Annotated in this window: 25 protein-coding genes (1 of these 25 running past the window's edge); 7 read left to right on the top strand and 18 right to left on the bottom strand. The window is 66.3% G+C overall.

What is annotated here, in order from left to right:
• The 3 genes from ACNJ7K_RS25985 to ACNJ7K_RS25975 all read right to left on the bottom strand — a co-directional run.
• A protein-coding gene (locus ACNJ7K_RS25985; RefSeq protein ID WP_487042482.1) for a non-ribosomal peptide synthase/polyketide synthase crosses the window boundary here: on the bottom strand, window positions 1–11,946 show its beginning. The gene continues 21,855 nt to the left of window position 1, outside the view; 11,946 of the gene's 33,801 nt are visible here — the first part of the coding sequence; the start codon lies at window positions 11,944–11,946; its stop codon lies beyond the left edge, outside the window.
• Window positions 11,947–12,020: 74 nt separating this feature from the next.
• Window positions 12,021–13,193, bottom strand: a complete 1,173-nt coding sequence (locus ACNJ7K_RS25980) for an alkane 1-monooxygenase (RefSeq protein ID WP_487042481.1) — start codon at window positions 13,191–13,193, stop codon at window positions 12,021–12,023.
• 215 nt (window positions 13,194–13,408) lie between these two features.
• The gene (locus tag ACNJ7K_RS25975) at window positions 13,409–13,612 is read right to left on the bottom strand and encodes a cold-shock protein (protein WP_120280264.1); all 204 of its coding nucleotides are present in this window, start codon (window positions 13,610–13,612) and stop codon (window positions 13,409–13,411) included.
• Window positions 13,613–13,778: 166 nt separating this feature from the next.
• Between ACNJ7K_RS25975 and ACNJ7K_RS25970 the strand changes: the two genes are divergently transcribed.
• Together ACNJ7K_RS25970 and ACNJ7K_RS25965 are read left to right on the top strand one after the other, a co-directional pair.
• On the top strand, window positions 13,779–15,035 hold the full coding sequence (locus tag ACNJ7K_RS25970; protein ID WP_120280265.1) for a pyridoxal phosphate-dependent aminotransferase: 1,257 nt from the start codon (window positions 13,779–13,781) through the stop codon (window positions 15,033–15,035).
• A gap of 328 nt (window positions 15,036–15,363) precedes the next feature.
• On the top strand, window positions 15,364–16,653 hold the full coding sequence (locus ACNJ7K_RS25965; RefSeq protein WP_120280266.1) for a YibE/F family protein: 1,290 nt from the start codon (window positions 15,364–15,366) through the stop codon (window positions 16,651–16,653).
• A gap of 39 nt (window positions 16,654–16,692) precedes the next feature.
• Here ACNJ7K_RS25965 and ACNJ7K_RS25960 read toward each other — a convergent pair whose 3' ends face one another.
• Window positions 16,693–18,117: a DUF7159 family protein gene (locus ACNJ7K_RS25960; protein WP_230791565.1), complete on the bottom strand. Its 1,425-nt coding sequence runs from the start codon at window positions 18,115–18,117 to the stop codon at window positions 16,693–16,695.
• Window positions 18,118–18,298: 181 nt separating this feature from the next.
• Between ACNJ7K_RS25960 and ACNJ7K_RS25955 the strand changes: the two genes are divergently transcribed.
• The gene (locus ACNJ7K_RS25955; RefSeq protein WP_120280268.1) at window positions 18,299–18,814 is read left to right on the top strand and encodes an arsenate reductase/protein-tyrosine-phosphatase family protein; all 516 of its coding nucleotides are present in this window, start codon (window positions 18,299–18,301) and stop codon (window positions 18,812–18,814) included.
• Here ACNJ7K_RS25955 and ACNJ7K_RS25950 read toward each other — a convergent pair.
• Window positions 18,785–20,524, bottom strand: a complete 1,740-nt coding sequence (locus ACNJ7K_RS25950; RefSeq protein WP_487042480.1) for a tyrosine-protein kinase domain-containing protein — start codon at window positions 20,522–20,524, stop codon at window positions 18,785–18,787. The two genes, ACNJ7K_RS25955 and ACNJ7K_RS25950, sit on opposite strands and share 30 nt — an antisense overlap.
• Window positions 20,524–39,327, bottom strand: coding sequence for a non-ribosomal peptide synthetase (locus tag ACNJ7K_RS25945; protein WP_487042579.1), 18,804 nt, complete (start codon window positions 39,325–39,327; stop codon window positions 20,524–20,526). The genes ACNJ7K_RS25950 and ACNJ7K_RS25945 overlap by 1 nt, the downstream gene beginning before the upstream one ends.
• Window positions 39,328–39,540: 213 nt before the next feature.
• On the opposite strand from ACNJ7K_RS25945, the gene ACNJ7K_RS25940 reads away from it, so the two are divergent.
• Entirely contained in the window at window positions 39,541–41,373 is a 1,833-nt protein-coding gene (locus ACNJ7K_RS25940) for a DUF4012 domain-containing protein (protein WP_487042479.1), read from the top strand.
• A 70-nt stretch (window positions 41,374–41,443) separates the two neighbouring features.
• Here the strand turns inward: ACNJ7K_RS25940 and ACNJ7K_RS25935 are convergent, their stop codons facing one another.
• The 11 genes from ACNJ7K_RS25935 to ACNJ7K_RS25885 all read right to left on the bottom strand — a co-directional run bounded on the left by ACNJ7K_RS25935 (window position 41,444) and on the right by ACNJ7K_RS25885 (window position 52,491).
• Window positions 41,444–42,412, bottom strand: coding sequence for a GDP-L-fucose synthase family protein (locus ACNJ7K_RS25935; protein WP_487042478.1), 969 nt, complete (start codon window positions 42,410–42,412; stop codon window positions 41,444–41,446).
• Entirely contained in the window at window positions 42,412–43,440 is a 1,029-nt protein-coding gene (gene gmd / locus ACNJ7K_RS25930) for a GDP-mannose 4,6-dehydratase (RefSeq protein WP_487042477.1), read from the bottom strand. The genes ACNJ7K_RS25935 and gmd overlap by 1 nt, the downstream gene beginning before the upstream one ends.
• A 68-nt stretch (window positions 43,441–43,508) precedes the next feature.
• Window positions 43,509–44,666 carry a glycosyltransferase gene (locus tag ACNJ7K_RS25925; protein ID WP_487042476.1) on the bottom strand — a complete coding sequence of 386 codons (1,158 nt, stop codon included), beginning with the start codon at window positions 44,664–44,666 and terminating at the stop codon, window positions 43,509–43,511.
• A gap of 16 nt (window positions 44,667–44,682) precedes the next feature.
• Complete coding sequence (locus ACNJ7K_RS25920; protein ID WP_487042475.1) at window positions 44,683–46,032, bottom strand: lipopolysaccharide biosynthesis protein; 1,350 nt, start codon at window positions 46,030–46,032, stop codon at window positions 44,683–44,685.
• A 6-nt stretch (window positions 46,033–46,038) separates the two neighbouring features.
• Window positions 46,039–46,812, bottom strand: a complete 774-nt coding sequence (locus ACNJ7K_RS25915; protein WP_487042474.1) for a WecB/TagA/CpsF family glycosyltransferase — start codon at window positions 46,810–46,812, stop codon at window positions 46,039–46,041.
• Window positions 46,813–46,878: 66 nt separating this feature from the next.
• Window positions 46,879–48,030, bottom strand: a complete 1,152-nt coding sequence (locus ACNJ7K_RS25910; RefSeq protein WP_487042473.1) for a glycosyltransferase — start codon at window positions 48,028–48,030, stop codon at window positions 46,879–46,881.
• Window positions 48,027–48,626: a serine O-acetyltransferase gene (locus ACNJ7K_RS25905; RefSeq protein ID WP_487042472.1), complete on the bottom strand. Its 600-nt coding sequence runs from the start codon at window positions 48,624–48,626 to the stop codon at window positions 48,027–48,029. The genes ACNJ7K_RS25910 and ACNJ7K_RS25905 overlap by 4 nt, the downstream gene beginning before the upstream one ends.
• Before the next feature lie 109 nt (window positions 48,627–48,735).
• Window positions 48,736–49,530, bottom strand: a complete 795-nt coding sequence (locus tag ACNJ7K_RS25900) for a glycosyltransferase family 2 protein (protein ID WP_487042471.1) — start codon at window positions 49,528–49,530, stop codon at window positions 48,736–48,738.
• 31 nt (window positions 49,531–49,561) lie between these two features.
• On the bottom strand, window positions 49,562–50,515 hold the full coding sequence (locus ACNJ7K_RS25895; protein ID WP_487042470.1) for an NAD-dependent epimerase/dehydratase family protein: 954 nt from the start codon (window positions 50,513–50,515) through the stop codon (window positions 49,562–49,564).
• A gap of 22 nt (window positions 50,516–50,537) precedes the next feature.
• Window positions 50,538–51,101: an acyltransferase gene (locus ACNJ7K_RS25890; protein WP_487042469.1), complete on the bottom strand. Its 564-nt coding sequence runs from the start codon at window positions 51,099–51,101 to the stop codon at window positions 50,538–50,540.
• A 61-nt stretch (window positions 51,102–51,162) separates the two neighbouring features.
• On the bottom strand, window positions 51,163–52,491 hold the full coding sequence (locus tag ACNJ7K_RS25885; RefSeq protein WP_363890914.1) for a UDP-glucose dehydrogenase family protein: 1,329 nt from the start codon (window positions 52,489–52,491) through the stop codon (window positions 51,163–51,165).
• An 893-nt stretch (window positions 52,492–53,384) separates the two neighbouring features.
• Here ACNJ7K_RS25885 and ACNJ7K_RS25880 point away from each other — a divergent pair.
• On the top strand, window positions 53,385–54,311 hold the full coding sequence (locus ACNJ7K_RS25880) for a UTP--glucose-1-phosphate uridylyltransferase (RefSeq protein WP_487042468.1): 927 nt from the start codon (window positions 53,385–53,387) through the stop codon (window positions 54,309–54,311).
• A 197-nt stretch (window positions 54,312–54,508) separates the two neighbouring features.
• On the opposite strand, the gene ACNJ7K_RS25875 is transcribed toward ACNJ7K_RS25880, so the two are convergent.
• A complete protein-coding gene (locus ACNJ7K_RS25875; RefSeq protein ID WP_487042467.1) occupies window positions 54,509–54,844 on the bottom strand; it encodes a hypothetical protein in 336 nt (111 codons plus the stop codon).
• A 309-nt stretch (window positions 54,845–55,153) separates the two neighbouring features.
• Here ACNJ7K_RS25875 and ACNJ7K_RS25870 point away from each other — a divergent pair, with 309 nt between their 5' ends.
• Both ACNJ7K_RS25870 and ACNJ7K_RS25865 read left to right on the top strand, forming a co-directional pair.
• Entirely contained in the window at window positions 55,154–56,023 is an 870-nt protein-coding gene (locus ACNJ7K_RS25870; RefSeq protein ID WP_487042466.1) for a helix-turn-helix domain-containing protein, read from the top strand.
• Between the two features lie 182 nt (window positions 56,024–56,205).
• Window positions 56,206–57,012, top strand: coding sequence for an aspartate dehydrogenase domain-containing protein (locus ACNJ7K_RS25865; RefSeq protein ID WP_487042465.1), 807 nt, complete (start codon window positions 56,206–56,208; stop codon window positions 57,010–57,012).
• The last annotated feature ends 659 nt before the right edge of the window (window positions 57,013–57,671 follow it).

The raw sequence follows: 57,671 nt of genomic DNA, 5'->3' as shown, positions 1-57,671 counted from the left end.
GAACAGCGGCGAGTGACTCTGCGAACGCACCGGATCGACGGCTTCGACCACCTGGTCGAACGGCACGTCGGCATGCGAGAAGGCCGCAAGGTCGGTGACGCGGACCTGCTCGAGGAACTCCGCGAACGACGCCGCGGGATCGATGCGGGTGCGCAGGACGAGGGTGTTGACGAACATTCCGACGAGGTCGTCGAGGGCACGATCACCGCGACCGGCGACCGGCGTGCCCACCGACACGTCCTCGGTGTTGCCGAGACGCGCGAGGAGCACGGCGAGGGTGGCGTGCAGGACCATGAAGCGGGTCGCGCCGTGGGCGTGGGCGAGGCGGTCGATGCGGTCGAGGACGTCGGGGGCGATCCGGAAGCCGGTGTTGGCGCCCCGGTAGGACGCCGCCGCGGGTCGCGGCCGGTCGGCGGCCAGTTCGAGCACGGCAGGGGTGTCGGAGAGGACCGAGGTCCAGTAGTCGAGTTGCTGCGTGATCGGTGCCTGCGGATCGTGCGGGTCGCCGAGCACGGTGCGCTGCCACAGCGCGAAGTCGGCGTACTGCACCGGCAGCGGTTCCCAGGCGGGCTGTGCGTCGTCGAGGCGCGCGGAGTAGGCGACGAGGACGTCGCGTGCCAGCGGCACGGTCGACGCACCGTCGGCGCTGATGTGGTGGACGACCACCACGAGCACGTGGGTGCGGTCGTTCTCGCGGAACAGCGCGCCGCGGATGGGGACCTCGCGGGTGACGTCGAAGCCGCGTCCCACCACTCCGGCGATCGCGGTGTGCAGGGCGTCGGTGTCGGGTGTGTCGATCGGGGTGAGGTCGAGCGGCACGTCGCCGGTGGCGAGTACGTGCTGCGACGGTCCGTCCTCGTGTTCCGGGAAGACGGTGCGCAGTGCTTCGTGCCGGTCGAGCACGTCGCGGACGGCGGCGGTGAGGGCGTCGATGTCGAGGTCGCCGTGCAGCCGCACCGCGAGCGGGATGTTGTAGAGCGGGGACGTCGGGTCGAAGCGGTTGAGGAACCACATGCGCTGCTGCGCGTACGACAGCGGTACCCGCGCGGGGCGTTCCTGCGGCACGAGCGGCAGCCGCTCCCCCGTGCCGATGTGCGAGCCGGCGGTCTCGGCGAGCGCCTGCACGGTCGATCCTTCGAACACCGCACGCACCGGCACCGTGGTGCCGAGCGCTTCCCCGATCCGGGCTACGAGCCGGGTCGCGATGAGCGAGTTGCCGCCGAGCGCGAAGAAATCGTCGTCGAGACCCACGCGGTCGACGCCGAGCAGTTCGGCGACGATCTCGGCCACCGTCTCCTCGACGGGGTTGGTGGGGGCACGGAACTCGCGGGTGACCGGGTCGGGCGCGGGCAGGGCCTTGCGGTCGAGTTTGCCGTTGACCGTGACCGGCACCGTCTCGATCGGCACGATCTGCGAGGGCACCATGTAGGACGGCAGGACGTCGGCGACAGCGCTGCGCAGCGCATCGGCGTCGATCTCGGCGCCGTCGCGGGGCACGACGTAGCCGACGAGCCGTTCGCCGGTGTGGGCGTCGCGGTAGACGTCCACGACGGCGTGCGCGACGGTGTCCCGACGGCTCAGCACCGCCTCGATCTCGCCGAGTTCGATACGCAGACCACGCAGCTTGACCTGCGCGTCGCTGCGGCCGACGAACTCGAGTTCGCCCGACGCGCGCCGGCGCACGAGGTCGCCCGTGCGGTACATGAGGCCACCGGTGAACGGGTTCGCGACGAACCGCGAGGCCGTCATCCCGGGCCGGTCGTGGTAGCCGCGGGCCAGCGCCTGGCCGACCAGATACAGCTCACCCAGGACACCGTCGGGCACGGGCTGCAGGCGTGCGTCGAGCACGACGGCACCGGCACCGCGGATGGGTCGGCCGATGGTGATGGCACCGCCCGCGACCAGCGGATCGGTCATCGTGATGACGATCGTGGTCTCAGTGGGGCCGTAGCTGTTGAAGAACCGGCAGCGCGGCGCGAACCGCTCGACGAGTTCGGGCGGGCACACGTCGCCGCCGACCACGACGGCCTCGAGTTCCGGCAGCCTCGCCGGGTCGACACCACCGAGCGCGGCCGGTGCGGTGAGCACGTGGGTGACGTTGTGGCGCAGCAGGAACGCGTCGAGATCGGCACCGGCGACGATCTCGGGCGGCGCGACCACCATCGTGGCTCCGGCACCGAAGGCGGCGAGCATCTCGAAGACCGACACGTCGAAGCTCGCCGACGAGAACCGTAGTACCCGCGACTGCGCGGTGAGTCCGAGTTCGGTGCGGCACTCGGCGGTGAAGGCGTTGAGGCCGCGGTGCGTGACCACGACGCCCTTCGGGGTGCCGGTCGAACCGGACGTGTAGATCATGTACGCCGCGACGTCGGGTGCGACGTCGACGTCGAGTGCGTCGGTCGACACCTCGGCGCACCGGTCGGTGACGTCGTCGGAATTCAGCTCGAACCAGCGGAAGTCGACTGCCGGAGCGATCTCGCTCACGGTCAGGCCGAAGGCGGCACCCGAGTCCGAGAGCATGAAACCGATGCGGTCGACGGGCAGCTTCACGTCGATCGGCACGAACGCCGCGCCGGTCTTCGCGACCGCCCACACCGCGACCAGCGACTCGATGGTCCGCTCGAAGGCCAGGGCCACCACGGTTTCCGGTCCGGCGCCCTCGGCGAGGAGGACACGGGCCAGGGCGTTGGAACGTTCGTCGAGTTCGCGGTAGGTGAGCTGTCGCGTCTCGTCCACGGCGGCAACACCGTTCGGCGACGCGGCGACACCGGCCACGAGGATCTCCGGCAGCGTCCGGATCCGGATCGGTTCCGGACGCGCCGCGTCGAGTGCCCGAGCGGTCTCGTCGGCATCGAGATACGGCAGGTCGCCGACGGGGCTGCGCGGGTCGTCGAGCAGCTGCGCCAGCATGCGGTTCCAGCGCTCGGCGGTGCGGGCGGCGGTGGACGCGTCGAACAGATCGGTGGCGTAGGTGAGCGTGCCGGCCAGGGCACCGTCGTCGTCGCGGAGCGTGAACTCGAGGTCGAACTTGGCGATGCCGAAGTCGGGCACGATCGGTTCGACCCGCAGCCCGGGCAGTTCGAGATCGCTGGGATGCGCTTCCTCGACCGACAGCGCGACCTGGAACAGCGGTGCGCTGTTCTGCGACCGCACCGGGTCGACAGCCTCGACGACCTGCTCGAACGGCACCTGGACGTGGGCGAAGGCGTCGAGGTCGACGTCGCGGACGGTGGCGACGATGTCGTCGAAGCCGGCGGCCGGGTCGACCGGGGTTCGCAGCACGAGGGTGTTGACGAACATGCCGATGAGGTTGTCGAGGCGGCGGTCGCCGCGACCGGCGACCGGCGTGCCCACGGACACGTCGTCGGTCGCACCGAGACGGGCTAGCAGCACGACGAGCGCGGCATGCAGCACCATGAACCGGCTCACGCCGTGGGCCTGCGCGTAGGCGTCGAGGCGGCGGACGGTGTCGGGATCGACGGTGAACGGCACCGCCGCGCCCCGGAACGACGAGCTCGCGGGTCGCGGCCGGTCGGTGGGCAGTTCGAGCAGCGCCGGTGCGCCGGCGAGTGTCGTGGTCCAGTGGTCGAGTTCGCGTGCGGCGGTCTCGGTGGGGGCGCCCGGTGCGCCGAGCAGCTCGCGCATCCACAGCGCGTAGTCGGCGTACTGCAGCGGCAGCGGCTCCCAGAGCGGTGCCCCACCTGTGGCGCGCGCGGAGTAGGCGAGCACGAGGTCGGTGGCGAGGACCTGGGTGGACCAGCCGTCGATGGCGATGTGGTGCACGACCATCACGACGACGTGGCTGCCGTCGGCGCACTCGAGCAGTGTCAGCTCGAGGGGCGGTTCGACGGTGATGTCGAATCCGCGTGCGGTCAGCTTCCGGATGCGTTCGGAGAGATCGGTTTCCGCCACTGTCTCGGTGCCGGCGACGAGCACGGGACGATCCCGCAGCGCGTCGTCGACGGAGAGGATGTTCTGGTACGGACCGGCATCGGAGTCCGGGTAGATGGTCCGGAGCGTCTCGTGCCGTTCGAGGATGTCGACGACCGCCGCGCGCAGGGCGTCGAGGTCGAGGTCGCCGCGCAACCGCAGGGCGGCGCCGACGTTGTAGGCGCCGGAGCCGGGGTCGAACCGGTTGACGAACCACATGCGGGTCTGCGCCGGCGACAACGGAATCCGGTCGGGGCGCGGACCGGCCACGGGAACGGTCGCGACGGCACCGGTGCCGCGGGCACGGTCGACGGCGGCGGCGAGGCCTTCGACGGTGGGATCGTCGAACAGCGCGCGGATCCCGATGGCGGCGTCGAACGTCTCGTTGACGCGGGCGATCAATCGGGTTGCGCCGAGCGAGTTCCCACCCAGCTGGAAGAAGTTCGACGACGCACCTACCTGCTCGACTTCGAGCAACTCGCCCATGATGCGGGCGACGGCGGCCTCGGTGTCGGTGCGCGGCGCGATGTAGGCGGCGGAGGCGTCGACGTCCGGTTCGGGCAGCGCCGCCCGGTCGATCTTGCCGTGCGCGGTGACGGGTAGGTCGTCGAGCAGTACGAGCACCGACGGCACCATGTGGCGGGGTACGCGGTCGGCGACAGTCGCGAGGACCGCGTTCTCGTCCGGCCGCTCACCGGTGGCGACGGCGTAGGCGGCGAGATAGTCGCCGTGCCGGCCGGTGCGCAGCGTGACGACGGCCTGCGTGATGCCGGGATGCGCGAGCAGCGCGCTCTCGATCTCGCCGAGTTCGACGCGCTGACCGTTGAGTTTGACCTGGAAGTCGGTGCGGCCGAGATATTCGAGTTCGCCGTCGCGGTTCCATCGCACGCGGTCGCCGGTGCGGTACATCCGATCGCCGGAGTTCCCGAAGGCGTTCGCGACGAAGCGGTCGGCGGTGGCGGCGGGACCGGCCTGGTAGCCCCGCGCGACCTGCGAGCCCACCACGTACAGCTCGCCCGGCACCCCGACGGGGACCGGACGCAGCGCGGCGTCGAGGACGAGGAAACGGGTGTTCCACACGGGCCGGCCGAGCGGCACCTGCTCGGCATCGTCACGACGTGCGGTGCCGTGCGCGACCTGCACCATCGCGGTGCGATACGCGACCTGCACCATCGCGGTGCGATGCGCGACCTGCACCGTCGTCTCCGTCGGGCCGTAGAGGTTGTGGACCTCGGCGCCGAGTACCTCGCGGACGCGGGCGGCAGTCGTGGCCCGGAGTGCTTCACCGCCGGAGAACACTGCGCGCAGCGACGAGGCGTCGATCCCGGTGTGCTGTGCCTCGGCGACGAACAGGTCGAGCACCGACGGCACGAACTGCGCGATGGTGACGCGTTCGCGGTGGACGACGGACGCGAGGTAGGCGGGGTCGGCGTGCCCGTCGCGGTCGGCGATCACCAGCCGCGACCCGCTCTGCAGCGGCAGGAACAACTCCCACACCGACGCGTCGAAGGTGAAGGGCGTCTTGTAGAGCACGGTGTCGGCGGCGTCCGGTGCGAAAGCCGCGCGCATCCAGGCGAGCTGGTTGTGCAGGGCGCCGTGCGTCACCGCGACACCCTTGGGCCGGCCCGTCGAACCGGAGGTGAAGAGCACGTAGGCGAGGTTGCCGGGGCGGAGGGCGGGTCGTTCGTCGTCGGTCAGTGGGTCGCCGGAGTATCCGTCGACGTCGGACACGTCGAGCACGCGCAGGTCGGCGGGCAGGCTGCCGCGGGTCTCGGCGGTCGCGAGCGCGAGTTGCGGTGCGGCGGTGGTGAGGACGTGGGCGGTGCGCTGGGCCGGTTGGTCGGGATCGACCGGCACGTACGCCCCACCGGCGGCGAGCACGGCGTAGATCGCGACCAGCTGGTCGTAGGAGCGCGGAACGGCCACGGCGACACGCGTTTCCGCAGCGATACCCTCCGCCAGGAGCCGACGGGCGAGACGATGCACATCGGACGCGAACTCGGCGTAGGTCGACACCGACCCGTCGACGACGACGGCCGGCGCATCGGGCGTCCGCGCGACCTGCTGTTCGAACAGCGCGACGACGTCCCCGGCGGGCACCGGGTGCGCGGTGTGGTTCCACGAGTCGAGGACCCGCTCGCGTTCGCCGGGCAGGAACACGTCGACGGCGCCGACGGCCTCGTCGGGGCGCTCGGCGACGAACGTCAGGATCTGCGTGAAGCGGCGGGCGAGTTCGGCGACGGTCGCGGCATCGAAGACGTCGGTGCGGTAGCGCAGGCTCAGTCGCAGCTGCGGTTCGAGCAGCGCCATGAGCGAGAGCGGGTAGTGCGTGGCGTCGCGGGCGTCGACATCGGTGACGCGCATGCCGGCGATGTCGGTGGTCTCGTCGAATCCGGCGCGGTCGACGGGATACGACTCGAAGACGGTCAGCGTGTCGAAGAGGGTGCCTGTGCCGATGCGGTCCTGGATGGCGCCGAGGCCGACGAACTGCTGGTCGAGCAGGGCGGTCTGCTCGCCCTGCAGCCGCAGCACGAGGTCGGCGACCGTTTCGGTGTCGTCGATCCGCACCCGCACGGGCAGGGTGTTGATGAACAGGCCGAGCATGTTCTCGACATCGGGCAGGTCGGCGGGCCGGCCGGAGACGGTCGCGCCGAACACGGCGTCGCGGGTGCCCCAGTGCCGGGCGAGCAGCAGGCCCCAGGCGGTCTGGACGATGGTGTTGAGGGTCGCGCCGGTGCGGCGCGACAGCTGTCCGAGGGCGTCGATGTCGTCGGCGTCGAGGTCGATGTCGATCTGGACGGGTGCGTCGTCGACGGTGTCGGTGGCCCCGGGTGCGACCAGCGTGGGTTCGTCGAGGTCGGCGAAGGCCTCCGCCCATGCGTCGAGGGCGCGGTCGGTGTCCTGCCGGTCGAGCCAGGCCAGGTAGTCGCGGTAGGACGCGGGAGTGGGCAGTGCCGCCTGTCCGCCGGCGGCGTAGCCGACGAGGAGTCCGCGCACGAGCAGCGGCATCGACCAGCCGTCGAGCACGATGTGGTGGTTGGTGAGCGCGAGGACGGCGCGCTGCTCGGGGAGCCGGACGAGGACGGCGCGCAGCAGCGGCGGATGCGCGAGATCGAAGCGGGCGAAGCGTTCGGTGTCGAGGAGCGCCTGCAGGTCGCTGTGCGGGTCGGACGCTCCGGTGAGATCGATCTCGCGCCACGGCATCTCGACCTGATCCAGAACGAGTTGGACCGGGGTTCCGGTGTCGTCGTGCACGAAGGCCGTCCGTAGAGCGGCGTGTCGTGCGAGCAGCGACGCGAAGGCCGCCTGCCAACGACCGGCATCGACCTCTCCGGCGAGATCGAGGCGGAGTTGTGCGGTGTAGACGTCGACCGCGTCGACGGACAGCGCGGCGTGGAAGGCCAGACCGGTCTGCAGCGGCGAGAGCGGCCAGATGTCGGTGAGTCGCCCGAAGCGGTTCTCCCACTGCTCGATCTGCTGCTGGTGGGTGTGCACGAGCGGCACGTCGGATGGGGTGAGACCGCCAGCGTCGGGTCGCTGTGTGTGCGCGGCGAGGCCGACGAGTGCGTCCTTCCACCGCTCGGCGAGCGCGCCGACCGTCTCGGCGGAGATCACCCGCGGCACATAGGTGAACGACGCGGTGAGGTGCGCACCGTCGGGGCCGTCGACGACCATCGCGTTGATGTCGACGGCGACCGACGCGGCCATCTGCGACGTGCGGTTGGGGTCGAGGGCGAGATCGAGCGGCACCCAGCCGATCTCGCGGATCTCGTCGGCGATGTGGCCGGAGGTGAGGCGGCCGAGATAGTTGAACGACACCTGCGCGGTGGGCAGGTCGGCGAGGACCGGCGACGTCTGCGGGTCGAGGTGTCGCAGGATGCCGTATCCGACACCGCTGTTCGGGACGGCAGCGAGTCGTTCCTTGACGGCCTTGACCGCGGAAGCGCTCGCACGTCCCCCGACGGAGGCGTCGGTGAGATCGAGGTCGTCGGCGAGGTCGAGACGCACGGGATACGCGCTGGTGAACCAGCCGACGGTGCGGGCCAGGTCGACGGTGCCGGTGGCGTCGAGGTCGCGGCCGTGCCCTTCGAGGGCGAGCAGCAGCGAGCGCTGCCCGTCCTGGGCGGCGGCGAGCGCGAGGGCGGTGAGCAGTCCGTCGGCGGTGCCGCTGCCGTACAGCTCGGGCAGTCGGGTGAGCACCGCGTCGGTCACGCTCGGGTCGAGATCGATGCGGACGGTCGCGGTGGTCGCGAGGGTGTCGATCTCCGGGTCGAGCGGTGCGACTCCGGCGAGTGGTGCTGCACCACCGAGGGTTTCGGTCCAGTGGTCGAGCTCGCCCGCGTGGTCGCGGGCGGTGTCGTGCAGGGCGTGCGCCCAGCGACGGTAGGAGGTGCCCACCTCGGGAAGCGACGGCGTTTGTCCTGCCGCGACCTGCATCCACGCCTGACCGAGATCGGGCAGCAGCACCCGCCACGACACGCCGTCGACCACCAGGTGGTGCGCGACGAGCAGCAACCGGCCCTGCTCGCCCGGTTCGGCGACATCGAACCACACGGCGCGCAGCACGAGACCCGATTCGGGATCGAGATCGTGCGCGGCAGCGTCGCATTCGTCGTCGACATAGGCATCCGCCGAGACGGTGTCGGCGACCGGGACGCGGGTGATCCACGCGTCGAGATCCGGCAGTGCGGCGTGCGTGCGCCACTGCCCGTCGCGCAGTGTGGAGCGCAGGATGTCGTGCCGGACGACGACGGCCGCGAGCGCGGCCCGCAGGTCGTCATAGGTCAGATCCGCGGGAGTGGAGACGAGGACGGCCTGCGCGAAGGTGGAATAGTCGCCGCGCCCGAGCATCTCGTGCACGATGGGCGTGATCGGGATGTCGCCCACGCCTCCGCCGGGCAGTTCGTCGAGGACGAGTGCGGTGGGGACGGCAGTCGCGACCCGCGCGAGCGCCGCGATGGTCTTGTGTTCGAAGATCTGCCGGGCGGTGATGTGCAGTCCGGCGGCCTTGGCGCGGGCGGCGAACTGCATCGCGACGATGCTGTCGGCACCGAGGGCGAACAGCGAGTCGTCGACGCCGATGCGCTCGACGTCGAGCAGTCCGGTGGCGACCTCGGCGAGGAGGCGTTCGGATTCGGTTTCGGGGGCGCGGAACTCGGCGGTGGCGAACTGCGGTGCCGGGAGGGCGGCGCGGTCGAGCTTGCCGGCGGGGGTCACCGGGATCTCGGCGAGTTCGACGACGGCGGCGGGCACCATGTGCGACGGGAGGACGCGGGCGACGCCGTCGAGCAACGCCTGCATATCGAAGGCCGCGCCGGATTCCATACGTACGTACGACACGGGCACGACGGAGCTGCCGCTGTCGTGCACGACGGTCGTCGCGAAGTCGACGCCGTCCTGGTCGAGCAGGGCGTTGTCGATCTCGCCCAGTTCGATGCGGAAGCCGCGGATCTTCACCTGGAAGTCGGAGCGGCCCACGAAGTCGAGTTGGTGATCGGGCGTCCAGCGCACCTCGTCGCCGGTGCGGTACAGGCGCGTTCCGGGTTCGAAAGGATTGGCCACGAACCGATCCGCGGTCTGCCCGGGACGGCGATGGTAACCACGCGCCAGTGCCGGTCCGCCGAGATACAGCTCGCCGACGAAGCCGACGGGCACCGGCCGCAGGCGACGGTCGAGCACGACGGCGACGACCCCGTCGAGGGGACGTCCGATGGTGATCGGGTCGCCGGGAGCGAGAGGGTCGCCGGCGGTGACGACGATGGTGGTCTCGGTGGGCCCGTAACTGTTGGTGAACCGGCAGGTGGGAGCGAAGCGTTCGACGAGGTCGGCGGTGCACACGTCGCCACCGACGACGACGGCCTCGAGATCCGGCAGACCCGCAGGGTCGACGGTGTTGAGCACGGTGGGCGCCGAGACGATGTGCGTGACCCGGTGGGTGCGCAGGACGTCGACGAGCTCGTCGCCGCCGAGGACGTGTGGCGGTGCCACGACCATGGAGGCACCCGCGCTGAAGGCCTGCAGCATCTCGAAGATCGACGCGTCGAAGCTCGCCGAGGAGAACCGGAGCATCCGCGAGCTCGTGCCGAGCGCGAGTTCGGGGCGGGCGTCGGCGGCGAAGGTCGCGAGCCCGAGATGGGTGACGACCACGCCCTTCGGGGTGCCGGTGGAGCCCGAGGTGTAGATCATGTACGCCGGGTTCTCCGGCACGGCCCGCGAGCGCACCGTCTCGACGTCGACGCCTGAGGCGAGCGGATCGTCCACGGCGATCCAGCGGGGTCCGGACGGCAGCTCCGCGATCCGGCTTCGCACGGTAAGCCCGAGCTGCGCACCGGAATCACCCACCATGTAGGCGATCCGATCGGCCGGGAGCGCCGGGTCGATCGGGACGAAGGCCGCGCCGGTCTTCGCCACTGCCCACACCGCAATCAGCGCGTCGGCGCCGCGGTCCATGCTCAGCGCCACGAAGGTCTCGGGTGCAGCCCCGGCCTCGACGAGCTGTGCGGCGAGACGGTTCGAGAGGTCGTCGAGTTCGCGGTAGGTGACCTGCCGGTCGCCGTCGATGATCGCGACACCGTCGGGATTGCGGCGCACGCCGTCGGCGAGGAAGTCGGCGAACAGGCGCACGGGCTGCGCGGGCAGTCCGCGATACGGGACGAGGCGCTCGTATTCGTCGTCGTGCAGGACAGGTAGCGTGCCGATGGTGCGGTCGGAGTCGGCGAACTCGCCGAGATACTCGACGAATCGTGTGTGGTGCGAGCGCAGTTCGTCGACCGTGTACAGGTGGGGGTTGGCCTCGAGGTCGATGTGGGCGGGCTGTCCCGGTGCGCTCGGGTAGATGTTGAGCGAGAGGTCGTCGACCGGTCCGGTGCTCAGCACGTGCCGGCGGCCGACCGAATCGCCGTAGCGGATCTCGTGGTCGAACATCATGATGTTGACCGCGGGTCCGAAGAATCCGCGGTCGGCACTGCCGTAGCCGGTGTCGCGGCGCATGTCCTCGTGCCGGTACCGCTGGTGACGCAGCGCCCCGGTGAATTCGAGCTGCATCCGGTCGATCAGATCGTCGCGGCTGCCGTCCGGTTCGACGGCCACGCGGATCGGGACGACGTTGGAGACCATGCCGCCGGAACGACGCAGGCGGACGGTGGTGCGGGCCGAGACCGGGAGGCTGAGCACCACGTCGGTCTCGCCGGTGACGCGAGCGAGGAAGGCCGCGAACGCTGCGGCGACCACGGTCGCGAAGGTCGTGGTCTTCTCGCGCTCGGCGATCATCCGGTCGACCGCGGCCTCGACCCGCTCGGGCAGCGGCGCGCTGAACCGGACGGGGTGCGGGCCGACGGGCGCGGCGCGACCGGCGAGGCTGATGGGGTGCGGCAGGTCGCGGATGCGGTCGGCCCAGTAGTCGCGGTCGCTGACGAATCGGGCCGAGTCGCGGTAGCGCTGTTCGTCTTCGACGATCTCCGGCAGCGGGCTCACGTCGAAGCGGGCGGGCTCGCGGTGCTGCACCGCGGCGCTGTAGCGCTCGGCGGTGCGGGTGTCGAAGGTCGTCGCCCCGTAGCCGTCGAGGGCGATGTGGTGGATCCGGGTGTAGACGAAATGGCGGTCGTCGGCGATGCGCAGGACCGCGCACACGATCAAACGGTCTTCGAGCATGTCGAGGGGCGTGCGGTACTCGGCTCGCATCCAGGCGAGGGCCGCCGCCTCGGGATCGTCCTCGTCGCGCAGGTCGAGGATGGTGGCGCGGTCCTCGAGGGTGTGGTCGATGACCTGACGAGGGTGGCCGTCGACCTCGAAGATGCGGAGCATGCCGGTGCCGAGTTCGCGGGCGGTGGCGGCGCCGGCGTCGGCGAAGATCTCGGGAGCGAAGTCGCCACGGACGTCGACGTACTGGGCGATGGTCAGTGGAATGTCGCCGAGCAGATGCTGGGCGAACCAGATTCCGCGCTGTGCCGACGAGAGCGGGAAACCGTCGCCGTCCTCCCCTACCTGCGACGATGCAGGCACATGCTGCTGTTCCACTTATCTCCCCGGGCGCGCACGATCCGCACGGGTGTGCGCATCACAGAAACGGCGCTGTCTCCCCGACACGGCGCCTAATTCCGACCACCGTATCGTGCCTGAATCGCCGTTCGTTTCTCAGGCCGAATGTTGATTCGCGACAGATCGTGCCCGTAGTGCTCGAGCAGTCGCGGGTCCATTATCCGCCGCCACAGGGGCGGGAACAGCGCCAGGATGATCAATACCGCGTAGCCGGCCGGCAGCTGCGGCGCCTGCGGCATGGACCGCAGGGTCTGGTAACGGCGCAGGGGATTGGCGTGGTGGTCGCTGTGCCGCTGCAGGTTGTAGAGGAACAGGTTGGAACACACGTGGTTGCTGTTCCAGCTGTGCTGGGGTTGCACGCGTTCGTAGCCGCCGTCCGGTCGCTTCTCGCGCAGCAGTCCGTAGTGCTCGAGATAGTTGGCGCCCTCGAGGAACATGATCGCCATGACGGCCTGGACGACGAGCCACGGAGCGATCGACCAGCCGAACACCGCGATGAGCGCGGCGTAGAGAACGACGCTCAGCGCCCATGCGTTGAGGATGTCGTTGTGCCGCACGTTCCAGAAGGATGTACCGCGACGCTCGAGGCGGCCCTTCTCGTAGCGGATCGCCGAGCGGAGGCTGCCGAACACCGAGCGCGGCAGGAACCGCCAGTAGCTCTCCCCCATGCGGGCGGTGGCCGGGTCCTCCGGGGTCGCGACGCGCGCGTGGTGTCCACGATTGTGTTCGACGTAGAAATGGCCGTAGAACGACTGGGCGAGGGCGATCTTCGCGAGACGCCGCTCGAGGGTGGTGCGTTTGTGGCCGAGTTCGTGCGCCGCATTGATGCCGACACCGCCGACGATGCCGAGCGTGGCGGCCATCGCGAATCGTTCGGCGCCGCCCATGGGTTGCGACACCCACATCCAGCACCCGAAGGCCAGGCCTGCGTATTGGAGCGGGAGATAGAGATAGGTGCAGTAGCGGTAGTACCGGTCGTTCTCGAGCGTCCGCATCATGCTCTCGGGCGGATTGCTCGTGTCGAGTTTCGCGAACGCGTCGACCAGCGGGCAGATGATGGCGATGACCAGTGCACCGGTGGCCCAGAAGACGCCGAGGTGCAGATATTCGACGAGGAAGTAGGCGATGAACGGGCTCAGCGGTACGACGAGTCCGTACAGCCAGAGGCGCTTCTTGGGGTCGGTCCATCGATCGTGTGCCGCACTGCGAGGAGTAGCCGAATCCACAAACACCCATTCCCCCACGAAGGAAAAACCGTCCGGTACGAATCCCCCCGCACCGGAGAAAACAAACTGTTACCCCACGACTCGGATATACCTTACAAGCCGTACTTACCGACAGGTAGGTCCATACCTTCCTGTTGTGGTGGAGAGCACACGACGACGGCGCCGCACCGGAAGATGCGACGCCGTCGAACGCGGAATTCTCGAAAGGGTGCGATCTAGATGATGCGCACGCCCTGAGCCTGCGGGCCCTTCTGCCCCTGACCGATCTCGAACTCGACTCGTGCCCCCTCGTCCAGGGTCTTGAAGCCCGACCCCTGGATCTCGGAGTAATGGACGAAAACGTCTGCTCCCCCACCATCCTGCTCGATGAAGCCGAAGCCCTTTTCCGCGTTGAACCACTTGACAGTGCCCTGCGCCATACCACTTGCTCCTTGCATTCCCCCACGTCACCCCGACGTGCGGCCTAGATGGACCTCGATCATCGCATTGATCCGGACATTCGTCGCGCCTTGTTTCCCGAGTCGTTACCGCAACTGAGAAAACGCGGATGAAATCGTGTTGCAGCACGGTGGCACCATGTAACCCGTGACTACCGAGGAGCAAGGCCAACTTCACCATCACATCAGCCGTCGGCTCGAGCAGTCGTCGAAGCTCCAGAACGTGCTCTACGAGATCCGCGGGCCGGTGCACGCCCACGCCGCGCGGCTCGAGGCCGAGGGGCATCGCATCCTCAAGCTCAACATCGGCAACCCCGCACCGTTCGGGTTCGAGGCGCCCGACACGATCGTGCAGGACATGATCGCGGCGCTGCCCCACGCGCAGGGCTACTCGGAGTCCAAGGGCATCGCCTCCGCCCGTCGCGCGATCGTCACGCGCTACGAACTCGTGCCTCGCTTCCCGAAGTTCGACATCAACGACGTCTACCTGGGCAACGGTGTCTCCGAGCTCATCACCATCACGATGCAGGCCCTGCTCGACGACGGCGACGAGGTGCTCATTCCGGCACCCGACTACCCGTTGTGGACGGCGATGACCTCGCTCGCCGGTGGCACACCCGTGCACTACCTGTGCGACGAGACCAACGATTGGAACCCGGACCTCGACGACATCGAGTCCCGGATCACCGAGCGCACCAAGGCGATCGTGGTGATCAACCCGAACAACCCGACGGGCGCCGTGTACTCGCAGGAGGTGCTCGAGGGGATCGTGCGCCTCGCGCGCAAGCACCAGCTGCTGCTGCTCGCCGACGAGATCTACGACAAGATCCTCTACGACGACGCCAAGCACATCTCCCTCGCCTCGCTGGCCCCCGACCTGCTCTGCCTGACCTACAACGGCCTGTCGAAGGCGTACCGCGTCGCCGGCTACCGGTCGGGCTGGATGGTCATCACCGGCCCGAAGGAGCACGCGGCAGGCTTCCTGGAAGGCATCGATCTGCTCGCCTCGACGCGCCTGTGCCCCAACGTGCCGGCCCAGCACGCGATCCAGGTGGCGCTCGGTGGTTATCAGAGCATCGAGGATCTCGTCCTGCCCGGTGGGCGCCTGCTCGAGCAGCGCGATGTCGCCTGGGAACGGCTCAACGCCATCCCGGGCGTGAGCTGCGTGAAGCCACGCGGTGCGCTGTACGCCTTCCCGCGTCTGGATCCTGAGGTCTACGACATCCACGACGACGAGAAGCTCGTGCAGGATCTGCTGCTGCAGGAGCGCATCCTCGTCACCCAGGGCACGGGCTTCAACTGGCCGAACCACGACCATCTGCGCATCGTCACGTTGCCGTGGGCACGTGATCTGGCGGTGGCGATCGAGCGGATCGGCAACTTCTTGTCCTCCTACAAGCAGTAGGAGGGCGGCTCCGACCTCGGGAAGATCATCGTTACCGAACAGTTACTTTGCGGTTTTCGGGACCAAAGTCCCTGTTTGGAGGCACGCGCTACCTACCCGAACGGACAGTTTGTCGGGTTCGTGACCATCGCCACACGCCAACCCCTCCCCAAGCCGGGGCTGGAACCAGTAATTTGTCTTATGGCACTAAGCACTACGCAATGTGCCGGGCTCCCTGATCGATCGCCATCCCCCCTGTGCGAGATCAGGTGACGGTGGCGGGGACACCCCCCCCTGCTCCCCGCCACCACCAGCCCAAATCTCCTCGCTTCTTGGCTAGCCTGTCCGGGTGAATCACGGACACGGCCATTTCAGCCACGGACACGGTCACGGCCACGGGCAGGCCGAAAGTCCCATCCCGCTCGGCCCCATCGCCGCGAAGATCGTCGTCGGCCTACTGGCCGCGATCGGTCTCCTGGTGCTCTTCGGCACAGCCCTGTTGTGGCCGAGCAGCCGTTCCGTGGACATCCCCGCCCCCTTCCAGACCAGCGGCGGTGGCGCAGTCGTCACCGAGGCCGGGACGGTCGTCGAACAGAACACCGGACCGTGCGGCAGCCCGTCCTTCGGGCGCGTCTTCACCGGTGAGCCGTCCCCTCCCTCGAGCAACACCTTCGACTGCGAACGCAGCATCGTCGCCATCGAATCCGGTCCCGACGACGGCGCCCGGACCCTCCTCGAGGTGATCCCCGGCCCGGGTCAGCCCGAACTGCAGGCCGGCGACGAGATCCGCCTCGTCCGCCAGACCGATCCGGCGGGTGCCACCCAGTACTCCTTCTACGACTACGCCCGCGGCTTCCCGCTCGCCCTGGTGGTCGCGGCGTTCGCCGTCGTGGTGGTCGCGATCGCCCGCTGGCGCGGTCTGCGGGCCCTGATCGGCCTGGGTGTCGCGTTCGGTGTGCTGGTGGTGTTCATGCTCCCGGCGCTCCTGGACGGCAAACCCGCCGTGCCGGTCGCGCTCGTCGGCGGTGCGCTCATCCTCTACGCGGTGCTGTATCTGGCGCACGGCGTGAATCTGAGGACCAGTTCGGCGTTGCTCGGCACACTCGCCTCGATGGTCGTGGCAGCCCTGCTGTCCTACGTCGCGATCCGGATGACGCACCTGACCGGTCTGTCGGAGGAACAGAACACCGACGTGCAGCTGTACATCGGGCACGTGTCGATCTCGGGCCTGCTGCTGGCCGGATTCATCATCGGCTCGCTCGGTGTGCTCAACGACGTCACCATCACGCAGGCGTCGTCGGCATTCGAACTCGCCGGGCTCGATCCCGAGTCGTCGCGCCGGGAGATCTTCTCGGCGGCGATGCGTGTGGGCCGCGACCACATCGCCAGCACCGTCTACACGCTCGTCCTCGCCTACGCGGGCGGCGCGCTGCCGCTACTGCTGCTGTTCTCGGTGGCCGGGCGGTCGATCACCGATGTGATCACCGGCGACGCCGTGGCCATCGAGGTGGTCCGCGCATGCGTCGGCGGTATCGCGCTGACGTTGTCGGTGCCGCTCACCACGGCGATCGCCGCCGTGCTCGCGCGTACCGACGCGCCCGGACAGCAGACGGGTGGCCGGCACGCGCGACGCGCGTGACGCTGTGCGTGACCGCCGACGGGTCGGCGGCGCGTGACGTCAGGGAAGCCGGATCTGCGGCAGCGGGGGCAGCTCGATCGTCGGCAGCGGCGGCAGCGTCGGGACCGGCACTCCCAGCCCCGGGATGGTCGGAACCGGAGCGGGTGGAGGTTCGGGGGCCGGGGGGACCGGGCGCGGCGAATAGGTCGTCGGAGCCGGCTCCGGCTCGACCGTGGTGGTGGTCGTGGTGACCTGCGTGGGCGCCACCGCCGGCGCGGGGTTCTGCCGCGGCGCACCGGTCGTCGGCGGAGTGTACGACTGGGTCGGGCTCGTCTCGTCGGTCGACGAACTCGTGAAGCCGGTGCTCAGCGCCACCCCGATGACCGCGACGACCGCGAGGGCCGTGCCCGCGATACCGGCGCCGGAGATCTGCTTGCCGCTGACCGACGGACCGCGACCGGCCAGCGTCGACCACCACGGCTTCTTCGCGTCGGCGGACTCCGGCCCGGATGCGGCGGCTGCGGTCGTCTGCGCGGGGGCCGCAGCGGCGACGACCGGGATCTGTTCGGTCTCGGCGCTGGTCGACGACGGGCGGCCCGGCACGATGCGGGTGAGGGTGCTCGCCGGCTGCGAGTTCGCAGGCTTCGCGGCGGCCATCGCCCCGCCCTTGGCGAGGACGAGTTCGGGCTCGTGCGGCACCACCAGCGGCAGTCCGAGCCACGAGCGCAGCACCTCCTGCACGAGCGGGATGTGCGCGCCGCCGCCGAGCAGGACCACGGCCTCGGGGTTGCGACCGGCACGGGAGATCACCTGGTGCACGAACTGCGCCGACGACTCGACGCACTGCGCGATGAGCGGATCGAAGGTCTCGCGTGACATGAGCACGACCCCTGCCGCGCCCGGCACGGCCACGGTCTCGCTCTGCGAGAGCTTCTCCTTGGCCTCGCGGCACTGGGCCGACAATTCGTCGTCGGTGGCGGGATCGTCGGGGCGCCACACACCGTTGGTGTCGAGTTGGTGGTCGCGGATCACGTTGTCGAAGACGCGGCCGCCGATGCTGTCGGTGCGTTCGGCGAGCACCTCGCGGGAGACGAGGTCGACGACGGTGACGGTGAGCCCGGCGTCGCCGAGGTCGTAGAAGACGGCGGTGTTGCTCCCGAGTTCGCCGGTGGCCTGCAGATAGGTGACGGCGGCCTCGGGTTCGGAGACGAGCAGGTAGCGGTCGATGTGTTCGACGGTCATCGCCGCGCGCAGGCGCTCGGCCTGGGCCTGGTCGCGGTAGACCAGTCCGACCCGCTCGACCGGATCGCCCGCGACACCGGTCTGGAAGAGGACCCCGAGAGTGCCTGCCGCCAGCCGCGCCGGATCGTCCTTACCGGTTTCGACCACCTGGAACTGGAACCCCGCCGTCGGGGTCGTTCGATCCACCGGCCGCACCACCCGAACGGCGCTCTCCCCCACGGTCACACCGAGAATAGAACTCATCAGCCGCCTTCGACGTTGGATGCGCCAGCCGCGTCAGCTTCCCCCGGCGCCCGAAATCACCGACGATGGTACAGAACGTTACCGATCGGTCACGAGGGCCGTTCGGATGACGTACACCGGGACCGAGCACTCCACAGACGTCTCCTGAGCGGCCGGAAGGCGTCTCCCATAGGATCGCCGAATGCGGATTCTCTATGTGTGTACCGGAAACATCTGCCGATCACCCACCGCAGAAAGGCTGACCACCGCCTACGCGGCCGAGGCCGGTCGCGACGACCTCTCGGCGCACAGCGCCGGCACCCGGGCGATGGTCGGCTACGGCATGGAACCCACCGCGGCACTCGTGTTGCAGCAGCTCGGAGGCGATCCGGACGGATTCGCCGCGCGTCGGATCACCCCGCAGATCGCGGAGGACTCCGACATGATCATCACGATGAGCGAGCGGCACCGCGCCAAGGTCGTCCAGCTCGCACCGCGCAGGATGCGCGTGACGTTCACGCTGCGCGAGGCCGCCAGGCTGCAGAACGCCACCGGTGCGCGGACCATCGCAGAACTGACGACGGCCCGGGCGCAGATGTCTGCGCCCGGGCCGGAGGACATCGTCGACCCGATCGGCCGTGACGAGGAGACGTTCGTCACGGTCGGATCCGAGATCGCCGATCTGTTGCTACCTCTCCTCGCCGCTCTCCGAGCCTGAGTCGTTCACCGGGCGCCGCGGTGCGTGCACCACGGGTCGCGACAGCGGCTCGGCGGCGGAGTACGCCTGCGGCGCCTGGTAGGGCTCGCTGCCGTACCGCTCCGATGCCGGCTGCGGCGCCGGCGGGAACTGCTCCGTAGCGCGGTAGTGGTAGGCGTCGTTGCTCGGTGCCGGGTAGGCCTGCGTGGCCGGCGGCTCGGCGTGACGGTGACCGTTCTGCGGCCGGGCCGGTCCCTCGACGGGTGCCTGTGCCTGCGGGGCCGGCTGGGCGGCCGGTGCAGTCGGGGCCGGTGCACCGACGCGCTGCGTCGCCGGCGTGCTCGTCTGGGCGGCAGCCGGAGCGGCACCGTCCTTGTCGGAGCTGTAGTAGTACCGGTACTCGTAGGCACTGCCGCGGCCCTTGGTCGGGGTCATGGACAGAATCGTGCCCAGCACGGGCGCGTTGACCGAACGCAGGTTGCCGACGGCCCGCGCGAACTGCTCGCGGGTGGTCTTGCCGTAGCGCGCGATGAGCAGCGCACCGTCGGCGATGTTCGTGAGGATCGCCGCGTCGGTCACGGGCAGCAGCGGCGGTGCGTCGATGATGACGTAGTCGAAGCGCGACCGCAGGTCCTCGATGACCTCCCGCGCATGCGCGGAACCGAGCAGCTCGGACGGGTTGGGCGGCAGACCGCCGGCGGCGAGCACCCACATGCCGTCGAAGCGGGTCGGCTGGAGCACGTCCTCGAGTGCGGCCGTGTGAGCGAGCACGTTCGACAGGCCGGCGTCGCCGAGCGAGCCGAGGTACTTGGTCACACGCGGACGGCGCAGGTCGGCTTCGACGAGCACGACGGAGTGGCCGGCCTCGGCGAGCACCAGAGCCAGGTTGACGGCCGTGGTGGTCTTGCCCTCACTGGGCAGCGAGCTGGTGACGACGATCGCGCGCGGCGGGTTGTCGACCTCGAGGAACTGCAGGTTGGTCCGCATCTCGCGGTAGGCCTCGGCGTCGCCGCTGTTGGCTTCCGCGAAGACGATCGCCGGCTCTTCGTGACGGGCCTTGTCGAGCGGGATCACACCCACCACACCGGTGCCGGCGAGATCCTCGACGGCGTTGCGGTCCTTGATGGTGTTGTCGAGGCGGTCGCGCAGCACCGCGAGGGCGATACCGAGCAGCAGACCGACGGCCAGACCCAGCGCGACATTCCGCGTGGTCTTCGGCGTCACCGGCGACGACGGCGTGGCCGCGTACTGCTCGACCACCACGCGGGCCGTGGGCGGGCCGCCGTCCTCCGGGGTCTCGAGTTCGCGTGCCATGACGACGAACTCGTCCGACAGCGCGTTGGCGAGGTCGCGGGCACGCTCGGGCGACTCGTCGGTGACGGCGGTGTCGATGAGCACCGTGTCGGGGGTCGACGAGGCGGTCACCTTGCCGGCGAGATCGACGGCCGACATCTCGCCGAGACCGAGCTTGTCGAGGGTCCGCTGCGCGAGGGTGGTGCCCTCGAGCAGTTCGGTGTAGGAGGTGACTCGCTGCTGGGAGAACAGGTTGCCCTGGTAGATCTCCTGCACCGACGCGCCCGACGCGGTCGACACGAACAGGCGTGTCTTGGCTTCGTACTGGGGCGTGGTCAGCAGGGAGGCGCCGAGAGCGGCAAGCACCGCCACCACCGTCGTGACGGCGACGATCTTCCACCTCGCCTGCAGAATTCGCAGGTAATCATGTACTTCCATCAGGGCGTCTCCCTCGTTGCGGTAACACTGCGTGCGCACCCGGCGGGCGCGGTGTGGGGGTCGTCGTGGCGCTCGAGCACGCTGTCGAGCACCGGGCCGATCGCACGCACCGCGTCCGGATCGGCCAGTTCCGAGTGCGTGAACGGCACCGGATGTTCGACGACGAGACCGCGCACATACCGCTGCCAGGTGGCGGCGATATCGGGGTGCCGGTCGAGATCGGGTGCGGCGACCACCAGGTCGATGTCGCCGTCGTATTGGCCGAGGGTGTGCCGGCGCACCGCGTCTTCGACGGCCTGTGCGGCGGCGTCGGTGCGGCGCCGGACCTCGGCGACGAGTTCTTCGGGCAGCCCGGCGATGTCGGGTACGTTCTCTGCCGTCGGGTGGGGCTCGGCAGGCACAGTCTCGGGCGTGAGCGTGTCGAGCAGCACTACCGCACCGACCTGCTCTCCGTGCTCGCGTAGTTGCACGGCCATCTCGTGTGCGATGGTGCCGCCCACCGACCAGCCCAGCAGGTGGTAGGGACCATCGGCCCTCACCTTACGGATTTCGGCCACATACCGCGCGGCGAGTTCGCCGATGCTGTCCGGAATGTCGTCGAAGCCCGTTGCCTGCAGACCGTAGAGGGTGCGGCCGTCGAGGTGCTGCGCGAACCCGGCGTACATCCATGCGAGTCCGCTGATGGGGTGCACGCAGAACAGCGGCGGTTTCTCGTCACCGCGACCGGCGATTTCGACGAGGCTGCCGAGCGGGTCGCGTTCGTCGTCGCTGCGCGGGTCGCGCTCGTCATTACTGCGGCCGTGTTCGATGCGGTCGGCGAGCGACGCGAGATCCGGGCTGGTGAACAGCCATTCGACGGGAACGTCGGCGCCGAGCGCGTCGCGCAGTTCACCGGCGACGGTGACGGCGGCGATGGAACTGCCACCGAGATCGAAGAAGCTTCGGTCGGCGGAGATCTCGTCGACCGGCCGGTCGAGGTGGCGGGCGAACACCGCGGCGACGGTCTGCGCGATGCGTCCCTGCGGCGCGACATACGGTTCGTCGACGGCGGTGTCGGGGGCGGGCAGCGCCGCGCGGTCGACCTTGCCGGACGCCATCAGCGGCAACGCGTCGACGACGGTGATGCTCACCGGCCGCAGGTGACGCGGCAGATCGGCGACGAGCGCACGCCGCAACGCTGCCATGTCGGGTGCGGTGCCGGTCTCGGGCTGGATGTAGGAGACGAGCACGGTGTCGCCGTCACGTCCGGGATGCGGGACGGTCACGGCCGCCGCGACTCCCGAACGCCTCAGCAGCGCGGCGTCGACCTCGGCGGGTTCGATGCGGATGCCGTGGATCTTCACCTGGTCGTCGATGCGGGCCACGTAGTCCAGTACCCCGTTCGGCAGGATCCGAACCAGATCGCCCGTGCGGTACAGCCGCGACCCGCCGTCGTCGAACGGATCGGCGACGAATCGGGTTGCGGTGAGTCCGGATTCGTAGCGGTAGCCGCGGGCGGTGCTGTCGCCGGTCACGTAGAGCTCGCCGACGGTGCCGCGTGGCACGGGGTGCAGGCGCGAGTCGAGCACGTAGGCGGTGGCTCCCGCGACGGGCGTGCCGATGCTCGGCTTCTCGTCGCCGATGAGCGGGGCGGAATACGAGACGGCGACGGTGAATTCGGTGGGTCCGTAGCCGTTGACGATCCGGTGCCGCGACCAGCGGCCCACCAGCGCACCGGGCAGGGTCTCGCCCGCGGCGACGATCGTCGTCGGCTCGAGTGCCTCGGGGTCGAGAGTACCGAGCACGGTGGGCGTGAGGTTGAGGTGCGTGACGCGCTCGTCGACGATCAGCTCCTGCAGGGGTTCCCCGGCGAAGGTGTGGTCGGGGGCGATCACGAGGGCACCGCCGTGTGCGTGGGCGGAGAGCAGTTCGAAGATCGCGGCGTCGAAGGTGTGCGAGGCGACCTGCAGCACGCGCGATTCCGGTCCGAGATCGAGCAGGCCGGTCTGCACGTCGAGCAGCGCCGCGAGTCCGCGGTGGGTGACGTCGACACCCTTCGGGGTGCCCGTGGTGCCGGACGTGTAGATCGTGTAGGCGAGGTCGTCGGATGTCACTGCGGGACGTGGGGGTTCGACGGCGTCGAAGTCGATGCTGCGGTCGGCGGTGAGGTCGAGCCACGTCACGTGTCCGAGTTCGCGGTAGCCGACGGTCAGGCCGATGCGAGCGCCGGAGTCGGCGAGGATCGCAGCACTGCGGGCCTCGGGCTGGGTGAGGTCGACGGACACCCATGCCGCACCGAGTTTCGTGATCGCCCAGACGGCGAGCGGCCAGTACTCGCTGCGCGGCACGGCGATCGCGACGAGGTCTCCGCGTCGCACACCGTGGGAGGCGAGCACGGACGCGATCTCGTCGGCGCGGGCGTCGAGTCCGCCGTACGTCCACGCGACGGTGCCGGAGCGCACCGCGATGCGTCCGCGATGCCGCTCGACGGAAGTCTCCAGGATCTCGAGCAGCGTGCGCGGCGCGACGGCCGGAGCCGACAACGGTGCAGGCACCGGCACGGCGAGATCACCGACGGCGCGGTCGGGTTCGGCGAGCGCCGCGGCGAGCATCGCGACGAGGTCGGTGAGCATCGCGTCGCCGGTGGTGTCGTCGAACAGATCCGTCGCATAGACGAGGCGCAGGTCGAGTCCGGCCTCGCGCTCGACGAGTTCGACGACCACGTCGAACTGCGCGGCCGGTTCCCCGGCGTCGGTCTCGGCGATCTGCACGTCCGGCAGGTGCGGCAGCACCTCGCCGGCCTCGACGCGGTGCGTGAGCAGCACCTGGAAGAGCGGGCTGTACGACGGGTCGCGCCGCGGTGCGAGGCGGGCGACGACCTCGTCGAACGGCACGTCGGCGTGCGCGAGCGCGCCGAGGTCGGTGGTCCGCACGTCGCGCAGCAGGTCGGTGAACGGCCGCGACGGGTCGACGGCGGTGCGCAGCACGACGGTGCCGACGAACATGCCGACGAGCCGGTCGAGGCGCGCATCGGTGCGACCCGCGATGGCCGTGCCGACGGCGATGTCGGTGCGTCCGCTGCGACGCGCGAGCATCGCGGCGAGCACCGCGTGGACGAGCATGAATACGGTGACGTCGTGGCTGCGCGCAACGTCCCGGAGGCGTCGGTGGGTCTCGGCATCGAGCGTCGAGACGATCTGCGCGCCACGGTGGGTCGGCTGCGCGGGGCGCGGCCGGTCGGCGGGCAGCGGCAACGGGCTGTCGGGCAGGCCGGCGAGTGTGGTTGCCCAGTAGTCGAGTTGGCGGGCCGCGAGCGAGGCAGAGTCAGTGGCGTCGCCGAGCAGTTCGTGCTGCCAGCGCGCGTAGTCGCCGTAGGTGACGGGCAGCGACTCGAAGACCGGTGCTTCTCCCCCGCGACGCGCGGCGTAGGCGACGGCGAGATCGGTGAGCAGCGGGCCGACGGACGCGCCGTCGAACGCGATGTGGTGCACGGCGGCGGCGAGCACCCAGCGGCCGGGTTCGACGTCGAACAACCGGATCCGCATCGGGGCCTGCGTCGTGATGTCGAAGGGCGTGGTGATCGTGGCGGTCACGGCCGCGGCGACGTCCTCCGGCGCGGAGTGTTCGAGCACCGGCGGGTCGACGGGCACCTGCACGTCGTCGGTGAAGGCGGTGCGCAGCACGCGGTGGCGGTCGACGACGTCGCTCACCGCGGCGGTGAGGGCGTCGACGTCGAGGTCGCCGCTCAGCGTGAGCACGACCGGCACGAGATAGCCGGCGGTGCCGGTCTCGGCCCGCGCGACGATGCCGAGGCGGCGCTGCGCGGGCGCGATCGGGGTGGGGGTGTCGTCGTCGTAGTGCCGCAGCGCGACGCGCTGGTCGTCGCCGGATTCGATGCGGGCAGCGAGCACGGCGAGGGTCGGAGCGGCGAGCACCTCGCGCACCGGCACGTCGGTGCCGAACGCCTCGCTCAGGCGCGCCGCGAAGACGACGGCCGACAGCGAGTCGCCACCGGCGGTGAAGAACCCGCGGTGCGCGGCCGGGCGGGCGCCGAGCACGTCCTCGGCGACGGTGACGACGAGATCCTCGGCGTCGGTAAGCGGACGATCGAGGGCGGCGTCGTCGTCGAGTGCGGCGGCGTCGTGCAGTTCGAGCGCGGCGACGTCGAGCTTGCCGTTGGAGGTGAGGGGCAGCTGGTCGAGCGCGTGCACGCGGGTCGGCATGCGGTGCGGCGGTACGACGAGCGCGAGTCGCGCGGTGATGTCGTCGGCCGACAGGTCCGGTCCGGCCGCGAACGCGACGAGCGTGCCGCTCACCGCGACCACCGCGGCCTGCCGGATACCGGGCTGGGCGAGCAGCGTCGCTTCGAGTTCGCCGGGCTCGATGCGCACGCCGCGCACCTTGAGCTGGCGGTCGGTGCGGCCGAGATAGCCGAGGGTGTCGTCGACGCGGCGGTGGACGCGGTCGCCCGTGCGGTACATGCGGGCACCGCCAGGAGCGGCCACGAAGCGTTCGGCGGTGCGGGCCGGGTCGTCGAGATATCCGGCGGCGAGGCCCTCACCCGCGAGGTACAGCTCGCCGACGGCGCCGGCCGGCACGGGACGCAGGCGCGCGTCGAGCACGTGGGCGACGGTGCCGGGCACGGGCTTGCCGATGCTCGGGCGGGTGCCGGGTTCGATGTCGACGAGGGTCGCGACGATCGTGGCCTCGGTCGGACCGTAGGCGTCGAGCATCACGCGGCCGTCGGCCCAGCGAGCCGCGAGCGACGGCGACAGGGATTCGCCACCGGAGGCGACGACCTTCAGGTCGGGCAGTCCCTCGGGGTCGAGGGTGCCGAGCACCGTGGGGGTCGACAGGTAGTGGGTGATGCGTTGCTCGGCGAGGTAGCGGTGCAGATCCTGCCCGGCGTAGACGTCCGGGGGTGCGACGACGAGCGTCGCGCCGGTGGTGTGGGCGAGCAGCAGTTCGAGCAGCGCCGCGTCGAACTCGGGTGAATAGCCGTGCAGCACGCGGTCTCCGGGCTCGACCCGGTAGCGCTCGGCCACTTCGGCCGCGAGCGGGGCGAGTCCGCGGTGCGTCACCGCGACCCGCTTCGGGGTGCCGGTGGACCCGGAGGTGGACACGACGTAGGCGGTGCCGGGCAGGCACGTCTCCCCTGCCTGCCGCGAATGCGTGAAGGCCGCACCGGTCTTGGTGATGGCCCACAGGGTGCGGATGTAGTCGACGCTGCGCGGTGCGTCGATGCGCACGATCTTCCCGTCCCGCGCGCCGTCGGCCCGCAGCTCGTCGGCGAGGGTGTCGGACTGCTCGTCGAGTTCGCGGTAGGTGAGCGATTCGCCGTCGCCGCGCAGGGCTTCCCGGTCGGGATGGGCGGCGGCGGTGGCGCGCAGCATCTCGGCGAGTGTGCGTGCCGGGGCCGGTTCGCCGCCGTCGAGGGCGGCGGCCGGGGTGTCGACGGCCACTTCACCGATGGTCCTGTCGGGTGCACTCGCCAGGCTGCCGAGCAACGCGACGAAGCGGCTGACGAGCAGTTCGGCGGTGCGGCCGGCGAAGCGGGCGGCATCGAACACGAGCGTGCCGGTGTAGCCGTCGGGGCGCGGGGCGAGCGTGAACTGCAGGTCGAACTTCGGTGTGTCGTCGAGGACTTCGCGGGCCTCGACGGTGAGCTCTCCCAGGCTGATCGGGTCGATGCCGAAGTCCTGCAACGCCAACGCGACCTGCGGTGCGCCGCTCTGCCGCTCCGACAGTAGCTGCTCGTAGGGCACGGCGACGTGATCGAAGGCCGCGACGTCGAAGTCGCGGACCTGGCCGAGCAGTCCGGCGAACGACATGTCGGGGGCCACGCGGGCGCGCAGCACGAGGGTGTCGAGGAACGGGCCGACGAGGTCTTCGAGCTGCGCCCAGCGGCGTCCGCCCACCACGGCGGCGACGGCGATGTCGTCGCTGCCGCCGAGTCGCGCGAGCAGCACCGACAGCGCGGCGTGCAGCACCATGAACTCGGTGGCGCCGTGGGCGCGGGCGAGGTCGGCGAGCGCGTCGCGCACCTCGGCGGGCACCGTGAAGTCGACGCTGCGCGCACCGGTGTCGGTTCCGGTGGCGTCGGCGGGCAGTTCGGTGACGGTGAGTCCGTCGAGAGCGCGTCGCCAGTGCTCGAGGTCGCGCTCGGGGATGCCGCGTTCGGCTTCCCACAGGGCGTAGTCGGCGTACTGCAGCGGCAGCGGTTCCCACTGTGGTGCCGCACCGTTCACGCGCGCGAGATAGGCAAGCGTGAGGTCGCGCAGCAGCGGCCGCAGCGACGTGCCGTCGGCGATCGAATGGTCGACGTCGAGGTGCAGCACGTGCTGGTCGGGGCCGGTGCGTTCGAGTCGCACGCGCCACCGGTCGCTGCGCGGCGCTTCGTGCACCTGCTGGTACACGCCGTCGCCGTCGACGATGTAGTCGGTCCGCAGGATCTCGTGGCGCAGCGCGACGTCACCGAGCGCGGCCTGCAGGGCACCGAGGTCGAGCGGTCCACTCAGGTTGACCTCGCTGCGCAGCCGGTAGGCATCGGGGGCAAGGGAACTCAGTCCCCACAGACGACGCTGGGCACGGCTGAGCGGGATCCGTTCCGGTCGCGGCGACACGGCGACGGGTCCGGCGTCGATGTCGAAGCCACCGGCGTCGAGGGCGGCGGCGAGTGCGTCGACGGTGGGGTTCGCGAAGACGGTGCGCAGCGGTACGTCGGTGCCGGTCTCGTCGCGCAGGCGGCCGACGAGGACGGTGGCGAGCAGCGAGTTGCCGCCGACGGCGAAGAAGTCGTCGGTGCGTCCCACCGCGGTGCCGTCGCCGAGGACGTCGCCGATGATGCGAGCGACGAGCGCTTCGGTCTCCGTGCGCGGTTCGCTGCCTTCGCCGGCAGCGGGTTCGGGCAGTGCGGCGGCGTCGACCTTGCCGTGGGAGGTGAGCGGGATCGCGGCCAGCGGCACGATCGCGGTGGGCACGAGGTGCGCGGGCAGGACGGTGCGCAGCTGGGCTCGCAGATCTGCGTTGTCCAAATTACTGCCGTCGAGGTTCTCGCCGGTGACATAGGAGATGAGGCGGCCGCCGCGCACGAGCGTCACGGCGCGGTCGACGCCGTCGAGTGCGGTGAGGGCGGTGTCGATCTCGCCGGGCTCGATGCGCACGCCGCGCAGCTTGATCTGGTTGTCGCTGCGGCCGACGAATTCGAGGGCACCGGTGCGGGTCCAGCGCACGAGGTCGCCGGTGCGATAGCGGCGTCCGTCCGGTCCGGCGACGAACCGCGAGGCGGTGCGCGCGGCGGCGCCGCGGTAGCCCGACGCGAGTCGCGGTCCCGAGACGTACAGTTCGCCGACCACACCGGCGGGCACGGGGTGCAGCCGCTCGTCGAGGACCTCGACGGTGACGCCGCGGACGGGGGTGCCGATGACGATGTCGTCGCCCGGTCGCAGCGGCTGCGAGTTGGTGACGAACATCGTGGCCTCGGCCGGGCCGTAGCTGTTGACGAGAGTGCGCCCGTCTCCCCAACGATCGACGATCTCGCGGGTGAGCCGGTCGCCGCCGAGCACGAGCGTGCGCAGGGCCGGCAGATCGCGCACCGGCACGGTCGCGAGCGTCGACGGCGTCATCACCGCATGGGTGATCGCAGCGCTGTCGAGCAGGTCGCCGAGGGCAGCGCCGCCGTAGCTGTCGGCGTCGGCCACCACGAGCGTCGCGCCGGAGATGCCGGCGGTGAGCATCTCGAGCATCGCGGCGTCGAACGACGGTGCCGCGACGTGCAGGACGCGATCGCCCGGGAAGGCGGCGAGGTATTCGCCGATGTCCTCGGCGAACGCGCTCGCGGCGCGCTGGGTGACGGTGACGGCCTTGGGGTGTCCGGTGGTGCCGGAGGTGAAGACGAAGTAGGCGGGGGCGTCGGGCGCGGGATCGACGACGTCGGCGAGCGGTTCCTCGTCGTCGGAGGTCACCTCGAGCCACCGCACGGTTGCCGGAAGCGTCGGCGCTTCACCCACTCCCACGCGCACGTCGGCGAGCATCTCGGCCAGGCGCGCGGTGGGGGCGGTGGGGTCGACGAGCATGGGTGCGGCGCCGGCGCCGATGATGCCCCACACGGCGAGCACCGATTCGAGCGAGCGCGGGTAGGCACACGCGACCGGATCGCCCGGGCGCACCCCGGCGAGCTGGAGGCGCGCGGCGAGAGCGTCGGAATAGTAGAGCAGTTCGGGGTACGACAGTTCGCGGTCGTCGTCGACGATCGCGAGTTCCTCGCCACCGGCAGCCGCGCCCTGCGCGAGCCACTGGCGCAGCGACCGCGGCGCACCCGGCACAGCGCCGATGGTGGGCAGGTCGGCGTCGTCGTGCAGGGCGATCTCCCCGACCCGCACATCCGGATCCGCGACGGCCGCGCTCAGGATCGTGCGCAGACGGTCGGCGTAAGCGGCGACGGTGTCGGCGTCGTACAGGTCTGTGCTGTAGAAGAATTCGAGGTCGATGCCGTCCTGCTGCTCGGTGACGGTGACCTGCACGTCGACGTTGACCGTTTCGGTGTCGACGGGTGCGGCGGTGACGTTGAGGCCGGGCAGCGCGAAGGTCGACGCGACGGGTCGTGCCTGCGACAGCGCGATCTGGAACAGCGGGTGCCGCGCTTCGCTGCGGGCGGGCTGCAGCTTCTCGACGAGCGTCTCGAACGGTGCGTCCGGGTTGCTGTAGGCGGCGAGGTCGCGGCGGTGCACCTGCGTGAGCAGGTCGGTGAAGGTGGCGTCGGGGTCGACGTCGGTGCGCAACACGAGGGTGCCGGCGAACATGCCGACGACGTCGTCGAGCTGCGGGTCGCCGCGACCGGAGACGGCGGTGCCGATGGGGATGTCGCGACCGGCACCGTGCCGCGCGAGCAGTGCCGCGAGGGCGGCGTGCAGCACCATGAACACCGTCGCGCGACCCTCACGGGCCAGCGTGTGCAGTCCGCGGACGAGGTCGGCGTCGAGCGAGACGGTATGGGCGGCGCCGTGTCCGGTGGGCTGTGCGGGGCGCGGCCGGTCGCCGGGCAGGGTCACCTCGTCGGGCAGGTCGGCGAGTTCGCCCAGCCAGAACGGGATCTGCTCGTCGGCGACGCTGCGCTGCCACCGCGCGTAGTCCGTGTACTGGACGGGCAACTCCGGGAGTTCGGGGGTCGCGCCGGTGAGGCGGGCGTCGTAGGCGACGGCGATGTCGCGCAGCAGCGGCATGAGCGACCAGCCGTCGGCCGCGATGTGGTGCAGGACGACGAGCAGCACGTGCCGGCCGGGTGCCGTCCGGTACAGCCGCATGCGGGCCGGGGGGTCGACGGTGAGGTCGAATCCGGTGGTGGCGTAGTCGCGGACGAACTCGTCGAGGGCATCCTCCGGCACGGCCACCGGGTCGAGATCGGGGCGCGCGGCGGGCAGCACGGTGTACTCGTCGGCGGCCGGGTAGACGGTGCGCAGCGTGCGGTGCCGTTCGAGCACATCCGCCACCGCGGCGGCGAGGGCGTCGACGTCGAGCGTCCCGTCGAGTCGCACTGCGAAGGGCAGGTTGTAGCTCGGGGACGCCGGGTCGAAACGGTTGATGAACCACAGGCGCTGCTGCGCCGCCGACAGCGGAGCCGGTGCGTCGGGGTCGGCGACGAGAGGCACACGGCGCGAACCGGTCTCACCGTGCTCGTCGACGAAGTCGGCGAGCGCTGCGACGGTGCGGTTCTCGAAGACGTCGCGCACGGTGACATCGGTGTCGAGCACGTCCGACAGGCGACCGGCCAGACGCGTGGCGAGCAGCGAGTTGCCACCGAGGTGGAAGAAGTCGTCGTCGGCGCCGAGGGTTCCCGGGGCGATGCCGAGCAGTTCGGCGCACACGTCCGCGACGAGTTCCTCGACCGGTCCGTGTGGTGCCGCTCCTCCACCGGCCGTGACGTCGGGGGTGGGCAGCGCGGCGCGGTCGAGTTTGCCGTTGGCGGTGAGCGGCAGTGCGTCGAGGACCACGGCGGCCGACGGCACGAGGTAGTCGGGCAGGCTGCGGCGCAGGTCGCGCAGGGCCGCGGTGGCGTCGCCACCGACGAGATAGGCGACGAGGCGGTCGTCGCGCAGCAGCACGACGGCCTGGCGCACGCCCTCGCTGCGCAGCAGGGCGGCTTCGATCTCGCCGGGTTCGATGCGATAGCCGCGCAGTTCGATCTGCTGGTCGGCGCGACCGAGATAGTGCAGGGCACCGCCGGTGTCGCGGCGGCCGAGGTCGCCGGTGCGGTAGCGGCGGGTGCCACCGGGGGCGGCGACGAAGCGGGTCGCGGTCTGGCCGGGACGTCCGCGGTAGCCGCGCGCGAGTTGGTCTCCGCGCACGTACAGTTCGCCGATCGCGCCGGGCAGTGCGGGTCGCAGCGACGAGTCGAGCACGTCCACAGCGAGACCGGGCAGCGGCGTTCCGATGCCGGTCGCGGTGGCGTCGCCGAAGGTCACATGCACGGTGGTCTCGGTGATGCCGAACATGTTGACCGCCCGCACATGCGGATGACGCTCGGCCCACGGGCGCACGCGCGCGGGGTCGAGGGCTTCGCCGCCGAAGATCAGCAGCCGCAGGTCCTCGAGCGGCGCGTGATCGGTGGCGGCGAGCTGGTAGAAGGCCGTGGGGGTCTGATTGAGCACGGTCACCCGGTTGCTCGTGAGCACATCCACGAAGGCGGCTGGGTCGCGCACGGTGAGGTGGTCGACCACGACAACAGACGCGCCGGTGGCGAGCGGTGCCCACATCTCCCACACGGAGAAGTCGAAGGCCGGCGAGTGGAACAGCGTCCACACGTCGTCGGCGCGCAGTCCGAATTCGTCGACGGTCGCGGCGAGCAGCGACAGCACGTTGCGGTGCGTCACCTGTACGCCCTTGGGGGTTCCGGTGGAACCGGACGTGTAGACGATGTAGGCGCCGAGATCCGCGACGAGCGGGAAGTCGAACAGGGCACCGTCGTCGAGGCGGCCGGCGACCTCCGGGTCGTCGAGTCGCAGCGTCGGCACGCGGACGTCGGTGAAGTTGCTGTCGGTGACGACCAGGGAGGGCTGCGCGTCGTCGAACAGGGCCTGCAGGCGCGTCGCGGGATGCGTGACGTCGACGGGCAGGTAGATCCCGCCGGCGCGGGAGACGGCGAGGATCGCGACGACGAGGTCGGGGGTCCGCGGCAGCGCGACGGCCACGACGTCCTCGGCGGTGACGCCGCGTTCGCGGAGGAGTTTGGCGAGCGCGCCCGAGCGCGACCACAGCGCGCCGTAGCTGAGGGAGTACCCGTCCCCCACCACGGCGACGGCCGCAGGATCGTCGGCCACGCGTTGCGCGACCAGCTCGGGCAGCGACTCTGCCGGAAGTTGTTGCGCGACGCCGACGGGGGTGAGGTCGGCGTCGCCCAACTCGATACCGCCGACCGACACAGCCGGGTCGGCGGTAACGGCATCGAGGATACGCACGAACCACGACTGCCACTGCACAATCGTGTGCGAATCCACAAGTTCGTCCGCGTACGTAAGGATCGTTTCCAAACCGGCCGGCACACCGGTCTCGGAACGACGTTCGCGGACGGTCAGCTCGAGGTCGACGCGTGCCGTGCCCACCGGGATCTCGCGGATAGTCCTGGAGCTGCCGGGCAGCGTGAACTCGTCGAGCGAGAACGACTCGTACGCCAGGATGACCTGGAACAACGGGTGGTGCGCGTCGGTGCCGGCACCTACCGCGTCGACGATGCGATCGAACGGCACGTCGGCGTGGGCGAAGGCGTCGAGATCGGCGCGACGGGTGTCGGCGAGCAGGTCGGCGAAGGTGCGGCGCGGATGCACCCGCAACCGCAGCGGCACGGTGCCGACGAACATGCCCACCACGTCGTCGACCGCGGCATCGCTGCGTCCGGAGACCGGCGTGCCGATGGTGACGTCGTCGGTGGCGGCGAGCGCCGACAGCAGCGTCGCGAAGGCCGCGTGCATCACCATGAACGGCGTGACGTCGTGGGCGCGGGCGAGCTTGTCGATCGCGGCGTGCAGTTCGGCGGGGATCGTGAAACTCGCACGACCCGCGGTACCGGTGGTCGCCGCGCTACGGGGACGGTCGGTGGGCAACGCGAGCAACGGCGGCACGTCGCCGAGGGTCTGCCTCCAGAAGGCGAGCTGACGGGACGCGAGGCTGTCGGGATCGTTCTCGTCGCCGAGCACGGCCCGGTGCCAGCGCGCATAGTCGCGGTAGGTGACCGCCGGTGCCGGCAGGTCCAACGACTCCCCGTCGCGGTGGGCACGGTAGGCGGCGACGGCGTCGCGGCCGAGCGGCAGCAGCGACAGGCCGTCGGCGGCGATGTGGTCGATCACCACGGCGAGCACGTAGCCGGAGTCCGTCCGGTACAGCCGGGTGCGGATCGGCGGATCGACGGTGAGATCGAAACGTGCGCGAGCGAATTCGGTCAGCTTCGCATCGAGGTCGGCGCCGGCGTCGACGGGCTCGAAGTCGAGCGCCACCGACGGCAGCACGTGCTGGTGCGGGCCGGACGGGCTGTCAGGGAAAACGGTGCGCAGCGAGTCGTGGCGGGCCAGCACGGTGGCGGCTGCCGCGCGCACGGCGTCGAGGTCGGTATCGGCGTCGAGGTCGAGCGCGAAGGCGATGTGGTCGCCGCCGTCGATGCGGTCGGCCACGTCGAACCGGTTGAGCAGCCACATGCGCTGCTGCGCCGGTGCGAGCGGCGCGTCGCTGTCGTCATCGACGTGCACGAGCGGCAAGTGCTCACCGGTGGGTTCCTCGGCGAGCAGGTTCGCGAGTTCGGTGACGGTGGGGTGCTCGAAGATGTCGCGCACACCCACCCGGCGACCCGCGACTCCCCGCAGGCGCGCGGCGAGCTGGGTCGCGAGCAGCGAGTTGCCGCCGACGGCGAAGAAATCGTCGGATCCGGCGACGCTCGGCAGATCCAGCAGGTCGGCGACGACACCGGCCACGAGTTCTTCGGTGGCGCTGCGATATCCGTCGGTGCGGGTCGCGGTGACCTCCGGCTCGGGCAGCGCGGCGCGGTCGATCTTGCCGGTGCTGGTGAGCGGGAACGCGTCGAGCACGGTGACGGTCGCGGGCACCATGTGCCGCGGCAGCCGCTCGGCGGCCCATTCGCGGATCTCGTGCGGGTCGAGGCGGCCGTTGCGGCTGTGCACGTAGGCGGCGAGGGTGTCGCCGCGCACGACGGTCACGGCGGTGCCGATGCCCGGGTGGGTCTGCAGGGTCGCGTCGATCTCGCCGAGTTCGATGCGGAAGCCGCGGATCTTGACCTGGTGGTCGCTGCGGCCGACGAATTCGAGGGCGCGGTCGTCGTCGTGTCCCGTCCAGCGGACGAGATCGCCTGTGCGGTAGAGGCGTCCGGTGCCGAAGGGATTGGCAACGAATCGGTCGGCGGTGAGTGCGGGTGCGTCGAGGTAGCCGCGGGCGACGCCCTGTCCCCCGAGATACAGCTCGCCGGTCACACCTTCGGGCACGGGCCGCAGGCGTTCGCTGAGCACCACCGCGGTGACGCCGACGAGGCCGGTGCCGATGGTGAGCCGGTCGCCGGGTGCGAAGGGTTCGCTCGACGTAGCGAGCACCGTCGTCTCGGTGGGACCGTAGACGTTGAGCAGGGTGCGTCCGGGCGCCCAGCGTTCGGCGGTCTCGACCGGCCATGCCTCGCCGCCGATCGCGATGGTGCGCAGGGCGTCGAGTCCGGTGGGGTCGAGCTGGGTGGGCACCGAGGGCGTCGAGAACCAGTGGGTGATGCCTTCGGAGCGAAGCAGTTCCACGAGTTCGTCGCCACCGAACAGGTCGGCGGGCGCAACTACCAGCGTGCCGCCGGAGGTGAGCGCCAAGACGTATTCGAGCACCGCGCCGTCGAAGGCAGGGGTGGCGAAGTGCAACACCCGTGCGTCGGTTGCGGTGTCCGAGATGGTGGGCAGGTCGAAGCGTTCGACGAACGACTGCGCGAGCGGGCCGAGTCCGCGATGCGAGACCACCACGCCCTTGGGCCGGCCGGTGGAGCCCGAGGTGTAGACGACGTAGGCGGTGTTGTCGACGTCCAGCGGCCGCACACGATCCGCGTCGGTGATCGGGCGGGTGTCGCCCTCGAGGGTGAACGCGATCGGCTCGACCCCGTCGGGCAGCGCGACGTCGCCGTCGACGATCGCGTACCGCGCGCCGGATGCGCCGAGCAGCTGAGCGATGCGTGCGGCGGGCTGGTTGGGGTCGACGGGCACGAAGGCCGCGCCGCTCAGCGCGACCGCCGCGGCGGCAAGCACCGAACGCGTCGACCGCGAGAGCACGACGGCCACACGGTCTTCCGTGCCGATGCCCTGCTCGATCAGCGTCCACGCGAGCGGGCGTGCCGCCGTGCGGATCTCGACGGCCTGTCCCCCGGGTTCGGTCACGCACGTCGGCGATCGGTCGATGATCTCGGCGAAGGTCGCCTCCGGGCCGGGTTCGGCCGGTTCGACGGAAAGCGTGCCGAGGTCGAGGTCGCCGACGGGCAGCGACGGATGCTGCGCGACCTGCTCGAGCACTCCGCTCAGGCGGGTTACCCAGCGGGCGATGGTGTCGTCGTCGAACAGTTTCGTGTCGTAGACGAGGCGGCCGGTGAGCGATCCGTCGCGCAGTTCGCGCAACGAGATCTCGAGGTCGAATCGTGCCTGCGACGAGGCGATCTCCTGCGGCCGCACCGTGAGGCCGGGAAGTTCGAGGTCGGGCACGTCCACGTTGTCGTAGGCGAGCATCACGTGGAAGGGCGAGAAGCCCAGGGCGTCGACGACGTAGTCGAACGGCACGGTGGCGTGCGCGAAGGCGTCGAGGTCGGTGTCGCGGGCCTGCGTGAGCAGCGAGGTGAACGGCTGGGCCGGGTCGACATTCGTCCGCAGGGTGACGGTGCCGACGAACATACCGACGAGCGCGTCGAGGTCGGGGTGGTCGCGACCGGCCGTTCCGGTGCCGATGGCGATGTCGTGCCCGGAGGTCCAGGCGGCGAGCCACACGGCGACGGCGGCGTGCACGGCCATGAAAGTGGTGGCGTCGTGCGCGGCGGCGACGGACCGCAGTGCCGCGACCTGCTCGGCCGGCACCGTGAAGTCCACGGCCGCGGCGGGACCGAAGCCACCGTTGCGGGGACGGTCGGTGGGCAGCGGCGCTGCGTCGGCGAGACCGTCGAGTGTGCGTGTCCAGTAGTCGATCTCGCGACCGGCGCGGGTGTCGGGCGCAGTCGGGTCACCGAGGCGATCGAGGTGCCACTGCGCGTAGTGCCGGTAGTGCAGCGGCAGCGGCGTCCACGCGGGCGCCTCCCCGGCCGTGCGGGCGAGGTAGGCGGTGGCGACGTCGGCGGTGAGCGGCACGAACGACGCACCGTCGAGCGCGATGTGATGTGCGACGACGGCGAGCACGTGCTTGTCGTCGGCGAGTCGCAGCAGGCGGATCCGGAACGGGATCTGCGCGGTGAGGTCGAACGGTTCGGCCGCCCACTCGGTGATGAGCGCTTCGACGTCGCCGTCGGCCGCTTCGGGTTCGAGAGCGAGGCCGGCGACGGCACGCTCGAGCGGCAGCACGTCCTGCACCGGGCCGTCGAGCTCGAGGCGGAACAGCGTGCGGAGGGCTTCGTGCCGGTCGAGGACGTCCACCACCGCGGCCTGCAGAGCCGGCAGGTCGAGGGCGCCGTCGAGGTGCAACGCGAACGGCAGGTGGTAGGCGGCAGGGTCGCCATGTGCCCGGGCGAGCAGGAACAGTCGGCGCTGCGCGGGAGCGAGCGGCGACGGTCCGGTGTCGGGGGTGGCGACGGGTCGCGATTCCGATTCGGGTCGCGTCGCTGCGGCGGCCGCAAGGCTGGCGACGGTCGGGTGGGCGAACACGTCGCGCAACTGCACGTCGCGGCCCAGTGCAGCACCGAGACGGGCGGCGAGCTGCGCAGCGCCGAGCGAGTGACCGCCGAGCGCGAAGAAGTCGTCATCGGCTCCGATGTCGTCGATGCCGATGAGTTCGGCGAACAGCTCGGCGACGATCTTCTCGCTCGGGCCGTTGGGCGGCCGTGATCCGACGGCCACAGCACGCTCGGGCGCGGGCAGCGCGCGCCGGTCGACCTTGCCGCCCGGCGTGAGCGGCAGCGCGTCGAGCACCGTGATCGACGACGGACGCAGATAGGTGGGCAGTTCGTCGGCGAGACGGACGGTGAGGTCGGCGGGGTCGACGTCGCCCACGACGTAGGCGGCGATGTGCTCGCCGTGCACGGTGACGGTCGCGGCCTGCACCTCGTCGAAGGCGATGAGCGCGGCTTCGATCTCGCCGAGTTCGATGCGGTAGCCGCGGATCTTCACCTGCTGGTCGGCGCGGCCGAGGAATTCGAGGTGGCCGTCGGTGATCCAGCGGGCGCGGTCGCCCGTGCGGTACATGCGGCCACCGAACGGTGAGGCGACGAAGCGTTCGGCGGTGAGGGCCGGTGCGCCGAGATAGCCGCGTGCGACGCCCGGTCCCCCGAGATACAGCTCGCCGATCACGCCAGCGGGCACGGGATGCAGACGGGCGTCGAGGACGACGGCGGTCATGCCGTCGATCGGCCGGCCGATCGGCACGCCCGCGCCGGGCTGCAGCGGATCGCTGAGGGTCGCGAGGATCGTGGTCTCGGTGGGTCCGTAGGCGTTGAGCATGGTGCGGCCGGTGGACCAGCGGTCGGCCACGGCCTGCGGCAGTACTTCGCCACCGGCGTCGAGAACCTGCAGGTCGGGCAGGCCGTCGTCGGGGGTGACAGCGAGGATCGCCGGTGCGGTGATCGCATGGGTGACGGCTTCGTTGCGCAGCAGGGTTGCCAGGGCCGGTCCGCCGACGGCGTCGGGCGGGCAGATCACCAGGGTGGCGCCGGCGTCGAAGGCGAGGAGCAGTTCCTGCAGCGATGCGTCGAATGACGGCGACGCGAGGTGCAGCACGCGCGACGTCTCGTCGGCGCGGTAGCGATCGCGCAGCGTCGACACGAGCGCCGACACACCGCCGTGCCCCACCGCGACGGCCTTCGGGGTGCCGGTGGAACCGGAGGTGTGGATGACCCACGCCGTGTTGTCGACGTGCAGCGGCCCCAGGCGATGCTCCGCGGTGAACGTCTCGCCGGACCCGTCGGGGGGCGGCGCGACGCGGGTGACGTGCTCGGGCAGCGCCGGGTGGTCGTGGGCGACGGCGATCCGCACGTCGCGCAGCACCTGCTCGAGGCGGCGGGCGGGAAGTTCGGGGTCAAGCGGGGTGTAGGCGGCACCGGTCTTGGTGACGGCCCACAATGCGACCACCGAATCGATCGAGCGAGACAGCAGCACCGCGACGCGCTCTTCGGGTCCGACACCGGCCGCGACCAGCGCATGAGCGAGCGCGTCGGAGCGAGCGTCGAGTTCGCGGTAGGTGATGCTGTCGTGTCCATCCACGACGGCGACGGTGTCGCTCGCGGCGTGGCGGGTGAGGACGTCGGGCAGCAGTTCGGGCTCGGGGGCGGTGCGTCCGCGTGCGGGAGCCAGGCCGTCGAGTTCGGCCGGGTCGGCGAGGGCGAGATCGCCCACCGCGACGCCCGCGTTCTGCACGAACTCCTTCAGGAATCCGCGGAAACGGCTGTGCAACGACGAGAGGTGCTCGTCGCTGTAGAGATTGGGGTTGGCCTCGAAGTCGACGCGCATCGTGCGGCCGGCGACGCCCGGGTAGACGTTGACGGCGAGATCGTCGATCGGACCGCTGGACTGGTGGTGGTACTCCCCCGTCACGTCGCCGAAGGCGATCTCGGGATGGAACATCATCAGGTTGACGGTGGGGCCGAACGGGCTCGCCGCCTCGTCGCGGGAGCGGCCGAGGCTGCGCAGATCCGCGAGCATGTCTTCGTACCGGTACCGCTGGTGGCGCAGGGTGCTGCTCAGTTCCACCTGCACGTCGCGGATGAGTTCGACCGGTGTTGCTGCGGGATCCACACATAGGCGCATCGGCACGACATTGGCGAGAACGCCAGCGGACCGACGTAGCGCGGCGGTGGTGCGGGCGGAGACGGGCAGGCTGAGCACGACGTCGACCACGCCCGTCGTCCGGGCGAGGAACGCGCCGAACGCTGCGAGGACGATCGGCACGTCGGTGGAGTTCGCGTCGTGGGCGAGCGCCGAGACCGCGGCCGCCGTGTCGGCGTCGAGTTCGGAGTTCGCTCGACGTGCCGGCACCCCGAGAGGTGCTTCGTGATCGACGAACGACACGGATTCGGGCAGGTCGGCGAGGCGCTCGAGCCAGTGCTGTCGGTCGGTGTCCTGACGCTTCGAGCCCACATAGGCGGCCTCGACTTCGAGAATGTCGGCAATCGGCATCGCCTTGAGCGGCGGCGCCTCGGAGCCGGAGACCCACGCCGAATACAACTCGGCGGCGCGGTTGAGCATGTTGACCGCGCCCTGGCCGTCGAGCGCGATGTGGTGGACGTAGCTCGACAGGAAATAGCGGTCGTCGCTGATTTGCAGCACCGTCGTGAAGATCGACCGATCGTGCAGCAGATCCAACGGGCTCGTGTAGCGCTCGGTCATCCACTCGGATGCCGCTTGCTCTGGGTCTGTCTCGGAACGGAAGTCGATGTACGGAACATCGTCGTCGAACGCGACGTCAACATATTGGTACGGCACGCCATCGACGTTGGTGAAGAACAAGAAACCCGACTCGACATCGCGCGCAGCCTGCACACACGCATCACGCAAGAGCTCGATGTCGAGTTCGCCGATAAGCTCGACGTACTGCGCGGTGGTGAAAGGTACGTCTGGATGCAGCAACTGCGCATACCAGAGACCCCGCTGACTCGGGGACAGCGGAAGTAGATGCACCACGCTCCCCTCGTCCTCCCGACACAATTCAGGACATGGGAAGTGCAGAACCCTCCCCTGTCGTGCGATCGTGGACGAAGCCTCCCAACTCCACTGTCACGATCACCGTGCAGAAGTTTACTTACAGTCACTGTTACCCACCACTTGAACGATCGGCCAGATCGAAATCGGGTTATCGTCTCGAGCGGAAACCACGAAGGGGGCACAAGCGGCGTGAACGATGTTACCGGTGAGTCAGTTTCGCCCGAACCGGGTCGACGCAAGGTGCGCAGGCGCCTGTCGGACGAGGAGATCGCAGCTCAGCGCAGGAAGCGCCGGCGCGTGCAAATCGGCTGCGGCGTAGGCGCACTCGCCGTCGTCGGATTCATCGGCTGGCTGGGTTACGAAGGCATGCAGGCGAAGTCGAACCTCGAGAAGGCACAGGACTTCGCGATGCAGGCGAAAGACGCACTGCTCGCAGGCGATAGCGGCAGGGCCCGCATCGTCGCGGGCGACGCCGATCGTTATGCCCAGGACGCCCAGGGTTCGGTCGACTCGGTGCCGTGGCGTGTTGCCGGCACCATTCCATTCTTAGGAAGCCCGTTCGATTCCACTCGCCAGATGACCACTATTGTGAGCGGTCTCACAGAGCAGGTTCTCCTCCCCGCGGTCGACGCAGGTAGTGCAGTCTCTCCTGATCAATTGATTTTGGACGGCGCACGCATCAATCTCGCCGCTCTTCGCGACGCCGCACCCGTCCTCGAGACGACGTCCGCGGCCATCAGCAACCTCAACGAGCAGGCTCAGAACGTCGACAGCACGTGGCTCGGTCTGATCGACGACGCGCGGGTCGATCTGCAGGAGCAGGTGTCTGAGTTGTCCGGCCTGCTGAACAACACGTCGCTCGCTGCGCAGATCGCGCCGGCCATGCTGGGCGCAGACGGGCCGCGCAGTTACTTCGTCGGTTTCCAGACGAACGCAGAGGCACGCGGTACAGGCGGCCTACTCGGCGGTTTCACGGTGATCCGAGCAAACGATGGCGCTGTCTCCGTCGACGACGTCACGAGCAACCGGGAATTCCGATTCGACTACGACCCGATCGACCTCGGTCCCGATTTCCAGCGTGCGTACGGCCACAGCCGGCCTACGCAGGACTTCCGCAACAGCAATGTGAGTCCGCACTTCCCGTATGCGGGCCAGATCTGGCAGTCGATGTGGCAGCAGGAGACCGGTGAACGGGTTGATGGCGCAATTGCGACCGACCCTGTGGCACTGAGTTATGTTCTCGACGTAGTCGGGGACGTCACTCTGCCTGGTGGGGAGAAGGTCACTGCCAACAACGTGGTCGAGCTGACCGAATCAACGGCCTATTCGCGCTTCGGCGACGATCAGGCAGCTCGGAAGCGCTATCTCGAGACGGTTGCAAAGACTGTCGTACAGAAGCTCACCGGAAGCATTTCACGTCCTCAAGCCCTCCTGGAAGCGTTGGGGCGCGCAGCAGGCGAAGGCCGACTCGCTGTCTGGAGTTCAGTCCCGGACGAGCAGGCGGTGCTGGAAACGACTCCATTGGGTCACGTCGTTCCTGATGACGCAACGCCATACGCAGAAGTGGTAGTCAACAATCTCGGCGGGAACAAACTCGACTACTACTTGAGTCGGGAGATCGAATACACCGCAGAGTCATGCGAGGGAGAGACCCGCAACTCGAAAGTGGCGGTACGACTGACCAATAGCGTTCCTCCCGGAAACTACACCGACTACGTCGCCGGCATGTTCGATAATCCCGTCGGGGCTCCGGTCGGTACGAATCTCACCGATCTCGGATTGTTGGCGACTCAAGGTGCAAAGTTGAACAAAGTCACCGTCGACGGGCGTCCAGCGTTCGCCTACACCGCAGCAGAAAGGGGGCACCCCATGTTCAACGTACAAGCGTCTATTCCCCCTGGTGAGACTGTTGAAGTGGTCTACGAGCTGACCGAGCCCACCGCAAGTGGGAGCGCTCGCATCCCTGTTCAACCGCTGATCGACGATCCCCGTGTGGTGGCGGACGTACCGGTGTGCGGGTAAATCCTGTTTGATCTCTCCAGAAATACTTATGGCCACGAGACTGATCTCGTGGCCATAAGTATCTGAGCCGTCAGGTCCGAATGGACTCGACATTCTCTCGATACCACGCAATTGTCGAAGCGATGCCCGATCTCAAATCGATCTTCGGCTCCCAACCCGACGAGCGCAGTTTCGAGACATCCAGTAGTTTCCGCGGGGTACCGTCCGGCTTGGTGGTATCCCACTCGATCGTTCCCGTGTATCCGACTTCCTCGGCGACGATCTGAGAGATCTCTTTGATCGTGTGGTCCTCGCCAGTGCCCACATTCACCTGATCGGGACCGTCGTAATTCTCCATCAGGTGCAAGCAAGCCGCAGCCATGTCGTCCACATGCAGAAACTCCCGCAACGGTGAACCAGTGCCCCAGTTCGTCACACTCTTCGAGCCATCACGTCGCGCCTCATCGAATCGCCTGATCAGAGCAGGAAGAACATGGGAGCCCTTCGGTGAGAAGTTGTCACCGGGACCGTACAAATTCGTCGGCATCGCGGAGATCCAAGGAAGACCGTACTGACGTCGGACCGCCTGGACATGCAAGATACCCGCGATCTTGGCGATCGCGTATGCATCGTTCGTCGGTTCCAGATGGCCAGTGAGAAGGTACTCCTCTTTGATCGGTTGTGGCGCAAGCTTGGGGTAGATGCATGACGAGCCGAGAAACAGCAGCCGTTGAGTACCGAACTCGCGAGCCGCGTCCAACACATTCACCTGAATGCGGAGGTTCTCCGAGAGGAAATCCACGGGATACGTGTTGTTCGCAAGGATGCCACCAACCTTCGCAGCAGCAAGCACCACGTTGACCGGACGCTGCTCGGCGAAAAAGGCGAACACAGCGTGCCGGTCCCGAAGATCAAGCTCCGAGGAGGACCGCCCGATCAGGCGCTCGAACCCTTCCGCCTCAAGAAGCCGCCAAATTGCCCCACCTACAAGTCCGCGATGTCCTGCGACATAGATGGAATCTGTGCGATCGAGCGGGTGAGGAACGAACGCGTCACTCATCAGAGGATCTCCCAATCGGGGTGAGCCGGCTTATCGATCCAGGCTCGCCCTTCGTGCGTCAGAGCTTCGATGTCCGCATCGACCATGATCCGTGCGAGCTCCGGTGTATGAACCCGAGCCTTCCAACCCAGTTTTTCATGAGCCTTCGACGCATCACCGATCAGCGAATCAACCTCAGTCGGCCGGAGATACCGCTCGTCGAACTTGACGTGATCTTCCCAATTCAGGCCGGCATGCTCGAACGCAACCTGCAGGAAGTCCTTCACAGAGTAGGCCTCGCCTGTTGCCAGTACGAAGTCATCAGGCTCATCGACCTGAAGCATGCGCCACATGCCTTCCACGTACTCCGGGGCGTATCCCCAGTCTCGCACGGCGTCGAGATTTCCCATGTACAGGTGCTTTTCGACACCAGCCTTGATTCGGGCAACCGCACGCGTGATCTTGCGAGTCACAAACGTCTCACCGCGACGCGGCGACTCGTGATTGAACAGGATTCCGTTGACCGCGAACATGCCGTATGCCTCGCGATAATTCCGCGTCACCCAATAGGAGTACACTTTTGCAGCACCGTACGGCGAACGCGGATAGAACGGGGTTTCCTCATTCTGAGGCGGAGGAGTAGCACCGAACATCTCCGAGCTTGAGGCCTGGTAGTACCGGCAGTTGACCCCGGCCAACCGAACAGCTTCCAGAAGGCGGATGGAGCCGATTCCCGTTGTATTACCGGTGTGTTCGGGTTCATCAAAACTCACCCTGACATGCGACTGAGCACCAAGGTTGTAAACTTCGTCGGGGTTGATCTGTGAGAGCAATGTAACAAGTCGTGCACCGTCGCTCAGGTCCCCATAGTGCAAGAACAACTTTGCATTGGGTTCATGTGGATCGACATATAAATGGTCGATACGCGAGGTATTGAACGACGACGACCTACGAATGAGTCCATGTACCTCGTACCCCTTTCGCAGAAGAAATTCAGCGAGATACGATCCGTCTTGACCTGTGATACCAGTGATCAGCGCAGTCTTCATTTTCTCCTCTTTTCCGTTCATCATCGACTTTACAAATAATCTCTAGGTAGTCGGTGCCATCCAAGTAATCATGCAACCCCTATCGAGAGAATTCGCTTCACCGACGGTCCCGCTGCCCGATGTTCAGCCGCCGTACAGCAGTCTTCCTCCGAATACTGGCAGGCCTCAATCAGGCCCGTTGCAAGCAAAGCGGGGTCTCGCTGCTCCGTTGCAATACCGTTGGAACCAACCTCGAGCGCACCGTCCGGATCCGCGCCTTTCGTCGCCACCACAGGTAACCCAGTACCGCCAGCCTCGACCAGCACGCGGGGAGAGCCCTCGTAGTGCGATGTCATCAGAAGACAATCGGACTCACTCATGACTTTCGCAACCGTCGCCCGATCCTGGCTTCCAAGTAGGTGCACTGATTCGGACACCCCTAGCTCTGCAGCATGACCGATCACGCCATCGCGCATCGATCCGTCGCCGACCATCACCAACTCAGCACTCGGAACACGTTTTAAGAGCTGCGAGATCGTATCGACCGCCAGCAAGGGATCCTTCTGGGACTCCAATCGTCCTACCCAGCACACACGAAGTGCACGTTTCCCATCCCACTTAACCCGATTGGCGCGCTGATAGACCTGCGGATCGAACCACGTCTGTGCAACATAAACATCGGGCCGTGCTCGAACCAGTCGCGTTCCATCCGTGCGATTGAAGACCACGATACCTGCCGCACGCCGAAGAACGCGTTTCTCGAGGGCCCGATAAACCGAACCGAGTCCCTTCCACGAGGAATCCGAATGTGCACCGGTCAGGCCATTCGAATCATTATGGATGAACTGGATGAACCTGCTACGCCGAAGGTAGGAGAGAAGAAATCCCGTTTCCACCCTATGCGCCTGCAAAAGGACTCGCGGGATCCTGCGATTATACCGCACAACTCCCCACAGCAGGCGCATCGAATGCGGGACACGAACACGGCTACCTGATGTCTCACTCCGATCGAAGCGAGCAACAGGCATGAATTCCACATCCCGGCCAGCAAGTTCAACCTTCGTCCACACACCGACCTTATGTGCTTTATTGAGCGTGATGCCCACCAATCCGAATCGAAAGTCATCACCGTACTTGATAAGGTCGTGGATACACGTGTCGATACCACCCGGTACGAGATTCTCAGGATCTACATGTTCAACAATGATCCGATCTAAGGCTGCGGGCAGGCCGCTTATTTCACTCATCGATTAACCCCTTAATTCACCCAACGGATCCATCACTCGCTGACATCGCAGCCAACTGACAACGGCGTACACCCTCGTTGCGAATTCTCCTGTACGAATACAGCAAACATGGGACGACGTGTAGGAACGCAAGAACCACCACTGTCGCAAGGACCGGGCCGATTGCACCGTGCTTCGAAGCAAAATAGATCGATAGAACGAGGCTTGCAATCGCCGTCACGACCGTCGTTACCGCCTGAAACCGGAGACCTGAAACGTCCGTTAAATACATACCCGCAGGCTGCTGAATCGCCTGACAAATCACTACACCCGCAAATGCAAAATAGAGCGAGTGCGGGATATCCACTATTCCACTCGTCGCCCACCTCGCGATGACGGGACCAAAAATAACCAAACCAAGTGCGCCACCGATACCCAAGAAAGTACTCAGTAGAACCGCCTGATTGAACAACCTGCTGACGTCCCGTCCAGAATGACGAGCTTCCGCAAAATCACCCCACAACGATCGTCCAGCCACTTGTACAATTGAAAGAACCGGAAGAAAGACCATCGCAGCACCCGAATAGATCGCCACCTGCTCAAGCGACGAGGTCCATCCGAGAACGATTCGGTCCGACTGAAAAGTGAACGGCAGAGCAATCGAGACTACTACCATTGGTACCGCCGTTGACCAAATTGCAGTATTCTGATCTCGTTCAGACGATTTGTTATAAGCACGCGCCGCACGAATTGCCGGCGACCGCAAAGCAACCCAATTCAATAAAAAGTTTGTCACTAATACGCCCACTGTGGAAACCGCTATCAAGACAGCCGGTTCCGCCCGAGCCACGAACAAGATTGTCACGGCGGCGAGGTTTACCACCGAGGTCGCTCCCTGGACCAGGACGACGAAGGCATTCCGTCTAATACCAAGAAGAATGCGTGCGCCTAACGACAAAGGTACCGAAACCGCGACCAAAAGAACAGCAGTTGCAATCGACCAGTTGAGTTCTCGGCTCGACTCAAGATTGAGCACAGTAGTCCATAAACCGAACGCCCCTAACGCAAGACTCGCGGCGCCAAGTGACGCGCCCACCGACATCAAAATCCGTTGGGCTTTTCGGAGCACGGAATTAAAAGAGCCGGGATGACCGGGCAACCCCGCTGCGGCATTAGTCACAGCCGACCCAATCCCAAGATCCATCATCGGAATAAGAAATGGCAATGCAGCTGCAAGAGAGAATACAGCATACGCTTCCGGACCATATTCGGAGGTTATCAGTCGCGTAATAAGGAGCGCAGCGCCGCCGGATAAGGGCAGTACGAAAGCGCGCGCACCTGCGGACTTCACGATACGCGCAAGCGGCCCGCTACCGATACTGTTCATACGCAGTCAGTTACCCGATTCAGTCAACGCAGAACGAATAAAGGTGAAGTTGCCGAACACGTACCGCTTCCATAACCTGCGCGGCTCAGAGGCGAAACGGTATATCCACTCAATGCCGAACTTCTGAAAAAATGCCGGCGCCTCCGAAATAGTCCCCGCAACAAAATCAAATGCTGCACCGACACCCACGCACGGACGTTGAACCATTTTGCATAATGCGGCCGTACAAAAATCTTGTTTGGGAGTCCCTAGCGCCACCCATACAATATCCGGGTCGGCAGCGTTAACCCGCTTCGACACATCGTCTAGAAATGAAGAATCCACGGGCCCAAACTGAGGAGAATACATGCCCGCGATAGCAATTCCTGGATACTGATTACAGGCCGCTCTGTAAAGGTCTTCCAAAGTCTCGTCGGTTGCACCAAGAAAAAAGTGCTTCAGATCGTTAGAGCGGCCCCGATCGAGAACATTGCGGAACAGCGACGGTCCACGGACATGACCCGCGATAACGCTACCGCGCGATCTTGCTTTCATTGCCCATACCACCGGTCGACCATCCGGGAAATTGACTCCTTCGTCGTTCAACACCTCGGCGTAGGACCGGTCATTTGACGCCACTGCCACACAATAAGCGTTCGATAAGCGAACCGATATCGACTTACGCTCCAAACCCCATCGAATTACGTCACCGCACGCTTTGTCTGCGGTGGTCGCGATAAAGGGAATTTTTCCCACCCGAACATAACTGTCGTCAATTATGGCATTATTGTCGCTGTTCATCGAGCATCACCTAACCTTCGAACGCTCAGAATTGGAGATTGTGCGTTTGGCAATCGAACTGGTGAATTACTCACTCCGGTCCGCCAACTCGACCGTAAGAGGGACGATTTCGGTTCTCTCACCATTGTTGTACACGTCGCGAAGCACCCGGAGTACGCGGTTTCCGCTAGACTCCAAGGTAAATCTCGAAAGCCATGCAGACTCCGCCCCGCTCATAGTGAGATCAGCAGCTGCCAAAACCGCCTCGGCGTAGTCATTCACAGAGTCGCCTGCGCAAAGCTCTCCGGTCAAACCCGGGACAATTGCGTCAGAAGAACCCAGGCAACGCGAAGACACGACGGAAGGAATTCCCACCGACGCGGCTTCGACAAGGACATTGCCAAACCCCTCTGCCAGAGACGCCAATAATACGACAGAATTTGGTGGACATTCTTCGAACCAGGCTTCTACCCACCCATGAAACTTGACCGATACCGAACAAGCCTGTGCGAGCTGTTGAATTTCTGATTCCAAGGGCCCGACGCCGAAGAAATGAACTTCGACGTGCTCGACATTCTTGCCAAGTTCGGAAGCAACCAGAACGGCTATATGAGGCCGCTTCTGCTCAACTAGTCGGGCAGGGACGACAAGGTTGAGCGCATTTTGAGAAGCTAACGTATCTCTCGAACGTTTAATGCTTGAGTGCGCGGATCGCACGTCCACCTTCGCTGTGGCGGGATTCGGCACTACATAGATGTTTTTTGGTTCTATCCGGTATAAAGCTGCCGCCTCTGCTGCAACCGTATGAGAAATCGCGATATAGGCATCGGCAAAGGGGTAGCAGATCTTTGCGATTGCCTGAATAGCACGGAACTTGAATCCGAAAATCTTGCGTAGAGGAACTTCGACATTGCGACCGCTGATCACAACACGTGCACGCCCACGGATTCTGCCAACCTGCGAAATTAACGCCAATAAATTGAAGTATGGCATCAACCCTAGAATGATATCGAGACGCGAGGACGCCGCATATCGACGGACCGCGAGAAGTCGGCGGATGAACCCCTTGTCAAGAATGGAGTGCACCTGAACTCCCTCAGGACGGAGCAGAGGGTCGACGGGCCCACACACAACAAGTCGTATGTCGACTCCCGAAGCGTTTAACCACCTGGCCCATTCGCGAGCGACGAACTCGGCGCCCCCACCGCCGAGACTTGGGACGAGTATGGCGACCCTCATGATGCTGTGCTTTCATCCACGGTTTGAGAGATGTTCTGCGCTCGCAGTTCACTGCTGCGGCCGCGGTGGTTAGGAAACCAGATCGGCACGATGTAGGACGAATCCCGCTCAGCGATCACCCGCGCGGGAACCCCAGCGACCGTAACACCAGATGGAACATCCCGATTCACGACAGCGTTAGCTCCAATTACCGCACGGTCCCCCACTGTGATGTCACCGTAGATGACGGCGCCGGGACCGATGTAAACATAGTCACCGATCGTCGGGACTCCTCCACCTGCAGTTCCAATATTTGTCGCAGAATGGATCCGACAGTACTTTCCGATTCGCGCTTTGGCGTTGACGACGATACTTCCGTAGTGCGCAATCGACAGCCCCATGTCGGATACACCCGGGGGGAAGGAAATTCCGGTCCGAATTGAAAATCGCTGGAGGCGATAGCGGGCGTAGAACAAAAAGAGTCGATTGAGGGGACCGCTCTTTGAGTTAAGATACTCAACCCGTCGCATCAATCGTTGGTAGTAGACCTCAGGCTTACGAAGCGGTGAGGTGACTCCCCAGCGCTTGAGGTTGTGCGCCTTCAGGTCTTCGTCCAAGAATCGACGGTAGTCGGCTTTACTTCGGATCGGATTCCATCTTGTTACCATTAGCTTGTCCGACTCCTGGTTCTTGCTTGGTGTCCGCACGTACGGGGATTGCCGATCTTTATCGGTTCGTATACTGCCGCAATCGGCCTGCTTGGGCCCGGGCTGTCCAGAACGTCGCAAGCGCAATTGTAAAGCCAGCATCTAGTACACGCGAACCTCCGACCAGCAGCCCATTTGCCTGGCGTATCCGGGCATAGCGCCGAGCGGTATCCGCCGGCTTGCTCGCACCATGCGCACCTTCGATCAGATAGTTGGCAATTACCGTATCAATGACATTTGGCGAGCCCTGCTTCCCCAGCCGTACGGCCATCTCTTGGTCCGCAGAGAAGCCAAAGTCGGACCGGAATCCGCCCATCGTCTCAATTCTCGACCTTTTTACAAACGTGGCAGGGTGGGGAGTGAACGCCAGTCCCATCGAAAGCTTTTTCAACGAAAACGGAGAAAAGCTATATTCCCGAATTCGTTCATACTTGCCGTTAACGTATCGGATTTGTCCATACGCCCAGTCCCAGCGACTTTCACGGTAACTTTGTGCCACAATATTGAGAACAGAACCAGCTGCGAGCTCATCGCCACCGTTCAGGAACTGAACGATGTCGCCCGAGGCGAGGGTCGTGCCCTTATTCATCGCGTCGTAGATTCCGTTGTCCGGCTCGCTAATGAACGAGACCCGGTAGTTCGGCTTGTAAGCAGCGAGCCAGTCGAGCGTCCCGTCGGTCGAGGCTCCATCGACGATGACGTGTTCGATTTTTTTATAAGTTTGGCGCTGAATACTCTCGGCGGTGGTAATTAGTCCTTGAAGGTTATTTCTGACAACGGTGACGATAGATATGCAAGGAAGCTGGTCTTCCATAATGGTCCTTTAGCGGTGATGACGGGTTGTCCTAGGATCGGTAGACGCTCTGCGCCCATTCCCAATGACGCTCAAGTCCACTTCGTAGGTTGACGTTCGGCTCCCACCCCACTGAGGATGATATCGACGTAATATCACCACCAGTACGCTTTACATCGCCGACCACGGAGGTTACGTACTCGACATTCAATGGGGATCCTGTAATTTCCTCGATCACCTTAAGGACGTCGTTAACCGAAGCGTTTGAACCTCCGGCGACATTGTAAATTGATCCCGGAGCCTCTGCCGATTGCGAGCACATCAGATTAGCGTTTACAATGTCGTCCACGTAGGTGAAATCTCGAACCTGGGTGCCGTCCCCGAAGATTGAGATGGTAGAACGATCGATTGCCGCACGAAGAAATCGCGTGAACGCCATATCCGGCCGTTGACTCGGCCCGTATACTGTGAAGTATCGAAGCGAAGTGATCGGAATCCCAAAATTCTTTGCGTACAACGAGCATAAATGTTCAGCCGCCAGTTTGCTGACCCCATAAGGACTCACAGGACGCGGAAGATCCGTTTCCTTTGTTGGATAAGTTTCCGCGTCTCCATAGACCGACGAAGACGATGCGTACACGAGTCGCTTTAGATTCTTCGCTGCCCGCGCAGCTTCAAGCAAACGCTGCGTTGCATTTATGTTCATCTCTGTATAATGCAGAAAGTCATTACCCCAAGACTTCCTTACACCAGGCTGACCCGATTGATGAAATATGACCTCCGCATCGGACAGTAGAGCGCCTAGATCAACGGTCCGAAGGTCTGCCTCCACCAGATTAAATTTGTTGTTCTTATCGATAATTGTATCAATATTTCGACGTTTAATATCAGTATTGTAATAATCAGTAAAGCAGTCCACGCCGACTACGTCATAGCCTTCATCTAGTAGACGCTTCACTAGGGTGTGACCAATAAAGCCGGCTGCACCGGTGACGATTGCTTTCACAGTTCTCCTATCACGCAGTATGTCAACTAACGGGATGCTCGGGCGGACCTACGCGCATGCTCTGCAAGTACGGAAGGAACTCACGGTCCAGTGCGCGCTCTGACCGTTCACGAATGTCCAAGCCGTGGACATCGGCCTGACTAGGCCACTTTGAAATTCGTGACATAAGTTCGTCATACGTAGTGATGAAACGCGCCGGATTACCCGCAACCACAGATCCAGAGGGAACAGACTTGGTAACTACCGAGCCAGCGCCGATGACACTTCTGTCGCCAACTTTTACTCCCGGCATTATGATGCTGCGATTGCCGATGAAGACGTCGCTACCAACCGATATCCTTGCGTACCGGTACCGGCGTCCACGTTCGTCTCGGTAAAGCCAGCCTGATCCATCATGCGTGAGAAACTGGACACCGCTGCTCACAGTCACTCTGTCACCAATCGACACGAGCCACGGTTCCGAACCGGCCTCGAGTGAGAGGATCCTGCAATCGGCGCCGACTTTCATGCCAAGGGCGCGTGCTGCGACGTCACCACCCTTGAGCCGTTTGATTAGTTGGATTTTGAGGGTGCGTACCACGCTCACGTCGGCTCCTAGATGCTGCTGGGAGTTGGCTGTTTGTAACCGAGGGTGTAATCCACGAATTCTACGGGCGCCCAACGCCTCGATAGTCCCAGCCTGCTGTCCTCCAACGAACTGGATTCAAACAGTTTCGTCCATCCAGTACGCGCTTCTCTCGAACCTGCTTCGCCAGCAAGTCCGGATCGATTTCCCGGAACTCTTTCCACTCGGTGAGGACCAACACCACGTCCGCACCTGCACATGCGTCTACTGCGCTTGTTGCATAATTCAGCGTCGGAAAAAGTGCTCTGGAGTTCTCGATGGCACGCGGGTCGTAAACTGTAACGGCCGCGCCTTGCAGCTGGATCTGGCCGGCGACGTTCAGCGCTGGGGAGTCTCGCACGTCATCGGAGTCCGGCTTGAATGCGGCTCCAAGGACGGCCACTCGTGTTCCCAAGAGGGAGCCGCCTACAGCCTCTCGTGCGTGTTCGACCATCTGGGTACGACGTCGCATATTGATGTTGTCGACTTCGCGAAGGAAAGTGAGCGCCTGGTCGGCTCCCAACTCGCCAGCACGTGCCATGAACGCCCGAATGTCTTTCGGAAGACACCCGCCACCAAATCCGATGCCTGCGTTGAGGAACCGTCGTCCGATTCGCGCGTCTCGACCGATCGCGTCGGCTAGGACAGCTACATCTGCTCCTGCGGCGTCACATACCTCAGCCATTGCATTGATGAAGGAGATTTTTGTAGCGAGAAACGCGTTTGCCGCGGTCTTGACCAGTTCGGCAGTCGGGAGATCTGTAACGAGGAAGGGGATTTCCTCGTCAAGAAGCTGGGCGTACACCTCACGTGCAACTGATTCCGCACGTCCAGGTCGTTTGGGATCGACTCCAAGGACTAGGCGGTCAGGGTGCAGCGTGTCCTCAACCGCGTATCCTTCCCGCAAGAACTCGGGGTTCCAAGCTACCTCGACCTCGTCGCCTGCGGGTGCGAGTCGACGTGCGAGTTCGCCCAGTCGCTGAGCAGTACCAACCGGAACAGTAGACTTTCCGTATATCACTGCTGGCTTAGCAAGCAGAGGCGCGAGTTGTTCGACCACAGCGTCTACATACGTCAGATCGGCTGCGTACTCACCCTTCTTTTGGGGCGTGCCTACCCCGATGAAGTGCACATCTGCATGTTCGGCGGCGTCCTTGTAAGAAGACGTAAAACGGAGGCGCCCCGACGCAAGATTGCGCTTCAGGACTTCTTCAAGACCGGGCTCATAAAAGGGAACCTCGCCCGCCTCCAACTTGGAGATTTTTGCCGCGTCCACATCTACGCCGACGACGTCGTGACCGAGTTCCGCCATGCAGGCTGCATGGGTTGCCCCCAGATACCCGGTTCCAAATACGGCTATACGACTGCTCAATTTGCTGCGCTCCCAGAACGTAGTACTCGGTCAGACTTGCGGATCGGTGTAAGGCGGCGCGGCATGAACAGCACACGCAGGACGAAACCTTTGCTCACCGAGATGAGGCCGCGACGTCGATGCCGCGGCGGGGCAGATCTCCGCCCGTGGCGAACAGGCGGGGTAGGCCGTACTCGCTTCGACAGCTAGAGGTACGTACGCGTGATGGTCGACCTGACGTCATTCCGGCTCCTCCCCGAACCAAACAGTGCCGGGTGGTCGCAGCCTTCCGTATGGCCACCGCTCTGTGAGTTCCTCCCCAGGCACACGCAGAGCGATCGACCCACCCGTCTTCAGGCATCTATATTCGAGCATTCAGCGAGATTTTGCATCTCCTGGGGGTGCGGGCACACCCCGGATGCTCCGCAAAGGCTTCTAACCAAGCTCGTGCGTGCATTGAACCAGATCGGAGAAGGTACAGCTCATCGGGCCGTAACGAGGCCGGGCGCCGACTGCAGAACCCGAATTTCAGGACCGTCTAAGTTCTTAGTGATGAAGGACACGTTTAGGCGGGGGGTTCCAGAGGTGGGGGCCAGAGTAGCTGAAAGGCTAGGGAGGCCGATCACCAGTTGACCGATGGTCGGCACCCCGAGTCCCTCCGCGATGATCGAGTCACGGTCAGATCGAGCTGCTCAATGTAGGGCATCCGCCTCGCAGAGGCGCATTAGTCCTGCCCGCGATGAGCCTGTGGTCGATATGCGTGCCGGCCAGGTGGCCCGTAGACTCCCATCTCACAGACGCTCGTTCGCTCGTGCTGAAGGCTGACTGCAGAGATTTACAGGCCCTTCTTGGGACATTCTTGCGAAGCTTACAGCTATTCGTCTGCTGCGCTCAGCTAGGAGACAGGGGAGACTTTGCATCCGAGATCACAATTCCACGAAGTGTTCCGCACTGCCGTCGTACCAGCAGCGGGTATGGGCACTCGGTTCCTCCCGGCGACAAAGACGGTACCCAAAGAGTTACTACCCGTAGTCGATACACCTGGCATAGAACTTGTCGCGACGGAAGCTGCCCAGTCTGGCGCCTGTCGACTCCTCATCGTGACGTCCCCCGGAAAGGACGGAGTTGTAGCGCACTTCGTCGACGACTTCGACCTTGAGGAACACCTGAAGACGAAGGGCAAGCTCAAGCTGCTCGAGAAAGTGCGCCGGGCGCCCAGTCTGCTCACGGTTGAATCGGTTGTCCAAGAGAAGCCACTCGGTCTGGGTCATGCCGTCGGCTGCGCGGAAGCCGTGCTGGATCCGGACGAAGATGCGATCGCAGTTCTTCTGCCAGACGACCTCGTGCAACCGAGCGGCATCCTCGAAACGATGGCTCGTGTCCGAGCCAAGCGTGGGGGAACCGTGCTATGCGCCATCGACGTTCCGAAAAGCCAAGTGAGCTCGTACGGCGTATTCGAGGTCGAGGAAGTACCCAACGTCGCAAATCCGGATGTTCTGCGAGTTCGCGGCATGGTTGAAAAGCCGGCGCTTGCCGATGCCCCGTCCACACTTGCTGCCGCTGGCCGGTACTTGTTGGACCGCGAGATCTTTGATGCCCTACGTCGGATCAAGCCCGGGGCCGGGGGAGAACTCCAACTGACCGACGCGATTGCGCTGCTGATCGAAGAAGGTCACCCAGTCCACGTCGTCGTACATCGAGGCACCCGCCATGATCTCGGTAACCCGGGTGGTTACCTCCGCGCAGCAGTCGATGCGGCACTCGACAGCGAGGAGTACGGCGATGGACTCCGGAAGTGGCTTCAAGAGCGGCTGAATCTGGAGACTTCCGGCGCCAACTGAACAAGGGGCGATCAAGTCACATCGGTGGGACTTAAGTCCCTACTTCGATGTGCCTCATGGCACGGACTCTGGTTAAACTCTCAAGTGTGTTGCCTCCCCGCAACATCCGTTTCCCCTCCCCGGGAATCGGCTGCACCTGAGGCCCGCTGGCTCCTCCCCTCTGCCAGCGGGCCTCACTGCGTTTCGCGTCGGTGCAGCTACTTCTGCGATCCGCCCAGTACGTTCTCCGGGACATAGACCGACTGATACGTCGGGGTCGAATCACGGGCTTGATTCACCGCCACGCCTCCGACAAACAACGCAACCGCTGCTACCAACGCCACGAGCGCGGTGATCAGCCACAAATCAGGGCCGTTCCTTTCCTTGAACACAACCCGCTTCGTAGCTGGGCGACCGGCCGACGATCGCAACCGGTCCTCACCGTCGACCCCGAGCTCGACAGACGCACGGGCGTGGCGGCGTAACGTACGGTCATCGACGCGCTGGAACTGGATCGTATCGGCCGCGTGGTCGACCAATGGACGCTCACTCATGGAACCCCAATCGGAGATGCACTGACACTGCATCTTCGCGGTGCCCGATTCTTCCGTTACGTCATTTTCTTGAATCGCTCACATCTTTCATCCGAACGAGGGACAATCTGCGCCTTCCTGAGACGCGTCGTCCATAGCGGAGACCGTTGACGACCCTTCGGTCCCGATGCCAAGATGAGCAACCACACCCGAACGGGTGTGCGAACAACTCAAAACAGATGGCCCGCCGCGACTGGCATCGCGACGGGCCGGATGTCCGACTGAAGAGGAGTCGAACATGCATCAGCATACCCATTCGCAGGTGGTCCAGTGAGCATCGAAGCGATCACCTGGGCGCTCGAACGCGCCGACATTCCGTACCCCACTCCTCCCGGTATGCCCTCGGCACCGGCCCTGACAGTGGTGCTACTCGGCCTGGCCAATCATGCGTCCCGACATGGTGCGGACGCGTATCCCTCCGTGCGGACGCTCGCCGGGTACGCCCGCATCAGCGAACGCCAGGTGCAGCGTTGCCTGAAGGCGCTCGCCGCTCTCGGCCTCATTGCCAAAGGCGATCAAAAGCGGATTGCGGCGACGATTCCTCGCGAAGACCGTCGCCCCGTCCTGTACAACCTGTCGATAAAGCGGGGTGACACGTCGTCACCCCGCAGCTCTGAACGAGGTGACAAGACGAAGCGCCGCGGGGTGACAGGAACGACCGACCGGGGTGACACCCCGGTCACCCGAACCGTTCTTGAACCAAGAGATGAACCTGCTGCACTTCCCCACCCGACAAAACGCACCCACGATGCAACTTGTGAGCAGCAGCCATTTCCCATCGACCGATTGGCCACGGCGTGCCGCCGAGCTGGCCTGTCTGCACGGTTCGACACCCTGACGCCGGCGAAGCGCACCCTCGTCGAGCAATCGATCGACACTCACGGCGTAGATGCTCTCGTCCGTGCCGCGCTCGAACGTCATCGACCGTGGGACCCAGCTCGCTCCGCAGCGGCCTGGATCCCGATCTGGCAGTCGCTGCAACCACCCCGTCCGAAACTCCCGCCACGATGCGGTCGGTGCGATGAGTACGGCTGGTTGCCCGACGACGAACTCGGACGTGCAGTGCGGTGTCCATGCCGCCAAGTGGCGTCGCACAGGATTACCACTCCTCCCCGGGAGACGATGCCCTTGGCAGCGTGAGCGCGCTTGCCGCCGTCGGCGGTGCATCGGCGCCGTAGTTGCCCTCATAGCAACATATTCCGATTCATTGGACGGTTCTGCGCGAGACACTGCGGTGTCGCGAATCGGACATCGCCGATTCCTTCTCTCGGTACCATGAGCCCGTATTTCGTGGAGACGAGCGGCGGTATGCCGCGGAGGATGTGAGACAACTGGCACCCGAGAAGATCCAGCGTCATCCGATAGCAGTGTGCGTAGTTGGGACCGGCGCGATCGGACAGACGGTGATCGACGCTCTGCATGCCGGCTCGGTGCCGGACGTAAGCCTCACGGCCGTGTTGAACTCACGAAGCAGCCCTGAGGAAGCCGCTGCTGCGTTCGACGCTGCTGACATCGTGGTCGAAGCTGCCACGGTCGATGCAGCCCGGACAGTGCTGCCCGAAGTGGTGAAGCGCGGTAAGGACATCATCGTCTGTTCGTGTGGCGTCTTCGCCGAGCGCAACTTCGAGGTGGAATCGTTCGGCTCCGGACCAGGCCGTGTACTGCTCCCTACGGGTGCGATCGGTGGTTGCGATGTTCTGGCCGCAGCGACACGAGCAGGAACAGTTGACGCCCGCCTGACCCACACGACGATCAAGCGACCCAGTGCTCTCGGGATCGAAGAAAGTCTGGAGGTCGAACGGGAGGTGTTCCGAGGATCGGCCAGGGAAGCAGCGCTGACTTTCTCTCGAACCTCGAATTCGTCGGTGGCCCTCGCGCTCGCGACGCTCGGGCTCGATCGGGTCGAGGTGGTGGTCGTTGCCGACCCGGATGCCACCAGTACACGCCACGTCGTCGAGTGGGAGTCATCGCTCGGCCGGTACGAGTTGACGTTCGAGAACGCGATCGACCCGGCGTCGAGTGGACGGACGTCTTCGATCACTGCCTGGTCGGTGATCGAGGTTCTTGCTGCGCTACCGCTCGGGATCGGTCCCGGCGCGGTCGTGCTCGGGCCTCTCCATAGGTCGTAGCCGACGCCGGCCCGACGCTTCGAGGACGATTGGTCGCTTTCGCGTGTTTGGACCAGAATTTCGGGACGAAAGTCCCCGGTGCCCGGGCGGAATCGTAACCACTTCTGTCACATTCATGTTTCCTGATAGTTGCCCGGGTAGCGGAGGGTGAACGAGTCCTGTACACAGTGTGAAACACCACATTTCACAGGTGAAGGTGTAACTCCCTACCGGGAGTGGCAATTCGGTTTCACCTGACCTACTCGCACCCTGGAGCAGCCTGTGACGACATCCCCGCTTTCCGACCGACCGGCACGGGTACTTTTCCTCGGCACTCCCTCCAGCGCTGTCGCACTCGACCGGTGGACTGAGCTGCAGGAGCGACTCGATCTTGCAGGCATCGAGACCACCACCGCTTTCGAAGGCGAGGTGGACTACGCGATCCTCACCGAGGACATCCTCGACGGCTACTGCACCGCCGCCGAAGCACTCACTCTTCAGAAGCTCCGCGCTCGAGGGATCACGTGCGCAAGCACATGCGCCGGACCCGAGCAGATCCTGGCAGCGCTCGCGGAATCTTCCGCCGACGTTGCTTCGGTTGTGCCGATTTCAGCGGCCAGGGGACGCACCCACAGACGGGTTGTACGCAGCGCGGTCTGATTCGTTAGGAACGAGTCGTG

Origin of the sequence: Rhodococcus shunpengi (assembly GCF_048381395.1) — a bacterium.
Lineage (GTDB): Bacteria > Actinomycetota > Actinomycetes > Mycobacteriales > Mycobacteriaceae > Rhodococcus.
The sequence above is the reverse complement of the archived record's forward strand: the minus strand, read 5'-3'. Positions and strand labels throughout refer to the sequence as shown.

Excerpts from the sequence above, each read along its gene's own strand:
- ACNJ7K_RS25975 (WP_120280264.1), bottom strand. The coding sequence starts at position 13,612 with ATGGCGCAGGGCACTGTCAAGTGGTTCAACGCGGAAAAGGGCTTCGGC.
- ACNJ7K_RS25960 (WP_230791565.1), bottom strand. The coding sequence starts at position 18,117 with ATGAGTTCTATTCTCGGTGTGACCGTGGGGGAGAGCGCCGTTCGGGTG.
- ACNJ7K_RS25955 (WP_120280268.1), top strand. The coding sequence starts at position 18,299 with ATGCGGATTCTCTATGTGTGTACCGGAAACATCTGCCGATCACCCACC.
- ACNJ7K_RS25950 (WP_487042480.1), bottom strand. The coding sequence starts at position 20,524 with ATGGAAGTACATGATTACCTGCGAATTCTGCAGGCGAGGTGGAAGATC.
- ACNJ7K_RS25935 (WP_487042478.1), bottom strand. The coding sequence starts at position 42,412 with ATGAGTGACGCGTTCGTTCCTCACCCGCTCGATCGCACAGATTCCATC.
- gmd (WP_487042477.1), bottom strand. The coding sequence starts at position 43,440 with ATGAAGACTGCGCTGATCACTGGTATCACAGGTCAAGACGGATCGTAT.
- ACNJ7K_RS25925 (WP_487042476.1), bottom strand. The coding sequence starts at position 44,666 with ATGAGTGAAATAAGCGGCCTGCCCGCAGCCTTAGATCGGATCATTGTT.
- ACNJ7K_RS25920 (WP_487042475.1), bottom strand. The coding sequence starts at position 46,032 with ATGAACAGTATCGGTAGCGGGCCGCTTGCGCGTATCGTGAAGTCCGCA.
- ACNJ7K_RS25915 (WP_487042474.1), bottom strand. The coding sequence starts at position 46,812 with ATGAACAGCGACAATAATGCCATAATTGACGACAGTTATGTTCGGGTG.
- ACNJ7K_RS25910 (WP_487042473.1), bottom strand. The coding sequence starts at position 48,030 with ATGAGGGTCGCCATACTCGTCCCAAGTCTCGGCGGTGGGGGCGCCGAG.
- ACNJ7K_RS25900 (WP_487042471.1), bottom strand. The coding sequence starts at position 49,530 with ATGGAAGACCAGCTTCCTTGCATATCTATCGTCACCGTTGTCAGAAAT.
- ACNJ7K_RS25875 (WP_487042467.1), bottom strand. The coding sequence starts at position 54,844 with ATGAGTGAGCGTCCATTGGTCGACCACGCGGCCGATACGATCCAGTTC.